This is a genomic window from Metapseudomonas phytobenefica (genome assembly GCF_043392685.1).
Classification (GTDB): Bacteria; Pseudomonadota; Gammaproteobacteria; order Pseudomonadales; family Pseudomonadaceae; genus Metapseudomonas.
Map to the genome: position 1 here is coordinate 1 of NZ_JBHZGM010000029.1, position 54,793 is coordinate 54,793.

The 54,793-nt window shown below is 65.3% G+C and carries 55 protein-coding genes; 14 read left to right on the top strand and 41 right to left on the bottom strand.

Annotation, left to right across the window (positions count from 1 at the left end):
- Window positions 1-469 (bottom strand): amino acid permease (locus ACFW0B_RS20100; RefSeq protein ID WP_449150807.1); only part of this gene is annotated, 469 nt, incomplete at its 3' end.
- 510 nt (window positions 470-979) lie between these two features.
- On the opposite strand from ACFW0B_RS20100, the gene ACFW0B_RS20105 reads away from it, so the two are divergent.
- On the top strand, window positions 980-1,492 hold the full coding sequence (locus ACFW0B_RS20105) for a GNAT family N-acetyltransferase (RefSeq protein ID WP_449150751.1): 513 nt from the start codon (window positions 980-982) through the stop codon (window positions 1,490-1,492).
- Window positions 1,493-1,591: 99 nt separating this feature from the next.
- On the opposite strand, the gene ACFW0B_RS20110 is transcribed toward ACFW0B_RS20105, so the two are convergent.
- From ACFW0B_RS20110 to ACFW0B_RS20120, 3 genes are all read right to left on the bottom strand, one after another.
- Window positions 1,592-2,098: a DUF3015 domain-containing protein gene (locus ACFW0B_RS20110; RefSeq protein ID WP_449150752.1), complete on the bottom strand. Its 507-nt coding sequence runs from the start codon at window positions 2,096-2,098 to the stop codon at window positions 1,592-1,594.
- 143 nt (window positions 2,099-2,241) lie between these two features.
- Window positions 2,242-2,508, bottom strand: a complete 267-nt coding sequence (locus ACFW0B_RS20115) for a hypothetical protein (protein WP_449150753.1) — start codon at window positions 2,506-2,508, stop codon at window positions 2,242-2,244.
- 85 nt (window positions 2,509-2,593) lie between these two features.
- Window positions 2,594-3,796: an NAD(P)/FAD-dependent oxidoreductase gene (locus ACFW0B_RS20120; protein WP_449150754.1), complete on the bottom strand. Its 1,203-nt coding sequence runs from the start codon at window positions 3,794-3,796 to the stop codon at window positions 2,594-2,596.
- Between the two features lie 330 nt (window positions 3,797-4,126).
- On the opposite strand from ACFW0B_RS20120, the gene ACFW0B_RS20125 reads away from it, so the two are divergent.
- The gene (locus tag ACFW0B_RS20125) at window positions 4,127-4,660 is read left to right on the top strand and encodes an RrF2 family transcriptional regulator (protein ID WP_449150755.1); all 534 of its coding nucleotides are present in this window, start codon (window positions 4,127-4,129) and stop codon (window positions 4,658-4,660) included.
- 174 nt (window positions 4,661-4,834) lie between these two features.
- Here ACFW0B_RS20125 and ACFW0B_RS20130 read toward each other — a convergent pair whose 3' ends face one another.
- On the bottom strand, window positions 4,835-5,413 hold the full coding sequence (locus ACFW0B_RS20130) for a CGNR zinc finger domain-containing protein (RefSeq protein ID WP_449150756.1): 579 nt from the start codon (window positions 5,411-5,413) through the stop codon (window positions 4,835-4,837).
- 177 nt (window positions 5,414-5,590) lie between these two features.
- Here ACFW0B_RS20130 and ACFW0B_RS20135 point away from each other — a divergent pair, with 177 nt between their 5' ends.
- From ACFW0B_RS20135 to acuI, 3 genes are all read left to right on the top strand, one after another.
- Window positions 5,591-6,478, top strand: a complete 888-nt coding sequence (locus ACFW0B_RS20135) for an alpha/beta fold hydrolase (RefSeq protein ID WP_449150757.1) — start codon at window positions 5,591-5,593, stop codon at window positions 6,476-6,478.
- Between the two features lie 148 nt (window positions 6,479-6,626).
- The gene (gene acuR / locus ACFW0B_RS20140) at window positions 6,627-7,259 is read left to right on the top strand and encodes an acrylate utilization transcriptional regulator AcuR (protein WP_449150758.1); all 633 of its coding nucleotides are present in this window, start codon (window positions 6,627-6,629) and stop codon (window positions 7,257-7,259) included.
- Window positions 7,260-7,325: 66 nt separating this feature from the next.
- Window positions 7,326-8,309, top strand: coding sequence for an acrylyl-CoA reductase (NADPH) (gene acuI, locus ACFW0B_RS20145; RefSeq protein ID WP_449150759.1), 984 nt, complete (start codon window positions 7,326-7,328; stop codon window positions 8,307-8,309).
- 16 nt (window positions 8,310-8,325) lie between these two features.
- Here the strand turns inward: acuI and ACFW0B_RS20150 are convergent, their stop codons facing one another.
- The 16 genes from ACFW0B_RS20150 to ACFW0B_RS20225 all read right to left on the bottom strand — a co-directional run bounded on the left by ACFW0B_RS20150 (window position 8,326) and on the right by ACFW0B_RS20225 (window position 24,150).
- Complete coding sequence (locus ACFW0B_RS20150; RefSeq protein WP_449150761.1) at window positions 8,326-9,192, bottom strand: methyl-accepting chemotaxis protein; 867 nt, start codon at window positions 9,190-9,192, stop codon at window positions 8,326-8,328.
- 161 nt (window positions 9,193-9,353) lie between these two features.
- Complete coding sequence (locus ACFW0B_RS20155) at window positions 9,354-10,613, bottom strand: OprD family porin (RefSeq protein ID WP_449150762.1); 1,260 nt, start codon at window positions 10,611-10,613, stop codon at window positions 9,354-9,356.
- Window positions 10,614-10,738: 125 nt separating this feature from the next.
- Window positions 10,739-11,953 (bottom strand): benzoate/H(+) symporter BenE family transporter, encoded by a 1,215-nt coding sequence (locus ACFW0B_RS20160; RefSeq protein WP_449150763.1) that lies wholly within the window; start codon window positions 11,951-11,953, stop codon window positions 10,739-10,741.
- 118 nt (window positions 11,954-12,071) lie between these two features.
- Window positions 12,072-13,403, bottom strand: coding sequence for an MFS transporter (locus tag ACFW0B_RS20165; RefSeq protein WP_449150764.1), 1,332 nt, complete (start codon window positions 13,401-13,403; stop codon window positions 12,072-12,074).
- A 187-nt stretch (window positions 13,404-13,590) separates the two neighbouring features.
- The gene (locus ACFW0B_RS20170) at window positions 13,591-14,367 is read right to left on the bottom strand and encodes a 1,6-dihydroxycyclohexa-2,4-diene-1-carboxylate dehydrogenase (RefSeq protein WP_449150765.1); all 777 of its coding nucleotides are present in this window, start codon (window positions 14,365-14,367) and stop codon (window positions 13,591-13,593) included.
- A gap of 118 nt (window positions 14,368-14,485) precedes the next feature.
- Window positions 14,486-15,499, bottom strand: a complete 1,014-nt coding sequence (benC, locus tag ACFW0B_RS20175; RefSeq protein WP_449150766.1) for a benzoate 1,2-dioxygenase electron transfer component BenC — start codon at window positions 15,497-15,499, stop codon at window positions 14,486-14,488.
- A gap of 10 nt (window positions 15,500-15,509) precedes the next feature.
- Entirely contained in the window at window positions 15,510-15,998 is a 489-nt protein-coding gene (benB, locus tag ACFW0B_RS20180) for a benzoate 1,2-dioxygenase small subunit (protein ID WP_449150767.1), read from the bottom strand.
- The gene (gene benA, locus ACFW0B_RS20185) at window positions 15,995-17,353 is read right to left on the bottom strand and encodes a benzoate 1,2-dioxygenase large subunit (protein WP_449150768.1); all 1,359 of its coding nucleotides are present in this window, start codon (window positions 17,351-17,353) and stop codon (window positions 15,995-15,997) included. The genes benB and benA overlap by 4 nt, the downstream gene beginning before the upstream one ends.
- Before the next feature lie 166 nt (window positions 17,354-17,519).
- Window positions 17,520-18,479 carry an AraC family transcriptional regulator gene (locus ACFW0B_RS20190; protein ID WP_449150769.1) on the bottom strand — a complete coding sequence of 320 codons (960 nt, stop codon included), beginning with the start codon at window positions 18,477-18,479 and terminating at the stop codon, window positions 17,520-17,522.
- Window positions 18,480-18,840: 361 nt separating this feature from the next.
- Entirely contained in the window at window positions 18,841-19,683 is an 843-nt protein-coding gene (locus tag ACFW0B_RS20195; protein WP_449150770.1) for an IclR family transcriptional regulator domain-containing protein, read from the bottom strand.
- A gap of 307 nt (window positions 19,684-19,990) precedes the next feature.
- Window positions 19,991-21,076, bottom strand: a complete 1,086-nt coding sequence (gene zapE / locus ACFW0B_RS20200) for a cell division protein ZapE (RefSeq protein WP_449150771.1) — start codon at window positions 21,074-21,076, stop codon at window positions 19,991-19,993.
- On the bottom strand, window positions 21,066-21,671 hold the full coding sequence (gene pcaG / locus ACFW0B_RS20205) for a protocatechuate 3,4-dioxygenase subunit alpha (protein ID WP_449150772.1): 606 nt from the start codon (window positions 21,669-21,671) through the stop codon (window positions 21,066-21,068). Before pcaG ends, zapE begins: the two co-directional genes overlap by 11 nt.
- 12 nt (window positions 21,672-21,683) lie before the next feature.
- Window positions 21,684-22,403 (bottom strand): protocatechuate 3,4-dioxygenase subunit beta, encoded by a 720-nt coding sequence (gene pcaH / locus ACFW0B_RS20210; RefSeq protein ID WP_449150773.1) that lies wholly within the window; start codon window positions 22,401-22,403, stop codon window positions 21,684-21,686.
- 187 nt (window positions 22,404-22,590) lie between these two features.
- Complete coding sequence (gene pcaQ / locus ACFW0B_RS20215; protein WP_449150774.1) at window positions 22,591-23,520, bottom strand: pca operon transcription factor PcaQ; 930 nt, start codon at window positions 23,518-23,520, stop codon at window positions 22,591-22,593.
- 37 nt (window positions 23,521-23,557) lie between these two features.
- Window positions 23,558-23,908, bottom strand: coding sequence for a Rho-binding antiterminator (locus ACFW0B_RS20220; protein WP_449150775.1), 351 nt, complete (start codon window positions 23,906-23,908; stop codon window positions 23,558-23,560).
- An 11-nt stretch (window positions 23,909-23,919) separates the two neighbouring features.
- Window positions 23,920-24,150: a thioredoxin family protein gene (locus ACFW0B_RS20225; protein ID WP_449150776.1), complete on the bottom strand. Its 231-nt coding sequence runs from the start codon at window positions 24,148-24,150 to the stop codon at window positions 23,920-23,922.
- A gap of 106 nt (window positions 24,151-24,256) precedes the next feature.
- Here ACFW0B_RS20225 and ACFW0B_RS20230 point away from each other — a divergent pair, with 106 nt between their 5' ends.
- Window positions 24,257-24,826, top strand: coding sequence for a MarR family winged helix-turn-helix transcriptional regulator (locus ACFW0B_RS20230; protein WP_449150777.1), 570 nt, complete (start codon window positions 24,257-24,259; stop codon window positions 24,824-24,826).
- On the opposite strand, the gene ACFW0B_RS20235 is transcribed toward ACFW0B_RS20230, so the two are convergent.
- Together ACFW0B_RS20235 and ACFW0B_RS20240 are read right to left on the bottom strand one after the other, a co-directional pair.
- The gene (locus ACFW0B_RS20235; RefSeq protein ID WP_449150778.1) at window positions 24,827-25,144 is read right to left on the bottom strand and encodes a DUF7709 family protein; all 318 of its coding nucleotides are present in this window, start codon (window positions 25,142-25,144) and stop codon (window positions 24,827-24,829) included. It lies immediately after the preceding gene.
- 96 nt (window positions 25,145-25,240) lie between these two features.
- Window positions 25,241-25,501 carry a hypothetical protein gene (locus ACFW0B_RS20240; RefSeq protein WP_449150779.1) on the bottom strand — a complete coding sequence of 87 codons (261 nt, stop codon included), beginning with the start codon at window positions 25,499-25,501 and terminating at the stop codon, window positions 25,241-25,243.
- A gap of 356 nt (window positions 25,502-25,857) precedes the next feature.
- Here ACFW0B_RS20240 and pdxR point away from each other — a divergent pair, with 356 nt between their 5' ends.
- Complete coding sequence (pdxR, locus tag ACFW0B_RS20245) at window positions 25,858-27,291, top strand: MocR-like pyridoxine biosynthesis transcription factor PdxR (RefSeq protein WP_449150780.1); 1,434 nt, start codon at window positions 25,858-25,860, stop codon at window positions 27,289-27,291.
- A 308-nt stretch (window positions 27,292-27,599) separates the two neighbouring features.
- Here the strand turns inward: pdxR and ACFW0B_RS20250 are convergent, their stop codons facing one another.
- Together ACFW0B_RS20250 and ACFW0B_RS20255 are read right to left on the bottom strand one after the other, a co-directional pair.
- Entirely contained in the window at window positions 27,600-28,979 is a 1,380-nt protein-coding gene (locus ACFW0B_RS20250) for an aldehyde dehydrogenase family protein (RefSeq protein WP_449150781.1), read from the bottom strand.
- A 258-nt stretch (window positions 28,980-29,237) separates the two neighbouring features.
- On the bottom strand, window positions 29,238-29,684 hold the full coding sequence (locus ACFW0B_RS20255; RefSeq protein ID WP_449150782.1) for a hypothetical protein: 447 nt from the start codon (window positions 29,682-29,684) through the stop codon (window positions 29,238-29,240).
- A 373-nt stretch (window positions 29,685-30,057) separates the two neighbouring features.
- Between ACFW0B_RS20255 and ACFW0B_RS20260 the strand changes: the two genes are divergently transcribed.
- From ACFW0B_RS20260 to ACFW0B_RS20285, 6 genes are all read left to right on the top strand, one after another.
- Entirely contained in the window at window positions 30,058-31,923 is a 1,866-nt protein-coding gene (locus ACFW0B_RS20260; protein ID WP_449150783.1) for a multicopper oxidase family protein, read from the top strand.
- Entirely contained in the window at window positions 31,920-32,567 is a 648-nt protein-coding gene (locus ACFW0B_RS20265) for an SCO family protein (protein ID WP_449150784.1), read from the top strand. The genes ACFW0B_RS20260 and ACFW0B_RS20265 overlap by 4 nt, the downstream gene beginning before the upstream one ends.
- A 308-nt stretch (window positions 32,568-32,875) precedes the next feature.
- On the top strand, window positions 32,876-33,187 hold the full coding sequence (locus tag ACFW0B_RS20270; protein ID WP_449150785.1) for a BufA1 family periplasmic bufferin-type metallophore: 312 nt from the start codon (window positions 32,876-32,878) through the stop codon (window positions 33,185-33,187).
- Window positions 33,188-33,211: 24 nt separating this feature from the next.
- Window positions 33,212-34,081, top strand: a complete 870-nt coding sequence (gene bufB / locus ACFW0B_RS20275) for an MNIO family bufferin maturase (protein WP_449150786.1) — start codon at window positions 33,212-33,214, stop codon at window positions 34,079-34,081.
- Entirely contained in the window at window positions 34,078-34,854 is a 777-nt protein-coding gene (locus tag ACFW0B_RS20280; RefSeq protein ID WP_449150787.1) for an HvfC/BufC N-terminal domain-containing protein, read from the top strand. The genes bufB and ACFW0B_RS20280 overlap by 4 nt, the downstream gene beginning before the upstream one ends.
- Window positions 34,855-34,889: 35 nt before the next feature.
- Window positions 34,890-35,363 carry a DoxX family protein gene (locus ACFW0B_RS20285; protein ID WP_449150808.1) on the top strand — a complete coding sequence of 158 codons (474 nt, stop codon included), beginning with the start codon at window positions 34,890-34,892 and terminating at the stop codon, window positions 35,361-35,363.
- Between the two features lie 59 nt (window positions 35,364-35,422).
- Here ACFW0B_RS20285 and ACFW0B_RS20290 read toward each other — a convergent pair whose 3' ends face one another.
- The 11 genes from ACFW0B_RS20290 to ACFW0B_RS20340 all read right to left on the bottom strand — a co-directional run bounded on the left by ACFW0B_RS20290 (window position 35,423) and on the right by ACFW0B_RS20340 (window position 49,196).
- Window positions 35,423-37,120, bottom strand: a complete 1,698-nt coding sequence (locus tag ACFW0B_RS20290) for an ATP-binding response regulator (RefSeq protein WP_449150788.1) — start codon at window positions 37,118-37,120, stop codon at window positions 35,423-35,425.
- Complete coding sequence (ercA, locus tag ACFW0B_RS20295; protein ID WP_449150789.1) at window positions 37,104-38,267, bottom strand: alcohol dehydrogenase-like regulatory protein ErcA; 1,164 nt, start codon at window positions 38,265-38,267, stop codon at window positions 37,104-37,106. The genes ACFW0B_RS20290 and ercA overlap by 17 nt, the downstream gene beginning before the upstream one ends.
- 234 nt (window positions 38,268-38,501) lie before the next feature.
- The gene (locus tag ACFW0B_RS20300; protein ID WP_449150790.1) at window positions 38,502-40,346 is read right to left on the bottom strand and encodes a S9 family peptidase; all 1,845 of its coding nucleotides are present in this window, start codon (window positions 40,344-40,346) and stop codon (window positions 38,502-38,504) included.
- On the bottom strand, window positions 40,312-41,463 hold the full coding sequence (gene pqqE / locus ACFW0B_RS20305; protein WP_449150791.1) for a pyrroloquinoline quinone biosynthesis protein PqqE: 1,152 nt from the start codon (window positions 41,461-41,463) through the stop codon (window positions 40,312-40,314). The genes ACFW0B_RS20300 and pqqE overlap by 35 nt, the downstream gene beginning before the upstream one ends.
- A complete protein-coding gene (gene pqqD, locus ACFW0B_RS20310) occupies window positions 41,432-41,713 on the bottom strand; it encodes a pyrroloquinoline quinone biosynthesis peptide chaperone PqqD (RefSeq protein ID WP_449150792.1) in 282 nt (93 codons plus the stop codon). The genes pqqE and pqqD overlap by 32 nt, the downstream gene beginning before the upstream one ends.
- On the bottom strand, window positions 41,710-42,462 hold the full coding sequence (pqqC, locus tag ACFW0B_RS20315) for a pyrroloquinoline-quinone synthase PqqC (RefSeq protein ID WP_449150793.1): 753 nt from the start codon (window positions 42,460-42,462) through the stop codon (window positions 41,710-41,712). Before pqqC ends, pqqD begins: the two co-directional genes overlap by 4 nt.
- Before the next feature lie 44 nt (window positions 42,463-42,506).
- Window positions 42,507-43,421: a pyrroloquinoline quinone biosynthesis protein PqqB gene (pqqB, locus tag ACFW0B_RS20320; protein WP_449150794.1), complete on the bottom strand. Its 915-nt coding sequence runs from the start codon at window positions 43,419-43,421 to the stop codon at window positions 42,507-42,509.
- A 46-nt stretch (window positions 43,422-43,467) separates the two neighbouring features.
- Window positions 43,468-43,539 (bottom strand): pyrroloquinoline quinone precursor peptide PqqA, encoded by a 72-nt coding sequence (gene pqqA / locus ACFW0B_RS20325; protein ID WP_072432761.1) that lies wholly within the window; start codon window positions 43,537-43,539, stop codon window positions 43,468-43,470.
- Window positions 43,540-43,925: 386 nt separating this feature from the next.
- Window positions 43,926-45,446, bottom strand: a complete 1,521-nt coding sequence (gene exaC / locus ACFW0B_RS20330) for an acetaldehyde dehydrogenase ExaC (RefSeq protein WP_449150795.1) — start codon at window positions 45,444-45,446, stop codon at window positions 43,926-43,928.
- 131 nt (window positions 45,447-45,577) lie between these two features.
- Complete coding sequence (locus ACFW0B_RS20335; RefSeq protein WP_459251726.1) at window positions 45,578-47,146, bottom strand: methyl-accepting chemotaxis protein; 1,569 nt, start codon at window positions 47,144-47,146, stop codon at window positions 45,578-45,580.
- Between the two features lie 265 nt (window positions 47,147-47,411).
- Window positions 47,412-49,196 carry a methanol/ethanol family PQQ-dependent dehydrogenase gene (locus tag ACFW0B_RS20340; RefSeq protein WP_449150797.1) on the bottom strand — a complete coding sequence of 595 codons (1,785 nt, stop codon included), beginning with the start codon at window positions 49,194-49,196 and terminating at the stop codon, window positions 47,412-47,414.
- 225 nt (window positions 49,197-49,421) lie between these two features.
- On the opposite strand from ACFW0B_RS20340, the gene ACFW0B_RS20345 reads away from it, so the two are divergent.
- Window positions 49,422-50,435 carry an AI-2E family transporter gene (locus ACFW0B_RS20345; RefSeq protein WP_449150798.1) on the top strand — a complete coding sequence of 338 codons (1,014 nt, stop codon included), beginning with the start codon at window positions 49,422-49,424 and terminating at the stop codon, window positions 50,433-50,435.
- A gap of 752 nt (window positions 50,436-51,187) precedes the next feature.
- Here the strand turns inward: ACFW0B_RS20345 and ACFW0B_RS20350 are convergent.
- The 5 genes from ACFW0B_RS20350 to ACFW0B_RS20370 form a co-directional block, all read right to left on the bottom strand.
- Window positions 51,188-52,123: a quinoprotein relay system zinc metallohydrolase 1 gene (locus ACFW0B_RS20350; protein WP_151133490.1), complete on the bottom strand. Its 936-nt coding sequence runs from the start codon at window positions 52,121-52,123 to the stop codon at window positions 51,188-51,190.
- A gap of 9 nt (window positions 52,124-52,132) precedes the next feature.
- Complete coding sequence (locus tag ACFW0B_RS20355) at window positions 52,133-52,882, bottom strand: quinoprotein dehydrogenase-associated SoxYZ-like carrier (protein WP_151133489.1); 750 nt, start codon at window positions 52,880-52,882, stop codon at window positions 52,133-52,135.
- A gap of 13 nt (window positions 52,883-52,895) precedes the next feature.
- Window positions 52,896-53,774 (bottom strand): substrate-binding periplasmic protein, encoded by an 879-nt coding sequence (locus ACFW0B_RS20360; RefSeq protein ID WP_449150799.1) that lies wholly within the window; start codon window positions 53,772-53,774, stop codon window positions 52,896-52,898.
- 5 nt (window positions 53,775-53,779) lie between these two features.
- Window positions 53,780-54,217: a cytochrome c-550 PedF gene (pedF, locus tag ACFW0B_RS20365; protein ID WP_151133487.1), complete on the bottom strand. Its 438-nt coding sequence runs from the start codon at window positions 54,215-54,217 to the stop codon at window positions 53,780-53,782.
- A 327-nt stretch (window positions 54,218-54,544) separates the two neighbouring features.
- Window positions 54,545-54,697, bottom strand: a complete 153-nt coding sequence (locus tag ACFW0B_RS20370; RefSeq protein WP_449150800.1) for a hypothetical protein — start codon at window positions 54,695-54,697, stop codon at window positions 54,545-54,547.
- Between the last annotated feature and the right edge of the window lie 96 nt (window positions 54,698-54,793).

Below are 54,793 nucleotides of genomic sequence, written 5' to 3' on the forward strand. Positions count from 1 at the left end.
TGAAAGCGACGGCGCAAATCACGATGAACAGCGCCAGCGGCACCATCTTGGCGATGGTGGTCAGGGTATTGATGAACGCCGCCTCCCTGATCCCGCGCAGCACCAGAAAGTGCAGGAACCAGAGCAGCACCGAGGCACAGATGATCGCCGGCAGGGTGTTGCCCTCACCGAACACCGGGAAGAAGAAGCCCAGGGTGCTGAACAGCAGCACCATGTAGCTGACGTTGCCGATCCAGGCGCTGATCCAGTAGCCCCAGGCCGAAGAAAAGCCCATGTAGTCACCGAACCCGGCCTTGGCGTAGGCATATACACCGCCATCGAGCTTGGGCTTGCGATTGGCCAGGGTCTGGAAGACGAAGGCCAGCATCAGCATGCCGACCCCGGTGATCAACCAGCCGATCAGGGTGGCACCGGCACTGGCACTCGCTGCGATGTTCTGGGGAAGAGAGAAGATCCCGCCGCCCACCATCGAGCCGACGACCAGGGCGATCAGCGCCCCGAGCTTCAATTTATCGCTGGAGGTGGCGACCTGTGTCTGCTTGCCGGGTTCGGCCTGCTTACCCAACTGCACGTTGCTGGTTGAATCGACCATATAAAGCTCCTTGCCGAAACGGCATTGCTCATTTGAATGGCCGGCCAACCGGAAATGGTCGTTACCGCACAGCATGACCCTTCGCGTGGTCCCTGCCACCGAACAGACTGCTTGAATCGCTGCTGGGAGCTGGTTCGACCCAACTCGCGCCCCGCAGCCGGGCAACGCCATTCGAATCGCAGGGAGGCCTGGGAGCCTCGCGGCATGGGGTAATGCCCAGCCGCCTCCGCATCGAATCGATTTGAGTGTAGCCAGCAAGTTGAAGATGCCAGCGGCAGAAGCGCGCGGACCTCCGTGGCTGTATGGAAAATTTGCCTGCGATCTGCACCTACCGGTCGCCGCTGCACCGCCCTAGCATCGATCACTTCGAAAAGGCAGGGCCGTGCGATGAACGAGATTCCCGGAAATATCGACTTGTCAGGATTGAGGGCGCGTCGGCTGGCGCCGGATGACCTTCAGATGATCTGTGTACATCGCCAGGCCATGTTCCTCGAAACCGGAGGCGATCCGTCGGATCTGCAGGTGATGACCGAGTACTTCCGGCCCTGGCTGCGTCAGCGCCTGGCCGATGGCCGTTACTACGGCTTCGCCCTGCTGGACGATGGGCAGCCCGTGGCGGCGATAGGCCTCATGAACATCGAATGGCCCCCGCATCCGTCCCATCCCTGCCAGGACATGCGCGGCTATGTGCTGAATGTGTACGTCGAACCGGCCTATCGGCGTCGCGGCCTGGCCTCGGCGCTCATGAAGCTGGCCGAAGCCGAATTTGCGCAGCGCGGGGTGAGCTTTGCCGTGCTGCACGCCACCCAGGCCGGCAGACCGGTATATGAAGCGCTGGGCTGGGCGGCCACTGCGGAAATGTCCAGGACGATAGGGGCGCAGGCCACAGTCCTGCCGTAGGTGGGGCCTAGCAACGAGGCCCGACATCCGCCCCCGCGGCGAAACAGCCTCCGGACAGCAAAATGCCCTCCGAAGAGGGCATCTTGCGAATGCGGGTTATCAGCTTGGCTGCTTGACGTAACGGGCCAGCTGCTGGTCGCGGCTCATCACGTCCAGGGTGTTGGCGAGCACCTGATCACCGGTCGTTTCAGGCGAAACGAAGATGCTGGAAAAGTTGGCCTGGGCGACCCGGGCGAAGTGGGCGCGGTCGCCCTGCTCGATACCCAGCAGGATCGCGTAGGCATCCAGCGCCTCGCCCTGGCCCTGGGCCATGTCTTCGGCGATGTTGTCGAGCATGCCGTTCATGGCGAACAGGGAGCGTCCGCCGTAGTGGATGGTCACGCTGGAATCGCAGCCGTTGGTACCCGAGGTCAGGCCGAAGGTGGCGTTGCCCGAGGTGCCGTTGGTAGTGGTCGCCAGCAGGTGCGGACCCAGGCCACGCTGGCCCTCGAACACCATGTTGCCCCAGCCGCAACCACCGCCCTTGCCCTCGGCGGCTTGAGCCATGACACCGGCAGTGCCGAGCAGGCCGAGGACCAGCGCTTTACCAATGAATCTCTTGATCATGTCCTTTTTTCCTTGGTCATTTGAACTTCAGGGGCGCGTGTTCAGCCGACTTCCCCACGGAGCGACACGCGACCACCAGAATGTCTAGGTGACACCTGCGACTCTTTCAACTCCGGACTGGTCCGGCATCAGCCGCAGTGGCTTCAGAACTTGCCATCCTGCATTGGTTCCGGCGTCCTGGCTGGCGATTCGAATTCGAGGCCGGTCAGCCAGCCGCTGGCCATGATCGAAGCGAACATGCCGGAAACCGGCTTGGCGCACGGGTCTACGGCGAGGTGCAGGCGCCAGGAGCTGCCCTCGGGCGATATCGGCTGCAGGGACCAGGCGGCGTCGGGCAGGCACTGACTGATGAATTGTTCGATGGTGGCGGCAGCCAGAGGGCGGGTGGAAATCATGACCGTCAGGCTCATGGCAGGCTCCGGGCATGGAAATCGGGGCCTGGGGCCACCCGTCACGGGACGGGCGACCCAGGCGATGGGCTAGCGATTGCGGCTATCAGGCGACGACCGGGATCATCGGGTCGGCGGCAGCCAGTGCACTGGCGCGATCAGCCGCCGGCGGATAGATCCACACGGAGTTGATCTGCTGCTTGATGGATTTGCCTTCCTGACGCTCGTACCTGATCTGACGGTCCCAGCCTTCGGTGAACACGGCGCCCCAGGCGCCGAGGTCAAGGCAGGTGACGTACTTGGGCTGGCTGTAGGGGATCGGCGTCACGCCCAGCAGGCTGGCCGCCACGTTGTTACCGGCCGAGCGCCCCAGGGCGATCGCGTGCTGGCAGGACATCAGCGCATGGTTGCCCTGGTCATCGCATGCCGCGCGGGCGACGTCGCCGGTGGCAAATACGCCGTCATGCCCGTGCACCTGAAGATTGGCGTCGACATGAAGGCGCCCCTGGGCATCACGCTCGGCCGGAACCTGTTCGGTCAACGGGTTGGCGCGCACACCGACGGTCCAGACCACGGTGTCCGCCTCGATGCGTTCGCCGTTGGACAGGGTCACGCCGGCAGCATCCACCGAATCCACACTGCTGTTCAGGCGCCATTCGATACCCAGTTCGGCAGACGCCTCGACGATGGCGGCACGCGGCCCCTCGCCCAGGGCGGCACCGATCTGCTGGCCACGGTCGACCACGATCACCCGCACATCGGCGTCCTCGCCCAGCACGGCACGCAGACGTGCCGGCATTTCAGCAGCGGTTTCGATACCGGTGAAGCCGCCACCGGCCACCACCACGGTGTTGCGGCTGGCGCTTGCGGGGCGCTCCGCCAGGGTGTTCAGGTGGCGCTCCAGGCGCACGGCTTCTTCCAGGTTGTCCACGTCGAAGGCGTGCTCGACACCGGCCATCGCCGGGCGCACCACCTGGCTGCCGGAAGCCAGTACCAGGCGGTCGTAGGCCAGCTCGGCGAACACGCCTGCGGCATTGCGATAGCCGACACGCTTGCCTTCGACGTCGATGCGCTCGGCATAGCCCTGGACGAAGGTCACCCCCACGGCGTCGAACAGGTCACCCAGCGGCGCCACCATCTTGTGCACCTCAGGTTCGTAGAAGCGCGGACGAACGCGCAGTTCGGCCTGGGGGGCGAGCACGACCACTTCGACGTCATTACGCCCGTGCTGGTCCAGCAGGCGAGTTGCGCTCAGGGCGCTCCACATACCACCGAAGCCGGCGCCGACAATCAGGATGCGTTGTTTCATTGTTCTCTCCACAAGGCGAAAAGCGGGGTTGTTCCGGGCGAATGCACCCGAGCGTCATAGACCGGGGTGTGAGGTCATCGCCCCTGACTACACCGGACAACTGCGACTGTATTAGTCGTAGTTATTTTCGGCAAGCATTTTTCCTTGCCGCGTTGTGCCGCTCGTCGCCATCATGCCCTCCAGGCCGCGACAAAATTGGGCTTAAAGGCTTCAATCCTTTAGCATTGAGGCGTCAAAAGTGCAGGAAGGCTTCCGTCACCAAGCTGGGAAAGCGGGAAACGCAATAGATGATGGTCGCCACAATGGCGACTCAATTAGTCGGAGTTAAAGATGGCGTTGTACAGCGCGGGCGTGGAGTACGGCATCCACTGCCTCATCTATCTCGCAGATGAAAAAGGCAATGGCCGCGAAGCCAGCGTGCGCGCCCTGGCCGAACTGCAGGGCGTGCCGCCGGAGCTGCTGGCCAAGGTGTTCACCCGTCTGGCCAAGGCAGGACTGGTGGCCGCCACCGAAGGCGTGCGCGGCGGTTTCCGCCTGGCGCGGCCGGCTGACGAGATCACGGTGCTGGACATCGTTCGAGCCATCGACGGCGACAAGCAGATCTTCGAATGCCGCGACGTGCGCGAACGCTGCGCGATCTTCGGCGAAAGCTGTCCCGCGCCGGATTGGGCGCTGGCGGGCCCCTGCTCCATCCACGCCGTGATGATGCAGGCACAGAAACGCATGGAAGAGGCGCTGGCGCAGCAGACCGTGCTGGACCTGGTGCGCCGCGTGGTGCGCAAGGCGCCACCGGAGTTCGGCGAACAGGTCCTGCGCTGGATGAACGATCGCCATGACGGCAAGGCGGAAGTCGGGCCGCTCTGAGCCCTCTCTCATAGCAGGCGCCAAGCCCTCGGCCGTCGCAGGTTGTGGCTGAGCCCAAGAAGCCCAACATGCGAAGTCAAACCCCGCCGTGTTGGGCTTCGCTGCGCTCTGACCAACCTACGGGAGGCCTGCGGCCTCCATCGCGAATAAATTCGCACAGGAGAAGAGCGCAGCCTATTGCTGCTTGCGTTTGCGGAACTCGGCCACCTTATGCCGGTTGCCGCACAGCGCCATGCTGCACCAGCGGCGGCGATGGGACTTGGTGCGGTCGTAGAACCAGAGCACGCAGTCGGGGTGTTCGCATTCGCGCACCAGATTGAAGTCGCCTTCGACCAGCAGCTGCGCCGCCATCTCGGCCAAGGGCGCCAGGTACTGCTCGGCGGTGGCACTTACCCGCACCGTTTCCAGTCGTGGCTTTCCGCCTGCCGACCAGTCCAGCCGCAGGTGGCTGGGCGTTGCCAGGAAGCGGTTGAGTACATCCGGCGAACCTTGGCCGCCTGCCTTGCGCTGCTCCACCAGAGCGCGCACCGCTTCGCGCAGGGTCAGTGCCGCCTTCAGCAACTCGCCCTTGGCGAAGCTCGCCTCAGGCAGCCCCCAGCCAGTAAGGGCCAACCAGGCCCGGACATCCTCATCGCTGTGCCAGAACTCAAGGGGAGCTCCGTCCATCACGGCCTGGGTGTTGAGCATGTCCAGCACAGGGTGGTCGGCCAGTACGAAGGGTTCGAGGGGCGACGAGGAAGCAGCGGTGGTCATGATGGCGCTCCGGAAAGGTGGATGGCGAAAGAGTAACCCCATAAAGCGCGATTGAATAGTTACGACGAATGGCACAGGTAACCTCTAATTAACCTATTGACAGGTTACCTGGCAGGTTCATACTCAGCCCCAGCAGTAACCATCAATCAAGAATTTACAAGTTACGGAGTGACCGCAATGACCTCGCCCATCGTGCATACCCCGGTTCGCCACCAGTTCGTCGAAGCAGACGGTGTTCGCGTCTTCTACCGTGAAGCCGGCGACCCGGCCGCGCCCACACTGCTGCTGGTGCACGGCTATCCCAGCTCGTCCCACCAGTTCCGCGACCTGATCCCGCTGCTGGCCGACAAGTTCCACATCGTCGCACCAGACCTGCCGGGGTTCGGTTTCACCGAAGTCCCGGCGGAACGCGAGTACCACTACAGCTTCGATGCTCTGGCCGTCACCCTCGGCGCCTTCGTCGACAAGCTGGGCCTCGAACGCTACGCGCTCTATGTGTTCGACTATGGCGCCCCCACCGGCCTGCGTCTGGCCCTGGCCCACCCGGAGCGCGTTACCGGTCTGGTTTCGCAGAATGGCAATGCCTATCTCGAAGGCCTGGGCGATGCCTGGGAGCCCATCCGCGCCTACTGGGCCGAGCCTGGAAATCCCGAGCGCCGCAAGGTGGTGCACGATGCCGTTCTGCATCTGGAAGGCACCCGCTGGCAGTACCTCCATGGTGTTAAGGACGAGACTCTGGTAGCCCCTGAGTCGTACTACCTGGATGCGCTGCTGCTGGAACGCCCGGGCAACAAGGACATCCAGCTCGACCTGTTCCTCGACTACGCCAACAACCTGAAGCTCTATCCAGCGTTCCAGGCCTTCTTCCGCGATACCCGACTGCCGACCCTGGTGATCTGGGGCGAGCACGACCCCTTCTTCATCCCGCCGGGCGCCGAGGCCTTCAAGCGCGATAACCCAAATGCGGTGGTGGAGTTGCTGGATACCGGGCACTTCGCCCTGGAAACCCATGTCGGCCATATCGCCCAGCGGATTCATGAGGTGTTGGGGGAAATTCCGGCTTGAGGGCGGGACCTTTCTGAGCGAATTCATTCGCGATGCGACCAACGGGGCCGCTTCACAGCCCCTTCGCGAATGAATTCGCTTACAAGGTGTTCCCTACAAGATTGGTAGCGATTGACCTTCTAGACGATCAGTCTAAAATCCTCTCCCCATGACCGACACCCAAGCCAAATCCCGTCGCGGCCGGCCGCCCAAGGTCGCTCGCGACTTCGACGATACCCGTGCCGCGCTGATCCGCTGCGGCATGGAGATCCTCACCGAGCAGGGTTTCATGTCCACCGGCATCGATGCGGTGCTCAAACGTGTGGGCGTGCCCAAGGGCTCTTTCTATCACTACTTCGACAGCAAGGAAGCCTTCGGCCAGGCAGTGCTGGAGAGCTACGCCTCCTACTTCGCGCGCAAGCTGGATCGCTGGCTGCTGCAGGAAGATGTGCCGCCGCTACAACGCCTGCACGACTTCGTCGAAGACGCCAAGGCCGGCATGGTCCGTTACCAGTTCTGCCGGGGCTGCCTGGTGGGCAACCTGGGCCAGGAGGTGGCCATCCTGCCGGAGAGCTTCCGCCTGGAGCTTGAAGCCACCCTGTGCGGCTGGCAGGACCGGCTGGCGCGCTGCCTGCGGGAAGCACAGGTTGCCGGCGAACTCGCGGCGGAGGCCGATTGCGAGGCGCTGGCGGCATTCTTCTGGATCGGCTGGGAAGGTGCCGTGCAGCGCGCCCGGCTGACGCGGGACAACGTCCCGCTGGAAGTGTTCTTCAAAGGTTTTCTCGCCGGATTGCCGCGCTAGCCCTCTGCGGGCGGCGCGGTTTTCCTGGCCTATTTATAGACGACTGGTCTAATTGGAGGTGTGAGCATGTTCGACGCAATCCTGATCGAGAAGGACGAGGCCGGTTACCGCGCCCGCAATACCCGGCTGGATGAGGCGCAACTGCCCGAAGGCAACGTCACCGTGCGGGTGGATTACAGCACGCTGAACTACAAGGATGGCCTGGCCATCACCGGCAAGAGCCCGGTGGTGCGGCAGTTTCCGATGGTGCCGGGCATCGACCTGGCCGGCACGGTGGAAACCAGCAGCCACCCGGACTACAAGGTGGGCGACGCGGTGCTGCTCAACGGCTGGGGCGTGGGCGAGACCCATTGGGGCGGCCTGGCCCAGAAAGCGCGCCTGAACGGCGACTGGCTGATCCCGCTGCCCGCCGCCTTCAGCCCGCGCCAGGCCATGGCCATCGGTACCGCCGGGTACACCGCCATGCTCTGCCTGCTGGCCCTGGAGCGCCACGGCCTGAAACCCGGCCAGGGCGACGTGCTGGTCACAGGCGCCAACGGTGGCGTGGGCAGCTTCGCCATCGCCCTGCTCGCCCGCCTCGGCTATCGCGTGGTGGCGGCGACCGGTCGTACCAACGAAGCGGACTACCTGAAGGGCCTGGGCGCCGCCGAGATCATCGACCGTCACGAACTCTCCGAACCGGGACGCCCGCTGGCCAAGGAGCGCTGGGTTGCTGCCATTGACTCGGTGGGCAGCCACACCCTGGCCAATGTCTGCGCCGGCCTGCGCGCGGATGGCGCCGTAGCCGCCTGCGGCCTGGCCCAGGGCATGGACTTCCCCGCCAGCGTGGCGCCCTTCATCCTGCGTGGCGTGAGCCTGCTGGGGATCAACAGCGTGACCCGCCCGCGGGCCGAACGCATCGAAGCCTGGGACCGCCTGGCGCGGGATCTGGACGTCAGTCAGCTGGACGCCATCACCCGCGAGATCGGCCTGGGCGATGCCATCGCCGTGGCCGGCGACCTGCTGGCCGGCAAGGTGCGCGGCCGCGTGGTGGTGAATGTGAACGCCTGATGCCAAAGGGCGCCGCTTAGGCGCCCTCTTCCAACAAGCCGGCCATGCGCTGCGCCAGGCTCCGCTGCCCGGCCAGCCGCTGGACGATCCTCTCGACGATTTCCACCCGCGCCGCCGCTCCCGCACGCATCTCACCCATGGCCTGCAGGGCTGCGGCGGATTTCTCCAGACCGGCGCGGGTGGAACCGCTCACATGCTCCATTCCCGCCCTGGCCTCTTCGGCGGCCTTCTGCAAGCCCTCGGCGATCAGGCGGATCTGCCCGCTGGACTCGTTCGCGCGCAGTGACAGGTTGCGTACCTCATCCGCCACCACCGCGAAGCCGCGGCCGTGGCTGCCAGCCCGTGCCGCCTCGATGGCGGCATTGAGCGCCAACAAATTGGTCTGTTTGGCGATGTCCTGGATGCTGCCGACAATGGCGCCGATACGCATGGACTGGCTGCCCAGCTCGTTGAACACCTGGCCGATATGCGCCATGTAGGCATCCAGCTCACTGATGGCGCCGGCTGTGGCCTGCATGCTCTCGGCACCGAGCTGCACCTTCTCGCCGGCCGCGCGGGCCAGGCTGTTGGCGTACTGCATGTCCGCCTCGCAATGGATGATGGCGTCTAGCAGCTCGCCCAGTGGTGCGTTCAGGTGGATGTGCAGGGCGGCTGGCGCCGGCTCCTGGTGGAGTTCGCTGACGACCTGGCGCGCCGGCTCGTACACCGGAACCTCGACCCGCACCTCGACCAGCCGAGGTGGCTGCAGGTGGTAAAGCGCACCACCTGCGGCGATGGCGATCAGGCCCAGGCCCAGCAGCCAGGCGCTGCTGGTGAGATGGGCGGACAGACAAAGAAGGCCGCCGCTGCCAAGCAGCAGTGCGGCCAGAAGATTGCGGGGCATGGGAAAGCACTCCTGTCAGGTCTGGGTCCGGATAGGGTGTGGGAGCGAATTCATTCGCGATGGGCAGCTCAGCTGCCCAATTGGCCTGAACAATGCAGGCCTGCGGCCTGCTTCGCGAATGAATTCGCTCCCACAAAAAGAGCAGGCAACGACGCCCGATCTCAGAACAGCGTCCAGGTGTAACTCAGGATCAGGCGGTTCTCGTCGATATCGGTGCGGTAGTTGGAGCGCGCGGTGACGTTGCGCACACGCATGCCCAGGCCCTTGAGGGTGCCGCTCTGGACGACGTAGCTGATGTCCAGGTCGCGCTCACGGTCCTTGCCCTCGAAGCCTTTGCCGGTATCGACGTTGTCACCGCTGATGTAGCGGGTGCTGGCCACCAGGCCGGGAATGCCGAGGGCGGCGAAGTCGTAGTCGTAGCGCACCTGCCAGGAACGTTCGTCGGCGAAGGCGAACTCGTAGGTCGGCACCTCGTTGCCCAGCGGGCTGACGTTGGCGAATACCCGAGGGAAGGAGCTGTCGCCGAAGATGGCCTGGTAGCCGACGAAGAAGGTGTGGCCGCCACGCTTGGCCGAAAACAGCGAGTAGAAGGCCTGGTTGTCGATTTCTCCGATGAGTTTCTTGCCGTCCTCGCTGGAGTCGAAGTAGCCGAGGTTGGCGCCCAGCACCCAGTCGCCCAGCGGCTCGCTGTGCTTGAGGCCGAAGAAGCGCTGGTCGTAGATGTCTTCCAGCTGGGCATACCAGGCGCTGAGCGTGGTGCGGCTGGAATTGAAGGCGTAGTCGGCGCCCGCGTAGTTGAACGCGTCGCTGAAGGCCTGGCGCTGCGGCAAGTGGCCGAGCATGGCCTGCATCTTGTCGTCGCCGGACTCGTTGCGCAGGCTGGTGGATTTCAGGTGGCCGCCCTGCAGGGTGAGGCCCGCGATCTCGTTAGAGGTGATGCTCGCGCCCTGGTAGCTGGGCGGCAGCAGGCGGATGTCACTGAACACCAGCACCGGCAGGTTGGGTTGCAGTTCGCCCACCTTCAGCTCGGTTTTCGACAGGCGCAGCTTCCCGGCCACCCCCAGTCGGCCGTAGTCGTCGGCGGCCCTGCCGTCCTCCTGCACCGGCAGCAGGCCGGTGTTGACCCGGTCCGGGCTGCTGTCGAGCTTGATGCCGAGGGTGCCGATAGCGTCGATGCCGAAGCCCACCGGGCCCGGGGTGTAGCCGGACTTGAAGTTGAGGATGAAACCCTGGGCCCACTCCTCGGCCTTGGACTGCTGGTTCGCGCCGACGATGTCAGAGTAATCGCGGCTGAAGTAGTAGTTGCGCGCCTGCAGGGTCGCGCTGGAATCCTCGATGAAACCGGACTCGGCGGCCTGGGCGAATCCGGCGCTCACGCCGGCGGAAAGCAGTACACAGAGTTTGCTTGTGTTGTGGGTCATGTCGTCACTCTTGTTTTTATAGGGACAAAACTCCCCCGCCGGCCCTCTTTCGGGGCCGTTGCACGCAAGTCGGGAGAGGTGTGGTGATGGCTGCGGACAGCTCCCGCAGCCATCACCGGGTTCGGTCAGGGATTGGCTTCGAGAGCCTCCTCCCCTTCCGGCGTTGCCTTGGGCACACGGCGCGCCTTCAGCAGCAGGTGGGCGAAGAGGCCGAAGATCAGCCCCCAGAAGGCCGCCGACAGTCCGAGGAAGGACATGCCGGAGGCCGTTACCAGGAAGGTCACCAGGGCCGCCTCGCGGTCATCCGGCACCGCCATGGAGCCGGCCAGCGCGCCGGCGATGGCGGCGAACAGGGCCAGCCCCGCAAGGGCCGCGACCAGTTCCTTGGGGAAGGCGCTGAAGATGGACACCAGGGTGGCGCCGAAGATGCCCAGCAGCAGGTAGCACAGCCCGCCGATCACCCCGGCCACATAGCGCTTGTCACGGTCCTCGTGGGATTCGCGACCGGTGCAGATGGCGGCAGTGATCGCGGCCAGGTTCAGGCCGTGGCAACCAAAGGGCGCCAGCAGCAGGCTACCCAGGGCACTGGCGGAAATGATCGGACTGGCCGGGGTCTGGTAACCGTCGTTGCGCAGCACGGCGATGCCCGGCACGAACTGTCCGGTGAGGGCCACCATCACCAGCGGCAGGGCGATGTTGAGCATCGCGTGCCAACTGAATTCCGGCTCGATCCACACGGGCGTGGCGAAGCCGATCACCAGGGCCGATGTGTTCAGCTCGCCCGCGACAAAGGCGAAGGCGCAGCCCACCACCAGCACCGCCATCACCGCGTAGCGCGGCAGCAGACGGCGGAACACCAGGTAGGTGACGAACATCGCCAGCACCATCGCCGGCTTATCCTTCAGCGAGACGAACAGCTGGGTGCCGAAGCTGAACAGGATGCCCGCCAGCATCGCCGCGGAAATGGCCGCCGGCAGTTTGCCGACGATGCGGTCGAAGGCGCCGGACAGCCCCACCAGCAGGATCAGCGCATTGGCCAGGATGTAAGCCCCGACTGCCTCGTTGAGGCTGATGTCCGGCAACATCGATACCAGCAGCGCCGAGCCGGGCGCTGACCAGGCGATCACGATGGGCACGCGAAAGCGCAGGCTGAGGGCGATGCCCAGCACCGCGCTGCCGATGGAGATGGCCCACACCCAGGACGACAGCACCTCGGCCGGCAGCCCGGCGCTCTTGGCGGCCTGGAAGATGATCGCCAGCGGGCCGGCATAGGAAATCACCGTGGCGATGAAGCCGGCCACCAGCGCGGACAGCGAGAAGTCCCTGAACAGACGGGTCATGATTTCGTTCCCTGCATCGTTCTATGTCTGGGCGCGCGCAACTGGGCGGCGGTGAAACCGGACATTTAGGCTCTGCTTTTTCCATCAGGCAAGGGGCGCCGCAGCACCCCTTGGCGGATCAGCCCTGTGCGGCGGCCGCCAGCGGCGCCGCCTTGGGCTCGCGCTGATGGACGAAGCACATGGCCAGGGCGGCGATGGCACCCGGAATGGCGAAGGCCATGAAGTTCAGTTGCAGCGGCAGGTTGATCCCCAGCAGCGCGCCGCCCAGCAGCGGGCCGACGATGGCGCCGTTGCGGCCGATGCCCGAAGCCCAGCCGAGGCCGGTGGAACGGAAGGCCAGGCCGTAGAATTGCGCGGCGGTGGCGTAGAGCAGGATCTGCGTGCCGATGGTGGTGGCGCCGGCTACGGCGATCAGCAGGTAGAGCACCGGGGTCGGGCTCTTGAAGCCCAGCAGGCTGATGGACAGGGCGGCGACGATGAAGAAGGCCACCACCACCCTGGGCAGGTTGAAGCGGTCGCCCAGCCAGCCACCGGCGATGGCGCCGAACATGCCGCCGAAGTTCAGGGCGAGCAGGAACGACAGGCTGGAGCCCAGGCTGTAGCCGGCGTTGGCCATCAGTTTCGGCAGCCAGGAGCTGAGCGCGTAAACCATCAGCAGGCAGCAGAAGAACGCCACCCAGAGCATCAGGGTGCGAATGCCACGGCCTTCGCGGAAGAGCTCCAGCACCGGGGCGCCCTGCACTTTCACTTCGTTCAGCACCAGTTCGTCCTGGTCGCCGATGGAAGCCTGCGGGTCGATGCGCTTGAGGATGGCGCGGGCCTGCTCGGTGCGACCCTGGCGCAGCAGGAAGCCCACGGATTCCGGCAGGTACCAGAGGATCAGCGGCAGCAGCAGGAGCGGTACCAGCGCGGCGAAGAACATGGCTTCCCAGCCGAAGCGCGGCAGCATGTAGATGCCGACGCCAGCGGACAGCATGCCGCCCACGGAATAGCCGCTGAACATGACGGCAACCAGGGTGCTGCGCAGTTTCTTCGGCGCGTACTCGTTCATCAGCGCCACCACGTTGGGCATCAGGCCGCCGATACCGAGGCCGGCGACGAAGCGACAGATGCCGAACTCGGTGGGCGAGCTGGCAAAGCCATTGAGCACGGTGAAGCCGGAGAAGAGCACGAAGCAGATGGCGATGCCCTTCTTGCGGCCGATCTTGTCGGCCAGGGAACCGAAGGTCAGGGCGCCGAACATCATGCCGAACAGCGCGTAACTGCCCAGGGCGCCGGCTTCCAGCGGGGTCAGGCCCCATTCCTTCATGAGCACCGGCAGGACCACGCCGTAGATGAACAGGTCGTAGCCATCGAAGATGAGCAGGAGTGCGCACCAGCACATGACCATCCAGTGGAAGGGCTTGAAGCGCGCGTTGTCGATGATCGCGTGTACGTCGATTTTTCGCATGGCATCTGTCTCTTGTTGTAATTGTCTAGAAACCGCTTGGACGGGCGCGTGACGGTGCCCGGCCGGTAAATTCGTCGCTGTGGATCTGATGGGTTTCGCAGGCTCTACCCATCCTGCGCAGGCCCTACGCGACTCAGGGGTCATTCGTAGGATGGGTAGAGCGGAGCGAAAGCCATCACGGTGATTGTCAGCCCAGGTCACCTCCGCCCACCGGCAGGGTCACGCCGGTGATGTAGCTGGCTTCGTCGGAGGCGAGGAAGAGGATCGCCCCCACTTGTTCGTCGATGGTTCCGTAGCGCTTCATCAGGCTGCTATCGATGGTCTGGTCGACGATCTGCTGGTACCAGACCTTCTCCTCTTCGCTCTGCTGCGCGCTGTTGCGCGGGATGCGGCGTGGCGGCGCTTCGGTGCCGCCCGGTGCGGTGGCGTTGACGCGGATGCCGCGCCCGGCGTTCTCGAAGGCCAGGCAGGCGGTCAGGGCATTCACCCCCCCCTTGGCGGCGCCGTAGGGCACGCGGTTCACCCCGCGGGTGGCGATGGAAGACACGTTGACGATGGCGCCCGCGCCCTGCTCCAGCATGTGCGGCAGCGCGGCGTGGCAGCACCAGAGGGTGGGGAACAGCGAACGGCGCACTTCGGCCTCGATCTCGTGTTCCTGGTAGTGCTCGTAGGGCTTGGCCCAGATAGTCCCGCCCACGTTGTTGATGAGGATGTCCAGCCGGCCGAAGTGCTCCACTGCGGCGGCGGCGACGCGATGGCATTCGGCGAACCGCTCGAGGTCGGCGGTCAGGGCCAGCATCCCGCTGTCCGGGCCCAGCTCGTCCTGCAGCTCGAAGACCAGCTCGGAACGGTCCACGGCAACCACCCGTGCACCCTCCTCCACCAGCCGCTCGGCCACGCGGCGGCCGATGCCCTGCGCCGCGCCGGTGACCAGCGCGACCTTGTCCTGGAATCTCTTGTTCATAGCAGCCTCTGCAAAATGGCTCGTGGCAACGCAATGCCCGTAGGAGCGAGCTTGCTCGCGAATGGCCACACTCGGATCCTTCGCGAGCAAGCTCGCTCCTACAGGGAATCGAGCGGGCTCAAGCCGCGCTGGCGGCGAACTTCTCGTAGTAGAAGTTCGCGGGCGAGATGCCCTGCTCGCGGATGTACTGGCTGACCGCCTCGACCATGGGCGGCGGGCCGCACAGGTACACGTCCACATCGCCGTCGTTGAGGTGCCTGGGCTCGATGTGCTGGGTCACGTAGCCCTTCTGCGGATAGCTGCTTTCCGGGTTGGCCACGCAGGCGCTGTAGGTGAAGTTGGGAATGCGCGCGGCAAAGTCTTCGAGCTTGTCCATCTCCACCAGGTCGAAGTCATTGGTCACGCCGTAGATCAGGTGCAGCGGGTGTTCGCTGCCTTCTTCGGCGATCTTCTCCAGCATCGCGGTGAAGGGCGCGAGACCGGTGCCGCCGGCCAGCAACAGCAGCGGACGACGGATGTCGCGCAGGTAGAAGCTGCCCAGCGGACCGGTCAGGGACATGCTGTCGCCGGCCTTGGCCAGACCGGTGAGGAAGCTGCTCATCAGGCCGCCCGGCACATTGCGGATCAGGAAACTGACCTCGCCGTCCTTCTGCAAGGAGCTGAAGGAATAGGCGCGGGTCTGCTCGCTGCCCGGCACTTTCAGGTTCACGTACTGGCCCGGCAGGAAGGCCAGCTTGCTCAGGGATTCGCCCTTGATGGACAGCGAGATGGTGCTGTCGGAGAGCTGGCGCACGGCACTGATGCTCGCCTCGAAACTCGCCTGCTGGGTCTTGCAGACGTCGGAGGAAGCCGGCACCCGCACCACGCAATCGCTCTCGGCGCGCATCTGGCAGGTGAGCACGTAGCCCTGGGCGGCCTCTTCCTCGCTCAGTGCATCTTCGATGTAGTCCTGGCCCAGGTCGTAGCGGCCGGCTTCGGCGAAGCACTTGCAGGTGCCGCAGGCGCCGTCGCGGCAGTCCAGCGGAATGTTGATGCCCTGGCGATAGGCCGCATCGGCCACGGTTTCGCTGGGGTTGGCGTCGATGAAGCGGGTGACGCCGTCTTCGAAGGTCAGTGCGATCTTGTGAGTCATGACCGGGCCCTCAGATGTGATAGATGTCGATGACCTGGCGCACGTAGTCGTTCTTCAGAACGACTTTCTTCGCCTTGATCAGGGGGCTCTCGCCGCGCACGTCGAGGGTGTAGAAGCTGGTGCCGAAGTAGCTGTCCACGGTCTTGTAGCGGAAGCTCAGGGTGTGCCAGTTGAAGCGCACCTTGCACTGCCCATCGACCACTTCGAGGATCTCGATGTTGCTGATGTTGTGGGAGGTGCGGGTGTCCGGCATGGTCGCGCTGGAACGCTCGGTCTTGATGCGGAACACGCGGTCTTCCAGGCCGCCACGGTTGCCGTACCAGATCAGCGAGATTTCGGTCTGCGGGTCGGTGGTCAGCTCGTCGCGGTCGTCCCAGGACGGCATCCAGAAGCTGGCGTCGCTGGCGTACAGCTCCAGCCAGTTGTCCCAGTCCTTGTCGTCCAGGTAGCGCGCTTCGCGATAGAGGAAGTCGCGCACGGCGTCGTAGGAAATGCTCATTGCACGGCCTCCACGGGAATCAGTTGCTGCTCGGCTGCTGCGGCCTTGATCATGGTTTCCTGCCAGTACTTGTGCTGCAGCACGAACAGGCCTTCGTCTTCGGTGCGCACACCGGAGAGCAGCGGGTGCAGGTCGATCTCCCGGGCGGCCTCGTCAGCGCCTTCGACCCAGTGTGCGGCACCGCGGGACATGTCGTTCCAGCCACGGCTGCCCTGGTAACCCAGCTGGCAGGAGCGGAATTCTTCCAGATCGTCCGGCGTGGCCATGCCGCTGACGTTGAAGAAATCCTCGTACTGACGGATGCGCTTGGCGCGGGCGTCACTGCTCTCGCCTTTCGGCGCGATGCAGTAGATGGTGATTTCGGTGCGGTCGACGGAGATCGGCCGGGCGATGCGGATCTGCGAGCTGAACTGGTCCATCAGGTAGACGTTCGGGTACAGGCAGAGGTTGCGCGAGTTCTGGATCATCCAGTCGGCGCGGGCCTGGCCGAAGTCGCGCGCCAGTTCGTCGCGGCGCTCGTAGAGCGGACGGTCTTCCGGGTTGGCCCAGCGGGTCCAGAGCAGCAGATGGCCGTGGTCGAAGGAGTAGAAGCCGCCGCCGTTCTTGGCCCAGCTGCCGGCGCTCATGGTCTTGATCTCTTCACCCGCCTCGCGCTGCTTGCGCTGGTTCTGGGTCGCAGCGTAGTTCCAATGCACCGAGCTCACGTGGTAGCCGTCGGCGCCGTTCTCGGCGGTCAGCTTCCAGTTGCCTTCGTAGATGTAGCTGGAGGAACCGCGCAGCACTTCCAGGCCCTCGGGGGACTGGTCGACGATCATGTCGATGATCTTGGCGGACTCGCCCAGGTGCTCGACCAGGGGCTTCACATCGGGGTTCAGGCTGCCGAAGAGGAAGCCGCGATAGGACTCGAAGCGGGCCACTTTCGTCAGGTCGTGAGAGCCTTCGCAGTTGAAGCTGGACGGGTAGCCGGCTTCGGCCGGGTCCTTCACTTTCAGCAGCTTGCCGGAGTTGTTGAAGGTCCAGCCATGGAAGGGGCAGGTATAGGACGAGCGGTTACCGCTCTTGTGGCGGCACAGCTGGGCGCCACGGTGGCTGCAGGCATTGAGGAAGGCATTGAGCTCACCGTCTTTGTTGCGCGCGATGAAGATCGGCTGGCGCCCCATGTTGAGGGTGATGTAGTCGTTCTTCTCGGGAATCTGGCTCTCGTGGGCGAGATAGATCCAGTTGCCTTCGAAGATGTGCTTCATTTCCAGTTCGAACAGACGAGGATCAGTGAACATCTCCCGCTTGCAGCGGTAGACGCCCTTCTCTTTGTCATCCTCGAGCAGCGATTGCAGGAAATCGAATCCCAGGGACATGGCCAGGGCCTCCGTTGTTATTGTTCAGGCCAGGTCAGGTTAGGGATGTTGGGGGTAACGGTAATATCCGCTTTTTGCAGATCGCTATCCGTTTTTTGCAGGGTGGTGGTAGTTGTCAGGAAAAGCCCGCAGGGGCCGGCCATGGGGCTCTAGCGATGGACTCGTGCTACAGCCCGCGCCGCTTCAGCGTGTCGGACGGCAGCTCACCGAACAGGCCCTTGTAGCTCTCGGAGAAACGCCCAAGGTGCAGGAAGCCATAGTCCAGCGCCAGCTCGGTGACATTGCGCACGTTGCAGCTGGGGTCGGCCAGGCAGGCGCGGATGCGCTCCAGCTTCTTCTGGCGGATGTAGTGCTTGGGCGTGGTGCCCAGGTGGCGCTCGAACAGCGCGTAGAGGGAACGCAGGCTCATGCTGGCCTGACGGGCCAGGCATTCGCTGCTGATGTCCTGTTTCAGGTTGTGCTCGATGTAGGCCAGGATGCGTTCGAAGGAGGCCTCCTGGCAGCCCAGGCTCTCGCGGCAGACGTTGGTCTTCATCAGGCTGAGCATCTTGCTGGCGACGATCTGCGCGTAGTGTTCCTGCACCCTTGGCAGCGCATCGCTGGCCTCGGCTTCCTGGCAGACCATGGCCAGCAGGTTGACAAAGCCTTCCAGTTCTTCGAGCCGGTAGTTGTTCTGCAAAAAGCGCACGCCTGGGGTCGGACGCTGCCAGCGCTGTTCCTCGCAGATGCTTTCCAGCAGGGTGGTCGGCATCTTCAGGATGAATTTCTCGCAGTCATCCGAGTACGTCAGGTCCACCGGGTCGTCGGGGTTGATCAGCAAGAGTTCGCCAGGCGCCAGGTAGTGCTCCTGCTTGTGGCCGCGCCAGAGGCAATGGCCGCTGAGGAGAATCTGCAGGTGGTAGATGGTTTCCAGCGCCGGCGAGGTGACGCGCACCGCGCCACCGTAGCTGATGCGGCAGAGGTCCAGGTTGGCGAACTTGCGGTGGTTGAGGCTGGCCTGCGGATGGCCGGCGGAAGGCAGCCGGATGCAGTGTGAACCGACATGCTGATTCACATATCCGGACACGGCATAGGGGTCCGCACGCTCGAACACCCTACTGCGATCACTCAGCAGGCGACTATCCATGGATCAGGCACTCTTGTCGTTGTTGTAAGTCGCGGGCGTCATGCCGGTTGGCAAGCGCGCGCGATCTGTATTTCCGGATTCTATGTGAGCCGTTTCCTACATGCCCACGACGGAGATAAACGGTTACAGATGAGCCGGCAAGGTTGCGCCGACCTTACGGAGAGCGCCCATAGGGTTCAATTCGATAATCGGCAAAGCGTTCGATTATCGAACGAATCCTGCAGGTATTGCGCTTGCCGCTCTCTTGTGGGGGCGAATTCATTCGCCAAGGGCGGCGCAGCTGCCCCGAAGAACACCTCAAGGCAGGCCTGCGGCCTGCATAGCGAATGAATTCGCCCCCACGGGAAAAGCATACCGTCGATCAGTGAAACAGCCGCGTACTCAGGTCCTTGCTGGCCTCCAGCAGCGCCGGCAGGAAGCGGGTTTCCAGTTCCTGGCGGCTGATACGGCCGACGTGGGTGCCCACGTTCAGCGCGGCCAGCACCTGGCCGGCGGCATCGCGCACCGGCACGGCCACCGAGCGCAGGCCCATTTCCAGTTCCTGGTCGATGATCACCCAGCCCTGGCGTCGGATTTCCGCGATGCTGGCGCGCAGCCCCTCGGCGGTGTGCACGGTGCGGCTGGTCTTCACCTGCAGGTCGGCGTGTTCGAGGTAGTCGTCCAGCGCGGCGTCATCCAGCGCGGCGAGGAGGATGCGGCCCATGGAGGTGCAGTAGGCCGGCAGGCGGCTGCCAACGCTGAGGTCCACGGAGATCAGCCGGTTGGGCGTGGCCGAACGGGCGATGTAGAGGATCTCGTCCCCTTCCAGGGTGGCCATGGAGCAGGCTTCGTGGAGCTGGTCGCTGAGGCGGTCGAGGATCGGCTGGGCGGTAACCGCCAGCGGGGTCGAGGACAGGTAAGCATGGCCCAGGGTCAGCACCTTGGGCAGCAGCGAATAGGTGCGCCCGTCGGTGGTGACGTAGCCCAGCTTCATCAGCGTGTGCAGGCAGCGACGCACGGCGGCGCGGGGAATCTCGGTGCGGTGGCTGATCTGGGCGATGGTCAGGTGGCGTTTGCGCTCCTGGAACGCATGGATCACCGCCAGCCCCCGGGCCAGGGAAGTCATGAAGTTGGGGTCGCCGGTAAAGGCTTCGATGCGCTTGGCCGGCGAAGCGATGATCGGTGGGGCAAGGGGCGGCAACGGGGAACGTAGTTCGTCGGTCATCTTGTTGTCCTTGGTGGATCGCAGACAGATCAGGCGCGGCCGATTATCGAACCAAAGTTCGATAATCGCAATTGACCCTGACGCCCCCGGCTCTTACTTTGGCCCCAGCCTTGCGGCGCCCCGGTTTGATCAGGTACCTCGGCGCCAGGCGACGGCTCTGCTCATGAGGCGCAGCCGGAATCCCCCCACCGCGGCAAACGTCAACACCCCGGCGTGCCATGTGGGGGCGACTGAAATCGCCCCCACAATTCCCTCCCCTAAAGCAGCTTGCACACCTTGTCGAAAGTCCAGGCGCGAACAGCGCACTCTACGGCTGCAGTGTTTCCAGCTGCTGCAACCGGCTGCGGGTGCGGGAGAAATCCATATGGGGTTTGCCCCGGCACAGCTCGTCGAGACTGTGCTCGCTGGCCAGCAGCAGGTGGATGCCGGCGTCGTAGGCGATGTCGATCAGATTGACGAAGCGCTGCTGCACGTCGATGGCTTCCTCGCCCAGGCATGGCACGCCGCTGATGGCGAGCTGCGCGAAGCGCTGGCTGAGCCAGAGGAAGTCGGCGCTGGAATGCGGGCGCCGGCACAGTTCGTCGAAGTCCAGCCAGGCGCGCTCGCCTTCCAGTGCCCGTACCGGCAGTGGATGGTGATGGACCGCCACATCCACATCGCGCGCGGCGTCCGGCGTCAGCCCCAGTTGCTGGTCGATCCAGCCATCGGCGAAACCCGACGCCGGCCAGCAGTAACGGCCCCAGGCTTCCAGCACGCCGCGACGCTGGCGGTAATCCTCGCCGCCATCGAGGTTGAGCACCTCGAAGCGTTTTTCGATCAGGCTGATGGCCGGCTTGAAACGCTCGCGGTAGAGCGGATTCGGACAGAGCCCGTGCGGATGGTAGTTGGAGGTGCAGACCAGGCCCACGCCCTCCTCCACCAGCACTTTGAGCAGGCGCCCGAGAAGCACGGCGTCGCCTATATCGTGGACGTGGAATTCGTCGAAACACAGCAGCCGCGTTTCTTCGGCCAGTGCCCGTGCGGCCAGGGCCAGAGGGTCGGTTTGCCCGGCGAAATCGCGCATGCGCCCCTGCAGTTCCTGGAGGAAGGCGTGGAAATGCACGCGACGCTTGGCGGCAAGCGGCGCGGCGGCGAAGAAGGCATCCATCACGAAGCTCTTGCCGCGCCCCACTCCACCCCAGAGGTAGAGGCCGGCGGGCGGGCGCCGCAACCAGCCTTTCTTCCCCGCCAGAAACGACTCCAGCCATTGCCCGAGACGGCCAATGGCTGTGCGTTGCGCCGCATCAGCCCGGTAACCGCGGGCCTCCAGCAGCGCGTCGAAGTGCCGTTCGATGCGCTGGCCAGCAGGCTCGCTCAGCGCATCGAACGCGGGTTCGGCTTCCTTAGAAGTCAAAGAACACCGTTTCCCCTTCGCCCTGGATACGGATGTCGAAGCGGTAGGCCAGCTTGCCGTCCACCTCGCAGCGGCGCGCCACCAGGGTTTCGCGGCGTTGCGGTTGTTCAATCAGGTTGAGCACCGGGTCGACGGCGTTGGCGGCGGCCTCGTCGTCGAAGTAGATACGCGTCTGCAGGTGGATGTTGATGCCACGGGCGAACAGCGACACGTTGATGTGCGGCGCCATGGGCACGCCGGCGGCGTTCTTCACCACGCCCGGTTTGATGGTGTGCAGGGTCCACTCACCGGCATCGAAGGTGGTGGCGGTGCGGCCGAAGCTGTTGAACGGCTTTTCCAGGTCGAAGGCGGTGTCGTAGACGCCTTCGTGGTTGGCTTGCCAGAACTCCAGGAAGGAGTCGCGCACCAGGTGGCCGTTGCCGTCATAGACATTGCCCAGCAGCAGGATGTGCTCGCCGGGGGCGTCGGCCCTGGCCATCTGGTTCCAGATTTCCTGGCTGCGGGTCGGGTTGCCGGCCGCTTCCAGGGCCAGGCCGATGTGCACGTAGGGGCCGGCAGTCTGCGAAGGGGTTTCCGGCAGCAGTTCGATAGGCATTCGCGTATCTCCTCAGCGGTTTTCGAAGTGGGTCTTGCGCTGGCCGCGCAGGACGATGTCGAAGCGGTACGCCAGGCAATCCATGGGATTGGCGTTGCTCATGTCGAGCTTGGCGATCAGCGTCTGAACCGCGTCGGGGTTGGCGATGCTCTTGACGATGGGGCACATCGGGATGAGCGGATCACCTTCGAAATACAGCTGGGTGATCAGGCGGGTGGAGATGGACGGCCCGCTGATGGAGAAATGGATGTGCGCCGGGCGCCAGTCGTTCGGGCCGTTGCGCCAGGGGTACGGGCCCGGCTTGATGGTGCGGAAGATGTAGCGGCCTTCGCTGTCGGTCAGGGCACGGCCGACACCGCCGAAGTTCGGATCGAGCGGCGCCAGGTAGCGGTCGTTCTTGTGGCGGTAGCGGCCGCCGGCGTTGGCCTGCCACATCTCCACCAGGGTGTGGGGAACCGGCTTGCCGTACTGGTCCATGACGCGGCCGGAAACGATGATGCGCTCGCCGATGGGCAGCCCGCCGTGGTTGAAGTTGAGCAGCAGGTCGTTGTCGTGCTCTCCCATCTTCAGGTGGGAGAAATCAGGGCCGCTGGTTTCGGAGACGGACTGCGGAATGCTCACCAGCGCCTGGCGCGGGGAACGGGCAATGGACGTCTTGTAGTCGGGGGTCAGGGCCTTGGGGTGCCAGTTTCGGTCACGAATGACGAAGCGGCTGGTTTCCGCATCGGACATTAGAGTTTCCTCTTGTTGGATTTGTCGGACGGCCAGCGAAAACCACTGTGCTCGGTGAGGCTGTGTTGAAAGCGGCCTGACCTTCGCTCGTGACGTTTTCGAACAACCTGCGAAATTGCCGTCGCAGTTTCATCCAGCAGAGGCCGGCAGAAAATTGAAATCCTTCCGCCAATCCATAACCTGATGGTTATGCGAGACGCCCCTCGCGATAGTCCCGTGCCGCCTCGCGCAGGGTCTCCACCGCCCATTGCGCCGCCAGGGAAAGCGGCAGCGAGGCGTTGCTGCAGATCCCCACCGAACCGCCGGGTTCCTTGAAACCCAGGTCCAGTTCCACCAGTTCGCCACTGGCCAGGTCCAGGCGCACCGCATCCAGGGGGGCGATCCAGACGGCATCGCCGCTCTGCACATAGCGCCGGCTCAGGGCCAGGGACAGGGTTTCCAGGCGTTGGCGTGGCGGGCTGATGCCGCTCTGCACGAAGAATCCGTCGGCATGCTTGCGAATGGTGGTGCCGGCCAGCGGCAGCACCAGGGGGAAGCCCTCCAGGGAGCGGCGGTCAGCGCCCTCCTCCAGCAGCGGATGCCCGGCACGAACCACCAGGGTCATGGATTCGCTGTACAGGTGCTCGAAGGTCAGGCCCTGGATTTCCGGGTTGTCGGCCATCCGCCCGACCACCAGGTCCAGCTCGCCCACTCGCAGCTGCGACAGCAGATAGGCGCCGGGGCCGGTGAGCACGCTGACTGCCAGCGAGGGATGCTGCCGATGCAGGCGCCGCACCATCTCCGGCACCAGCAGGCCTTCCACGGTGGAGAGCACGCCGAGCCGCACGCTGCCGGCGGCGTACTCGCCTTCGCGCAGGCTGTTGACCCCATCGCGCAGGGCCTGGACGCACGGGCCGGCGTAACGCATGAAGGCCAGCCCGGCCTCGGTCAGGCTGGCGCCGCTCTTGCCGCGGTCGAACAGGGTGGCGTCGAGGACTTCCTCCAGCTCCTTGAGGGTCTTGGAGATGGCCGGCTGGCTCACCGCCAACTGGTCGGCGGCGCGGGCCAGGCTGCCCTGGCGCGCCACTTCGAGGAAGCACAGCAGATGGCGGAATTTGATGCGGTTATCGATGTTCAACGGCAGGTCCTGTGGCGGCTGGCCTGCGAAGGCTAGCTCAAGGACGGGGCCCCGAACACCCGGGGAGGCGCTGAGCGACCTTTCCCGACAGCGCCACCCGGCCGAAGCGCGCGCCGGGGTCCAGCGCGGTGATTGCCAGCAGACGGTCCATGCGTACGGAGCAAGGGCCATCCTCCACCTCCAGCACGAAGAATTCTTCCTTCTCCGCGCTGGTGTGGGTGGTCAGCGCCCTGGCCTCGAATCCGCCACCGCCCACCAGCTCCACCCTCACCAGGTAGCGGTACAGGCAGGCGATTTCCAGCAGATCGTGCAGGTCGCAGTCCAGAGGCTGATACAGGGCGGTCTCCTCGGCCACCTTGCAATGGGTATCGAAGACTTTCACCTGCATTCGCCCCCTCCTCACTTCAGGTCAGCAATGGCGGCGCCGAAGTTGATGTGCAGCACCTTGCCATCCACCACCAGGGCAGGAACCGACTGCACGCCGGCGGCTTCGGCCTCGGCGACGCGGGCGGGCGCTTCGCCCAGGTGCACCACCTCCACGTTCACCTCGGGGGCAAGCAGGTTGAGCAGGGTCTGTTCGGCGGATACGCAGACTGGGCAGCCAGCGTGGTAGTAACGAGCAGTAGTCATTTTCGTCTCTCCCGATCAGCTAGTATCGAATCGATACATTGATCAGGTTACCCAGGGCCAGCCCTTTGTCAACATGGTTTTTACTCGATACTATCTGCTGACGGAGGTGAACATGACCGACCTATTCGACCTGTTCGAACGACTCACCAGCCTGATGCGCATCTGGCACCGCGAGCATCCACAGCTGGCGGACGTGCAGCCCGTGCAGCTCAGCGCCCTGGAATACCTGGCACGCTGCAACCGCTACTCGGACACGCCGCTGGCGGTGACCGAGTACCTGGGGCTGACCAAGGGGACGGTGTCGCAATCGCTGAAGGCCCTGGAAGCCAAGGGCCTGATCGAAAAACGCCAGGATCAGCAGGACAAGCGCAGCGTGCACCTGGTGCTGACGCCGGCTGCGCGCGAATTGCTCGGCGCAGTCACGCCCCCGGAATTCCTCATCAACGCAGTGGCGGAGATGGGCGCGGATGCCGCGGAACTGGAACGGCTGCTGGCCGAATTGCTGCGCACCGTTCAGCGTCAGGCGGATGTGCCCGGCTTCGGCCTGTGCAAGACCTGCCGCTTCCACCAGCAGCGGGACGGCGAACCGTTCTGCGGGCTGACCCGGGAGCCCCTGGCCCGCCCGTCCATCGAACTCATCTGCCGCGAGCACCAGCCCCGCGAGGAAGTGGCCTGATCAGGCCCTCTGGTCGTCGAGGTACTGCCGCGCCTTGAGACCGACAAAGCGCCGGCCGGGGTTGTCGCCCTCGGCCCATTCTTCCGGGCTGAACAGTTCGAACAGGCCCACCTTCACCAGGGTTGGCACGGCCAGTTCCAGTTCACGCTCCACCTCTCCCCGCTCGCCTTCGTTGTAACGCCTGACGTTCTGCAGCATTGCCGCCACGGTGCCGGTCTGCACCCGGCTGCCATCCTTGAGGGTCACCGCGGGCAAGTGCTCGCCCGCCGCCAGGATGCGGCCATTGACACGGGCGAGATCGGGATTGGAATCGTTCATGGGATTTGCTCCTTGCAGGTTGTCCGCGCAGACATCGCGCCCCTCCAAGATGGGGGCGCGATGGCGACAGACAAGGGCTTCCCTGCCCCGCGCAACTCAGGCGATCTTCTTGAAGAGCTCGCGGCCGTGGTCCAGGTACTGGTCAACCAGCCACTTGCCGTGGGCGATGGAGGCGTGCTGAGCCTTCTCCAGATCGGAGAGGAAGGCGTACTTCACCGGCAGCGCGAAGCGGCGGGTGCTCTCGCCTTCAGGGGAGATGATGTGGCAGCCGGCAGCCCAGGGCGTGGGGAGGCCCGGATGCTCGAAGACGTCGGCGACAATCACATGGTCGCGGTGAACGCATTGCAGGGTGCTCATGGTGTCTACCTCTTTGTTGAAGGCCCGGAGCCACGGGGTCGGCCGGCCCAACGGGCGTGCGTTGAAGGTTCAACTGAAGGTCGGCGCATGTCTTGCCTTGCTCACTTCCGGATATAGCACAGGAGGTTCTGCACAACCTTGCATCTGACGAAGGGTCGCGCCATTGGCCTGCCGAGTTTCCCCGGAATTGGCTATTCGGCCGGGACCTGCGGCCGGCTAACTTGCGCCCTTGCGCATATCCCGCGATCCGATGCCCGCAAGGCGAAGGCCGCCCTGGAAGCGCTTCGACGCGGGTTTCGCGTCTTCACTACGAAGGATTGCGGTATTTTTCTGCCATTCCCCCGCCGGAGCCATGCATGGAACTGCACATCGTCATCCAGGGCAGCAAGGACCTGTCCGGGCAGTTGTATCGCCAGTTGCGCGAGGCCATCGAATCCGGGCGCCTCAAGGCGGGCACCCGGCTGCCGCCGAGCCGCCTGCTGGCCGAGCAACTGGGTATCTCGCGCAAGACGGTGGCGGACACCTATGCCCTGCTCACCTACGACAACCTGCTCGTTGGCAAGGTGGGTTCGGGCACCTTCGTCAATGCCCGGGCCGTCGGCCAGGACCGCAAGCAGGGCCACGAATCGCTGGCCAGTGCGGCGATCATCTCCAAATGGCACAACATCTCCACCGACCTGGGCCATCCGCCCGTGGGCGCGATACTGCGCTACGACTTCATCGGCGGCGCCACCAACCGCAACCAGTTCCCCCAGGACGACTGGCGCCGCTGCGCCCAGCACGCCCTGCGCCAGACCGCGAAATCCCGCGGGTTCTACAGCCAGCCCGCCGGCCTGCCCGCCTTGCGTGACGCCATTGCCCGGCATGTGGCGTTCTCCCGTGGAGTGCACTGCAACCCCGAGGATGTGCTGGTCTCTCACGGCGCCCAGCAGGCCCTGGATCTGCTCACCCGAGTGCTGGTGGAACCGGGCTGCAGCGTGGCAGTGGAAGACCCCGGCTACCCGCCGGCGCGGCAGCTCTTCGCGGCCCAGGGCGCCGAGGTGATTGGTGTACCGGTGGATGCAGAAGGCATCTGCGTTGACGCCATACCGGAGCACGTGCGCCTGATCTACGTGACCCCCTCGCACCAGTTCCCCCTCGGCATGCCCATGAGCCAGGCACGGCGCGAGGCGCTGCTGGAGAAAGCCCTGCGTATCGGGGCGGTGATCATCGAAGACGACTACGACTGCGAGTTCCGCTACGAAGGCCGGCCCTGCGACACCCTGCAGAGCCTCGACAGCCGGGGCGCGGTGGCCTATGTCGGGACCTTCTCCAAATCCCTGCAGCCCGAGCTGCGCCTGGGCTACTGCATCCTGCCGCCGGCGCTGGTCGAAGCCGTCACCGCCGCCAAGCAGATCACCGACTGGCACTGTTCCACCCTCACCCAGTGGACCCTGGCCAAGTTCATCGACGACGGCTGCCTGCAGAAGCACATCCGCCGCTGCCATGCCATCTACGCCAGCCGACGCGAGCGCATTCTCGCTCGCTTCAACGGCGACCTGGCGCGCTGGTTCGAACTGGTGCCCTCGGTGGCCGGCTTCCACCTCGCCGTCCAGGCCAGGGTGCCGCTGGACATCCCGCTGCTGGTGGAGCTGGCACGCAAGCTGGATGTCGGGCTCTACCCGCTGGCCGGATTCTCCTACCAGGTGCCGCCGCGCAACGGCCTGTTCCTCGGCTACGGCGCCATCGAAACCCTGGACCTCGACCCGGCGCTGGACCGGGTGCGGGATGTCCTGGAGCAGATGGCGTAGGGAGCGGCAAAAATCCTTTAGGGGCGAATTCATTCGCCAAGCAGGACGCAGTCCTGCCGTAGGTTGGTCCGGGCCACGCTGGTCGAGGAACGAGGCCCAACGTGGCCAGGCCAAGGCGCCGAAGCGTTGGGTTTCGCTGCGCTCTACGCCAACCTACCCAAGCCGCCTCACCCTGACGCGCCCCCTATATGCAATTTCAACCGCGATGCGGGACCCATTCGCGAATGAATTCGCCCCGACAAGAGCGTCTTTCACAGAATGAAAAGGGGCTGAATACGTCAGCCCCTTTCTTCAACTGCCCCGGTCGATCAGCCGCGATCGCGCCAGATGGTCTGCACGTTGAGGAACTCGCGCAGGCCGAAGTGGGACAGCTCGCGGCCGTAGCCGCTTTTCTTCACGCCACCGATCGGTACGCGCGGGTCGGAAGCGGTGAAGCCGTTGATGAACACCGCGCCGCTGACGATGCGCCGGGCCAGTTTCTGCGCCCTGGCCGCGTCGGTGGTCCAGAGCGCGCCACCCAAGCCGAATTCGCTGTCGTTGGCCAGTTCCACGGCATGCTCGGCATCGCGGGCGACGATCAGCGAGGCCACCGGGCCGAAGATTTCCTTGCGAAAAGCGGTCATCTCCGGGGTCACGCCTGCCAGCACGGTGGGCGCGTAGTAGTTGCCTTCACCTTCGAGCTTGTGGCCACCCAGCAGCAGGGTCGCGCCTTCGGCCAGGGTGGCCTGGACCTGGCCATCGAGTTCGTCGCGCAGGTCGAAGCGGGCCATGGGTCCGATGAAGGTGGAGTCAGCCTGGGGATCGCCGATCTGCAGCGCCTTGACCGCCGCCACGAAGCGCTCGGTGAAGGCTTCGGCGATGGGGGCTTCGAGGATGATGCGCTTGGCGGCGATGCACACCTGGCCGGCGTTGTTGAAGCGACTGGTGACCGCAGCCTTCACGGCCTGGTCCAGATCGGCGTCGGCCAGCACGATGAACGGGTCGGAACCGCCCAGCTCCAGCACGCACTTCTTCAGTGCCGCACCGGCCTGGGCCGCGATGGCTGCACCGGCGCCGACGCTACCGGTCACCGCCACCATGGCGATACGCGGGTCGGCGATGGCCACGGAAACCAGCGGCGGCTCGACGTTGATCACCTCGAACACGCCTTCCGGCAGGCCGGCTTCAGCCCAGACGGAGGCCAGCAGGCGGGCGCAGCCCATCACGTTGGGGGCGTGCTTGAGCACATAGCTGTTGCCGCCGAAGATGATCGGCACCGCGCCGCGCATGACCTGCCACACCGGGAAGTTCCAGGGCATCACGGCCAGCACCGGGCCCAGCGGCAGGTAGGCAACCACGGCCTTGTTGTCCTCCACCAGGGTCGGCTCGTCCGCGACCATGGCCGGGCCGTGCTCGGCGTACCACTCACAGAGCCTGGCGCATTTCTCGACCTCGCCACGGGACTGGCTGATCGGCATGCCCATCTCGGTGGTGGTCATCCGCGCCATGGCTTCGGCGTTGGCGCGCAGGGCACTGGCCATGCGCACCAACGCAGCGCTGCGCTCCTCGATGCTGAACTGGCTCCACGCCGCGAAACCACGCTGGCTGGACGCCAGGCTGGCTTCGAGGGCAGCGGCATCCTGGTAGGGATAGCGGGCAATTTCTTCGCCGGTGGCGGGGTTACGGGAGATGGCGGCTGGCGTAGTCATGCTGTCCTCGTTGTACGTGAGAGCCGGTCAGGGCTCGCGATCAGTCTTGCGGCGAAATTAAGGCAGCGACCGATTCACGTAAAACGAATAATCCAGAAGAAAGTATTCACAAAAAGAGAATAGCCAAGGCTGAACTCAATGACCTTCGCAGGCAGCTGTAGGAGCGAGCTTGCTCGCGAAAGGTTCTATCCCAACGCAACAGGGGCGGACGTCCTTCATCGCCGTCGGTGGATGGAAAGGCGCCATCCACCCTTGTATCTACATAACAGCGGCCAACCGACTCGTCCGCCTATGACCGCGCGTCAGCGGCCAGTTGCGGTGTTCCGCATCGGGCGCCTCGGTGGTGACCACGTACACGCGCTGTTCATGGCCGTGGCGCAGCAGCACGCATTGCAGTGACTGGCCGTCTTCCACGTCGAACCAACGCGGTTCGCCGTCACGGGTCATCTCCATGAAGCGCTCCACCCGTGCCAGCACCGTGGCGGGGCTGTAGCGGTCCCAGCCTTTGGGCAGCACATCGCCCCCCGGCAGCCAGCCGGTCGCCGGAAGCTCGCCACGTTCCCGGCTGCGGCGTCCCCAGGGAATCCACACGACGCCGCGCTGCGGGTCATGGATGGGCAATGCCGCGTCACTGTCGGGGTAATTGATGAGTTGCCGGCTCCCTGCGGCGGTGTAGAGCCCACTGACCTGCACTGCATGACACATGACTGCCTCCCCTAGCCGAAGCAATTGTCATCGTTGCCAGTACCACTGATCCGGGGCCGGGCGTTGGCGAATCTGTAGTTTTTATCCGGCCCCTGAGGCCTGAGTTTCGTGACCTGGCAACTGCCGTCAAGGTGGCATCCGGGCGGCATTGACAGGAGGGCAAGGGACGCGACGAAACGTGCCCCCGGTGTCCTCTATGGCAAACGGCGGTGCCATTGACGCAATTTTGACTCCACTCGATTCGCCGGGTGTTATCTTTTTCAGATTCGCCAATAGTCCGGCGCTACGGCATCAAATCCTGGCGGCCACGGAGCACGAAAAACGTCGCCAGCCCCCTGAACCACAAAGACTCAACCGGGGGAAGGGAGGCGCCATGAGCAGCACGTTGCGAGCACCGCATCCGGTTCGCGGCACAGCAAGCCGCAGAACCTTCCTCAAACTCACCACGATGGCATTTGCCGCGCCGCTGATGGCCCCCTCGAAGCGCGCGTCCGGCAAGGACGAGGACGACGACGAGGACCTCCGCCCGGTCATCCCGCCCAGCCCACCCACTATCCCCTGGACGCTGGAGCTTGCGCCGCAGATAACGCCGCTCGAACCGGTGGTCCTCGCCCCAGCGCCCACCGAACAGGCCAACATCGCGGCAGGTGAGGCAGGACGAGCCCCACACCAGCGCTGGAACGAGCTGCCTTTCGCACTCACCTACGAGCTGACCGCGCGGGAAAACACCCAGTGGCTGTTCAATGAGGCCTACCCGCGGCAACCCATATGGGGATTCCAGGGCAATGGCGCGCAAGCGACGACACCAGGCCCTGTGCTGTTCGCGCGATACGGCCAGCCGATCGTCGTGCGCATCCATAACCAGCTCCCGGCGGACCACCAGGGGTTCGGCACTCCGGAGATCTCGACACACCTGCACAACGCTCATACAGGCTCCGAGAGCGATGGTTTCCCCGGGGATTTCTACAGCGCGACCAAGGCCGGGCCAACGCTGGCGAGTCCCGGTGAATTCCTCGACCACCTGTACGGCAACATCTACGCGGGGTTCGATGAGTTCCAGAACGGCATAGGCGACCCACGAGAAGCACTGGGCACGCTCTTCTACCACGACCACACGATGGATTTCACCGCACCGAACCTCTACAAGGGCCTGTTGGGCTTCTTCCTGCTATTCGACGATATCGACTCAGGCGACGAGCATGATCCCAACCCCGCTGCCTTGCGCCTGCCAAGCCATCCTTACGACTACCCCCTAGCCTTCAGCGACAAGCGCTTCGCCCCTGACGGCACACTGTTCTGGGATCAGACCAACCCGGAAGGCGTACTGGGGGACAAGGTGACGGTCAACGGCATCATCGAGCCGGTGCTGCGGGTCGCTGCCCGCAAGTACCGGTTCCGCATGCTGAACGGCGGCCCGAGTCGGTTCTACGAGTTCTACCTGGTAGACAGCCGCAATCGGAAGCAGCGCTTCACCTACATCGCCAACGACGGCAACCTGCTGCCAGCCCCCTTGCGCGACCAGGACCGGGTGCGGCTGGGCATCGCTGAACGCGGCGACATAGTGGTGGACTTCTCCGGCTATCCCCTCGGCACCGAGCTGTATCTGGTCAATCGGCTGACCCACAGGCCGGAGGACACCCGCCAACCCAAGGATGTACGTGAGCCCGGCGTGCGCGTACTCAAACTCATCGTCGATCGGAATCCTCCGGAAGCCGACGTCAGCCAGGTACCCGACAGGCTTCGCGAGCTACGCCCGCTGACACCTGAAGAACTCGCTGCCGCACCGGTGAGGAGCTGGGTCTTCGATCGCGACAAAGGGCTCTGGACGCTCAACGAGCGCTTCTTCGACCCGAATCGCGCCGACGCTCGAATCCGCCAGGGCAGCGCGGAAATCTGGGAACTGGTGAACCCCGAGGACGGTTGGGATCACCCCATACACATCCACTTCGAGGAAGGCCGCATCATCAGCCGCACGGTGCTTGGCCGCGGCGTGCCGATCCCGCCCCACGAGCAGGGTCGCAAGGACGTCTACGTGATCGGGGAGGACATGACCGTCAGGGTGTTCCTGCGTTTCCGCGACTTCCTCGGCAAGTACGTCATCCACTGCCACAACCTGATCCACGAAGACCACGCCATGATGGGCCGGTGGGATATCGAGCCGGATACCAGCGGTCCACCTCCGGTTAGTGCCATCGGACTTTCGCGGTCCAGTCCGACTTCCGGGGGAGGAAGCTCATGAACACGCGACGCACGATTCTCGCCGGCCTGGGAGCGCTCTCCCTGGGTGGCGTACTGGGATACGCTTTCGATCGCGCTTCAGTGCCGGCCAACAGACAGGCTTACGACGCGCAATTGCCGAACGTCCCGCTGCAAACACATGACGGGCGCAAGGTGCTTTTCCAGGACGACCTTGTGCGCGACAAAGTGGTAGCGATCAACATGATGTACCTGCAGTGCACAGGCATCTGCCCGACCACTACCGCCACCCTCCGCCGGCTGCAGACGCTGCTGGGCGACCGCCTTGGCCGTGATGTGTTCCTCTACTCCATCACCCTGCAACCGGAACTGGATACACCGGAAGCGCTCAAGGCCTACGCGGAACGATACGGCGTAAGGCCCGGCTGGACGTTTCTCACCGGCACATCGCCCGACATCCGAAGACTGCGCTACGCGCTAGGTTTCTACGATCCGGTACCGGAGGTCGATGCCAACCTGGGCAACCACACCGGCATGTTGCGCATCGGTAACGGCGCCACCAAACGTTGGGCAATGGCCCCGGCCCTGTGCGATGCCGAACGCATCATCACCACCATCAACCACCTGGACCGGCGCATGGTGGAAACGGCCTACCGGGATAATCGCAGCTTGAACCAGGCAAGCTGACGCGCCCTTCACCCCGGCCGCCGCGCCGGGGTGAAGAGCGGCTGCATTGCCGGGCCAGTTCCGTAGCCCAATGAAATCCGGGGAAAGTCCCTCCGCCGTCCCGGACTTCATCCGGCCTACGATTTGCCTGTGGGAGATTTCAATCGCGAATGAATTCCCTCCCACAGGCACAGAATTTTCTCGCCACCCTGTAACGCCATGCGGGCAGCCTTGTCTCCTGTTTCGAAGGCGATGCATCCAGCGGTATGGATCGCCACCTCTGGGCAACCAGCCCGTTCTTCGACCCACCAGAAACGGAGAGAACAATCATGAAAATCCCGACTGCCAGTGTCGTATCCGCAACCGGTCTCGCCCTTGCCCTGAGCACTGCCATCGGCCTGGCCATGGCCCCTGTGGGCGCACAGGCTGCCGACAACGAGAAGTGCTTCGGCGTCGCCATGAAAGGCAAGAACGACTGCGCCGCCGGCGCCGGCACTTCCTGCGCGGGGACCGCGAAGATGGACTACCAGGGCAACTCCTGGAAATACGTTCCGAAAGGCACCTGCGAGAAGACCGCTTCCCCCACTTCGCCCACCGGCAACGGCCAGCTCCAGGCCTTCAAGGAAGAGAAGAAGAGCTGACCACCCCCGGCAGGAGCGCACGCCATGACCCCCTCCCCCCTGCCCCACGCTCCTGCCGGCCAACTGCCGGCCCGGGCCGGCATCGGGCTCAAGTCCCGGCATCACCGGGACGTGCTCGATGTCCGTCCCGACCTCGGCTTCTTCGAAGTCCACGCCGAGAACTACATGGTCGATGGCGGGCCCTTCCACCACTACCTGGGCCAGATCCGCCAGGACTACCCGCTGTCCATCCACGGCGTCGGCCTGTCCATCGGCGCCGACCAGCCACTGGACAAGGCCCACCTGGACCGCCTCGCCAGGCTGCTCGGGCGCTACCAGCCGGAGTCGTTCTCCGAGCACCTGGCCTGGTCCACCCATGGCGACTTCTTTCTCAACGACCTGCTGCCGCTCGCCTATGACCGGGCCAGCCTGGAGCGGGTCTGTCGGCACATCGACCAGGTGCAGGACCATCTGCAGCGGCCAATGCTGCTGGAAAACCCGGCCACCTACCTGGAGTTCGACAGCTCCAGCCTGGACGAGGCCGAGTTCATTGCCGAGGTGATCAAGCGCACCGGCTGCGGCCTGCTGCTGGACCTGAACAACGCCTATGTGTCCTGCACCAACCACAATCGCGATGTCCGCGCCTACCTCGATGCCCTGCCGCTGCACGCGGTGGGCGAGATTCACCTGGCGGGTTTTGCCGAAGACCGCGATGCGGCCGGCGCGCGCCTGCTGATCGACCAGCACGGCTGCGCGGTGGACGCTGCCGTCTGGCACCTCTACGACCAGATGATCGCCCGCCTCGGCCCGCTGCCCACGCTGATCGAGCGCGACAACGACATTCCCGCGCTGGCCATGCTGGTGCAAGAAGCGCAACAGGCCGAACGGCGCTTGCGCCAGGAGCAGGCCGCATGAACGCCGACACCTTCGCCCATGCCCTGCTCGACCCCGAACAGCCCTGCCCGCCCGGCCTGCGCGCCTGGAACGGCTCCGACCCGGCGCAACGCTTCGCGGTGTACCGCAACAACGTGCTGGCTTCGCTGATCAGCGCCCTGGCCGACACCTTCCCGGTGGTTCGGCAACTGGTGGGCGATGAATGCTTCACCGGCATGGCGCGCCTGCACGTGCAGGCGACGCCGCCCCGCTCGCCGCTGCTGGCGTTCTATGGTGAGGACTTCCCCGCCTTCATCGGTGCCTTCCCGCCGGCCTCCAGCCTGCCCTATCTGGCGGACGTAGCGCGGCTGGAACTGGCGCAGGTGCACGCCTACCACGCAGCCGACCTGCCGGCGGTGGACACGGCCCGCCTGGCCGCCGTGCTCTCCGACCCGGAGTGCCTGCCCGGCATGCAGCTCTGCCTGCATCCCTCGGTGGCGGTGCTGTGCTCCGACTACGCCATCGCTTCTCTCTGGGCCGCCCACCAGGGGCTGCTGGACCTGGCCGAGGTGAATCCCGACCAGGCCGAATGCGCGCTGGTACTGCGCAATGGCCTGGAGGTGGAAGTCAGCCGCATCGGCAGCGGCACAGCAGCTTTCATCCAGGCCCTGATGGCCGGCCATCCACTGGCAGCCGCCGTGGGTGCCGCGCTGGCCATCGACGCCGGCTTCGACCCAGGACCTACCCTCGCGCGCCTGCTGGCTGCTGGCGCGATCACGCGGTTCACCCCCCACAACGGGAGTCAGATGCCATGAACGCCACCCTCCAGATCCACTACAGCCATTTGCCGATGAAACTGGTGTCCCAGGCCGTCGAGCTGTGCAAGCGGGTCCCTTACAGCCTGGTGGCCTTCGTCGCGCGCTTTTCCATTGCCGCGATCTTCTGGAAATCCGGCCAGACCAAGGTGGAAGGCCTGGCCATCGACCTGGTGGACGGCACCTTCCAGCTGGGCATCCCGCACCTGTCGGCCTCGGCCATTCCGCTGTTCACCGAGGAATACAAGCTACCCTTCCTCTCGCCTGAACTGGCCGCCCATGCGGCGGCCTTCGCCGAGCATTTCTTCCCGCTGCTGATCCTCATCGGCCTCGCCACCCGCTTCTCGGCACTGGCCCTGCTGGGCATGACCCTGGTGATCCAGACCCTCGTCTACCCCGACGCCTACCCCACCCACGGCGTCTGGGCCGCCAGCCTGTTGCTGCTGGTCAGCCAGGGCCCGGGGGTGCTGTCCCTCGATCAGCTGATCGCCAGGCGGTATCAGGGCTGACTTTGCTTTGTTGATGAGGCTGCGAATGAAGCCAGCTTGCTTCAGCGGGAGGCCCGCGATCAGCCGCTGGCCTGTCCGATCAGCTGGCTGATCACCGCTCTCAGCTTGCCGGGTTTGACCGGTTTATTGAGCAGCGGCACGCCGAGCTCCTGCAGCCTGCGACGGCACTGGTCGCTGCGGTCGGCGGTGATGATCACGGCGGGGACTTCACTGGCGAAGCGCTGGCGCAGGTCCTGGATCACCTCGCAACCGACCCTGCCGTGGTCGAGGTGGTAGTCCACCAGGATCAGGTCCGGCGCCCGCCCTTCCAGCACCTCCCGGGCAGTGGCGAGGTCAGGGGCGGTCAGCACCTCGCAACCCCACTGGCCGAGCAGCGCCGACATGCTTTCCAGGATGCCCGGTTCGTTGTCCACCACCAGCAGGCGCCGGCCGGGCAAGGGGTCGCCGGTCACCGGACGCGGTTCCAGATTCGGCCGTACCTGCGGTTGTTGCCGTACCAGGGGCACCTCGATGCTGAACACCGAACCCCGGCCCACCTGCGAACGCACCTCCACGCGATAATCCAGCATGCTGGCTATGCGGTCGACGATGGCCAGGCCCAGGCCGACGCCCTTGCGCTCGGCGGCGCGGCCCACGTCCAGCTGATTGAATTCGAGGAAGATCGCTTCCAGCTGATCCGCCGGAATGCCCCGCCCGCTGTCCCACACTTCCAGTCGCAGCCGGTCACCCCGGCGCCGCGCCCCGAGCAGGATGCGGCCCCGCTCGGTATAGCGGCAGGCATTGCTGAGGAAGTTGCGCAGGATGCGCGTGAGCAGGCGCAAGTCGGTGCTGATGCACAGGCGCGGAATGCGCACGCGCAAGCCCAGGCCGGCCGCCCCGGCGACGCTCTGGAACTCCGAGGCCAGCGGACCGAGCACTTCGTCCAGGTGGTAGACATCCAGGTCCGGCTTGATCGCGCTCTGGTCCAGCTTGGAGATATCCAGGAGGTCGGTGAGCAGGTCTTCGGCGCCTTCCAGGGCCTGGTGAGTGCGTTCCACCAGTTGCCGTTCGGCGGCGGGCAGCGCGCGTTCACGCAGGGTGGAAACCAGCAGCCGCGCGGCGTTCAAGGGTTGCAGCAGGTCGTGGCTGGCGGCGGCCAGGTACTTGTCCTTGCTGAGGTTCGCCGCCTCGGCCGCATCCCGCGCTTCGCGCAGTTGTTCGTTCAGGCCCTGGAGCTCGCGGGTACGTTCCTGTACGCGCTGCTCCAGTTCGTCATTCAAGGTCTGCAGGCGTTGCTGGGCGAGGATGCGCTCGGTGATGTCGGCGACGAAGCCTTCCACCAGCCCTTCCTCGTCGGGCTTGAGCAGCAGGTTCATCAGCACGTCCACATGGCTGCCGTCCTTGCGCAGGAGGCGCGTCTCGTAGCCGAACAGCCCTCCTTCCCGTTGCAGGGCGCGGCGGATCTCCACCAATTCGGCGGCGCCGCCGGCGAACAGGCCGCTGCCAAGGTCGGAAAGGCAGCGCAGGCAATCCTGCGGCGAGTCGTAGCCGAGCATCCAGGCCAGGGCCGGATTCGCTGCGCGCAGGCCGTCCTGCAGGCTGGCCTGGAAGATGCCGTGCACGGCGTGCTCGAACAGCCACTTGTAGCGGTTGCGCTCGGTTTCCAGCTCCTCCAGGCGTGCCAGCAATTCGGGGTAGTGGCTCTTGCGCACCGAGTGGCTGCCTAGGCCGAGCAACCCGGTCAGGGCGTCTCGCTGGTGGTCAGAGGGCCTCGGCATATACCACCTCGACATCCCGCTGGCTGGACTCGCGCGGGTTGGTGAGGATGCAGGGATCGTCCATGGCATGACGCGACAGGAACGGAATGTCCGAAGTGCCGACGCCGTGCAGACGCAGGGTTTCGTGGAAGCCCACCGCATGTTTCAGGGTCACCAGGTGCTCCACCAGGCGCTGGCGCACCTGGTTCTGGGTCAGGCCGCGGCAGTCGATGCCCATGGTTTCGGCGATCACCTTGAAGCGCTCCGGCGCGGCGCTGTAGTTGAACGCCACCACATGCTCCACCAGCACCGCGTTGCACAGGCCGTGCGGCAGGTCGAGGAAACCGCCCAGGCTGTGGGACATGGCATGCACCGCGCCGAGGATGGCGTTGGAGAAGGCCAGGCCTGCCTGCATGCTGCCGAGCATGATCTTCTCGCGCAGGGCGATGTCCTGCGGGTTGGCGATCATCCCCACCAGGTTGCCGTTGATCAGGCGCATGGCCTCCAGCGCATGAGGGTCGGTCAGCGGACCGTGGCCGGTGGACACGAATGCCTCGATGGCATGAACCAGGGCGTCGATGCCGGTACAGGCGGAGAGGAACGGGTCCATGCTCAGGGTGGTTTCCGGGTCGATCAGCGACACATCCGGCACCACCGCCTTGCTGACGATGGAGAACTTCATCCGTTCCTGCTGGTTGGAGATGATCACGAACTGCGAGACATCCGCCGACGTACCGGCGGTGGTCGGGATCAGGATCAGCGGCGGGCTGGGCACCGTGAGGGTGTCCACGCCCTCGAATTCGAGAATGCTGCGGCCATGGGCAGCCACGATGCCGATGCCTTTGGCGCAATCCATCGGGCTGCCGCCCCCCACGGCGACGATCACGTTGCAGCCCATGCTGCGGTAGAAGTCGGCCCCCTGCATCACCTCTTCCACGCGCGGGTTGGGCGATACCTGGGTGTACAGGCAATAGTCGATGCCCTGGGCCTGCAGGCTGGCCTCGATGTCGCCGACCCAGCCGGCGGCCTGCACACCGGGGTCGGACACCACCAGCACCTTGCGCGCGCCAAAGGTGCTGGCGTAGTTGCCGACATTGTGCCGGCATCCAGCACCGAAAATGATCTCGGGAGAAACGAACTTGCGAAGTGAGCTGATATCGTGACGCATCAAGCAACTCTTTCTTGTAGTTATGCGGTGAGTAGGCCCCAGCCTACTGGATTCACGGGCCTTTTCAATCAGACCTTGGGAGATTTCCCAGGCTCCGCTTCGTTCATTCCTTGCCTTTGTGGGGGCGATTTCAATCGCTGAGCGGACCGCAGGTTCGCCCCTCGATCATTCGGGGGGCCGCTGCGCTGCCCTTTGCGAATGAATTCGCCCCCACAGGGAAAGCCACCGCGCTCCCTACAGCAGTCCCCGATAGAACGCCAGCTCCGCCTCCAGCGCATGGGCCAGGTTGGCGGCCTGGCGGAAGCCGTGGCGCTCCTCCGGGTAGACATGGCATTCCACCCGCCGGCCCGCTTCCTTCAATGCCGCCACCATGCTGGCGGTCTGTTCCAGCACCACCACCGCATCCTGGCCGCCCTGGAAGAAGATCACCGGCGCACCGATCTCCCGCGCCCGCAACACCGGGGTACGCTGCCGGTAGCGCGCGATATCCCGTACCGGGTCGCCGATCAGCCAGTCCAGGTAGTCGGCCTCGAACTTGTGGGTCTTTTCCCGCAGCGCCAGAGGTGCGCTGACCCCGTAGTAACTGGCGCCACCGCGGAAGGGCGTATCCCCCACCAAGGCCAGCAATGTCGTGAACCCGCCGGCGCTGGAGCCACGAATGAAGGCCCGCTCAGGGTCCACCCAGCCCAGGCCGGCGAGGTGCATCAGCAGTGCCGTGGCGTCTTCCACGTCCAGTTCGCCCCAGCCGCCGGCCAGGCGCTGCCGGTAGGCGCGGCCATAACCACTGCTGCCCCTGTAATCCAGATCGGCCACGGCGAAACCACGCTGGGTCCAGAACTGGATGCGCGGGTCGAACACGGGCTGGCAGGCGGAAGTCGGGCCACCGTGGCAGAACACCAGCAGCGGCGGAAGCTGGTCTTCCGGGCCGCGAAAGGCCGTATTGCAGGGCGGATAGAAGAAACCGTACGCGCACTCCCCATTGCCCACGGCGAATTGCACGGGCCGGGGCCGGGAAATCTCTTCGGCGGGCAGTTCGCTGCCGCCGCCTGCCAACACCTGCAGGCTGGCGTCCTTGCGGTCGATGGCCAGCACGGCGCTGGCGCTGTCCGGCCCGGCGGCGATGCAGTAGTAATGCCCCTCGTCCGCAGCCAACTGGCGGAAGCGGCTGTAGCCGGTCGCCAGCAACTGGCAGTCGGCGCCGACCAGGTCGCTCCGGTCTGCGGCCAGCCAACTCCGCAGCCCCGCCTCGGGCAGGTAGCTGCACAGGCCCAGTTGCCAGGGGGCCGGGGCGTGATCGGCGTGGGCGGCCGGCAACGGGCGCAGCTGTTCGCCCTCCAGCGCCCAGGGCTGCCACCAGCCATTGCGATCGCTCAGGCAATGCAGGCGCCCATCGGCATCGAAGCGCGGCTGTTGCAGGGACTCGCCGCCCTCCGCTCCGGCGATGATGCTGGCCGGTCCCCAGGCATCCCCGTCGCGCCGACGCAGGCAGAGCCGCGTTTCCGTCCAGGGCAGCGCGGGTCGGCTCCACTCGATCCAGGCCAGGGTCCGGCCATCCGGGGCCAGACGCGGCGCAGCATAGAAATCGGCGCCCTCCACCAGCACCTGGCGCGCGCCATCGGTAAGGGCGATCGCCACAAGACGGTGGGTGCCCTGCTCTTCCTCCACCGCCAGCACATGCGGCCCGGCGCTCCAGAGATCGCCATAGCGGGCATCGGGATTACGCGTCAGGACCGCCGGAGCCCCGGCAAGAGGCTGGAGGTAGAGCTGCTGGTCGGCCTCATTGACGAACGCCACTGCGCCCGGCGCCAGGCAGAAGGCACCGCCGCCATATTCATAAACCCGGCTGCGCAGGGAGTAGCCATCCGGCGTCAGGCAGCTCGCCTCCCCCGCCTGCCAGCGCCAGAGGGTGGTACGGCCGTCGGCGGGGTCGAACAGCGTCCAGAACAGCCCCTCCGGACCGCAGCGCAGCTCGGCGAAATCGCGGCTGGCGGCGACGGCGCATTCCGCGCTCCAGGGGCTGTCCCAGAAGCCGAAGGGACGGATTTCAGGCGCGGCAAATGATTTTTGAGGTTCGCTCATTGCGGTAGGTCAGCTGCTCCAGGGTTCCAGCAGCATGGTCCGCCTCCTCCCGCGCCGCCAGTATTTTGCCGTGATGGGCCGACTTGGCGCACACCGGGTCGGCGTTGCTGGCATCGCCGGTGAGCAGGAAGGCCTGGCAGCGGCAGCCGCCGAAGTCCTTCTCCTTCTCGTCGCAGGAGCGGCAGGGTTCGGGCATCCAGTCGTAGCCACGGAAGCGGTTGAAGCCGAAGGATTCGTACCAGATGTGCCTGAGGTCGTGCTCCTTGACGTTGGGGAAGCGCACCGGCAGCTGGCGCGCGCTATGACAGGGCAACGCGGTGCCGTCCGGGGTGATGTCGAGGAACAGGCTGCCCCAGCCGTTCATGCAGGCCTTGGGGCGTTCCTCGTAGTAGTCCGGGGTGACGAAGATCAGCTTGCACGGGTGCTTTTCCGCGGCCAGCTTCGCCCGGTATGAGTGGGTGATGCGCTCGGCACGTTCCAGCTGGGCGCGGGTCGGCAGCAGGCCGGCGCGGTTCAGCTCGGCCCAGCCGTAGAACTGGCAGGTGGCGAGCTCGACGAAGTCCGCCTCCAGCTCCAGGCACAGCTCGATGATGCGCTCGATCTGGTCGATGTTGTGCCGGTGGGTGACGAAGTTCAGCACCATCGGGTAGCCCGCCGCCTTCACCGCGCGGGCCATCGCCAGTTTCTGCGCGAAGGCCTTGCGCGAGCCGGCCAGGAGGTTGTTCACCTCCTCGTCGGCGGCCTGGAAGCTGACCTGGATATGGTCCAGCCCGGCGTCCTTGAAGGCATTGATGCGCGCCTCGGTGAGGCCGATGCCGGAGGTGATCAGGTTGGTGTAGTAGCCCAGCTCGCGAGCGGCGCGGATCAGCTCCTCCAGATCCTGGCGCACCAGCGGTTCGCCGCCGGAAAAGCCCAGCTGCGCCGCGCCCAGCGCACGGGCCTGGCGGAACACCTCGACCCACTGCGCCGTGTTCAGTTCCTCGCCCTGCCGGGCGAAGTCCAGCGGGTTGGAGCAGTACGGGCACTGCAGCGGGCAACGGTAGGTCAGCTCGGCCAGCAGCCAGAACGGCGGCCCCGGCTGGTTTTCAGGCTTCGAGTTGCAACCAGAACTGGGCATGGGCCACCTCGATGAAGGCCAGGATGTCTTCGTCCAGACCGGGTACGTCGGGGAAGCGCCGGCGCAGATCGTGGATGATCTGTGCCACCGAACGCTCACCGTCCACCAGCCGGAGGATTTCCCCGGCGCTATCGTTCAACCGCACCATGCCTTCCGGATACAGCAGCACATGGCAGTTCTGCGCCGGCTCCCATTGCAGCCGATAGCCACGGCGCAGGTGCGGTACCTGCTGGAGGTCGAAATCGCTCATAGGGCAATCCCCCGGTGCCAAACCCGCTCGCGGGTCACGCTGTGGTACGGCGGACGCTCCAGTTCGTAGGCCATGCTCATGGCGTCGAGCATGCTCCACAGCACGTCCAGCTTGAATTGCAGGATTTCCAGCATGCGCTGCTGCGCCTCCCGGGTGCGGTAGTGCGCGAGGGTGATGCGCAGGCCGTGCTCGACATCGCGGCGCGCCTCCTTCAGGCGTTTTCTGAAGTAGTCGTAGCCGCTCGGATCGATCCAGGGGTAATGCTGCGGCCAGCTGTCCAGCCGCGACTGGTGGATTTGCGGGGCGAACAGCTCGGTCAGCGAGCTGCTCGCCGCCTCCTGCCAGCTGGCGCGGCGGGCGAAGTTGACGTAGGCGTCCACCGCGAAGCGCACCCCCGGCAGCACCAGCTCCTGGGACAGCACCTGCTCTCGCTCCAGCCCCACCGCCTCGGCCAGGCGCAGCCAAGCCTCGATGCCGCCGGCTTCACCCGGAGCGCCGTCATGGTCCTGGATGCGCTGGATCCATTCGCGGCGGGTGTCGCGGTCCGGGCAGTTGGCGAGGATGGCGGCGTCCTTCAGCGGGATGCACACTTGGTAGTAGAAACGGTTGGCCACCCAGCCCTGGATCTGTTCGCGGGTCGCGCGGCCTTCGTACATGGCGCGGTGGTACGGATGATGGATGTGGTAATAGGCTCCCTTGGCGCGCAGGGCCTGTTCGAATTCCTCTGGGGTCATGGCGCGTTCGCTCATGCCGGTATCCCTCGCAGGGTGCGCCGTGCGCACCGGAAAATGATTCAGAGCTCGATACTCATGCCGTCCCAGGCCACTTCGATACCGTGGCGCTCCAGTTCGGCGCGCTCGGCGGAATCGACGTCGAGGATCGGGTTGGTGTTGTTGATGTGGATGAGCACCTTGCGCGGGCCGGCAAGGCGGTCGAGCACCTCGATCATCCCGCCCGGGCCGCTCTGCGGCAGGTGGCCCATCTCGCTGCCGAGCTTGTCGCCCACCTCGCAGTGGCGCATCTCGTCGTCGCGCCAGAGCGTGCCATCCACCAGCAGGCAGTCGGCGCGGCGCATCCAGCCGAGCAGCGCGTCATCCACCTGGCCGAGGCCGGGGGCGTAGAACAGACGGCCGCCGGTGGCCAGGTCCTCGATGAACAGGCCGATGTTGTCGCCCGGATGCGGATTGCCCCGGTGCGGCGAATAGGGCGGCGCACTGCTCTGCAGGGGAATGGCGGTAAAGCGCAGGCCGGCGCAGGCGGGGATTTCGAAGGCCGGGCTGGCAAGGTCGATGGGCTGCCAGTCCAGGCCGCCATTCCAGTGCCGGAGCATGGGGAACAGCGGGAAGCCGCTGCTGAGGTCCTGGTGGACCATGTCGGTGCACCAGACCTGGTGCGGGCAGCCTTCGCGCAGGCTCAACAGGCCGGTGACGTGGTCGATTTGGCTGTCCATCAGGATGATCGCCCTGATGCCGGTGTCGCGCACCCGACGGGCCGGTTGCAGCGGCGCAAAGGCGTCGAGCTGGGCGCGGATGTCCGGCGAGGCGTTGCACAGCACCCAGTCGACGCCGTTGGCGCTGAGGGCGATGGAAGACTGGGTGCGCGGCTGGGCGCGGAGCTTGCCGCTGCGCACGCCGGCGCAGTTGCGGCAGTTGCAGTTCCACTGGGGGAAACCGCCGCCGGCGGCGGAGCCGAGAATCTGGATGTGCATGGGATTTGCCCTGGCGGGGGCCCCGGCAGAGCCGGGGCGATGCGGATCAGCGGTTGGCGAAGTACAGGGTCACTTCGAAACCAATGCGCAGATCGGTAAAGGCGGGTTTAGTCCACATGGAGCAATCCTCTTGTTATGGCGCCGGAGGATTCCGGCAAGTCCAGTTAAGCACCGCCCCGGAAGGGGTCGAATGGTACTTTCGGAGGAGATTCGCTCGTGATTTGGTAGGGGCCGATCAGGCGCAGGCAATGTGGGGGCGAATTCATCCGCGATGCAGGCCGAAGTCCTGCCATTTGGGCTTTCCGGGGCTGCTGCGCAGCCCTAAGCGATTGAAATCGCCCCCACAAGGGATCGTTCCACCGGGAAAGAAAAACGCGGCCGAAGCCGCGTTGCGACAAGGCCCTGCCGGGCTTTGGATGTGGGGGCGCTCTTTCCCGCTGACAGGACGGCGTCGCCTAAGGGAGTGTGGCGCCCTGACCGGCGCGCCACGGGGTCGCTGACCGGTCAGAAGAAGCCCAGCGGGTTGATGTCGTAGCTCACCAAGAGGTTCTTGGTCTGCTGGTAGTGGTCGAGCATCATCTTGTGGGTTTCGCGGCCGACGCCGGACTTCTTGTAGCCACCGAAGGCGGCGTGCGCCGGGTACAGGTGGTAGCAGTTGGTCCACACACGGCCGGCCTTGATGCCACGGCCCATGCGGTAGGCGCGGTTGATGTCACGGGTCCACAGGCCGGCACCGAGGCCGAACTCGGTATCGTTGGCGATCGCCAGGGCTTCGGCTTCGTCCTTGAAGGTGGTGACACCCACCACCGGGCCGAAGATTTCCTCCTGGAACACGCGCATCTTGTTGTGGCCCTTGAGCAGGGTCGGCTGGATGTAATAACCGCTGGCCAGGTCGCCTTCGAGCCTCTCCGCCGCGCCGCCGGTGAGCACTTCCGCGCCTTCCTGCCGGGCGATGTCGAGGTAGGAAAGGATCTTCTCGAACTGCTGCTGCGAAGCCTGGGCGCCGACCATGGTTTCGGTGTCCAGCGGGTTGCCGCGCTTGATCTTCTGCACCTTCTTCATCACCTCGGCCATGAACGCCGGGTAGATGGATTCCTGCACCAGGGCGCGGGACGGGCAGGTACAGACCTCACCCTGGTTGAAGAAGGCGAGCACCAGGCCTTCGGCGGCCTTTTCGATGAAGGCCGGCTCGGCCTGCATGATGTCTTCGAAGTAGATGTTCGGGCTCTTGCCACCCAGCTCCACGGTGGAGGGGATGATGTTCTCTGCCGCGCAATGGAGGATGTGCGAACCCACCGGGGTGGAGCCGGTGAAGGCGATCTTGGCGATGCGCTTGCTGGTGGCCAGCGCCTGGCCTGCTTCCTTGCCGAAGCCCTGGACGATGTTCAGCACGCCCGGCGGCAGCAGGTCACCGATGATTTCTGCCAGCACCATGATCGACAGCGGCGTCTGCTCGGCGGGTTTCAGCACCACGCAGTTGCCGGCGGCCAGGGCCGGCGCCAGCTTCCAGGCGGCCATCAGCAGCGGGAAGTTCCACGGGATGATCTGCCCGACCACGCCCAGCGGTTCGTGGAAATGGTAGGCGGCGGTGTGTTCGTTGAGCTCGGCGGCGGAACCTTCCTGGGCGCGGATGCAGCCGGCGAAGTAGCGGAAGTGGTCGGCGGCCAGCGGCACGTCGGCGTTCAGGGTTTCGCGCACGGCCTTGCCGTTGTCCCAGGTTTCGGTGACGGCCAGGACTTCCAGGTTCTGCTCGATGCGGTCGGCGATCTTCAGCAGGATGTTCGAGCGGTCCTGGACCGAGGTGCGGCCCCAGGCATCGGCGGCGGCGTGGGCGGCGTCCAGGGCTTTCTCGATGTCTTCGGCGCCGGAGCGAGGAAATTCGGCGATCACTTCGCCATTCACCGGCGAGGTGTTGGTGAAGTACTGACCACCGATGGGGGCGACGAATTCGCCACCGATGTAGTTGCCATAACGCGGTTTGAAGCTGACGACGGCGCCCGGAGTGCCTGGTTGTGCGTAGATCATGGGGTTGCTCTCTCTGGTCGGTACCCGCCCGGCTGGGCAGGCTGTGGACCGATCTTAGTCAGCCCTCGCCCGGCCCCGGTATGCGCCCATGGGAGAGACGCCCTCGTCATTTGGTATTAATTGGCGAGCGCTCAGGCCCGCGCCAGAGCCCTCTTCGCCGGAGCCTGCGCCGCCACCTGCTCGGGCCGATAGCCCAGGCGCAAGCCGCCCCAGTGCCGGCCCTGGACGATGATCGGCACCGAGAGATCGTGCATCAGCTCGCCCGTGTCGCGGGTGTAGGTCTGCAGCAGCAGCGGTTGCTGATGGCTGCCGCAACGCAGGCCGGTGCGGTCGTTGAACATGCGCTTGCTGCGGCTGCGGGCCATGTCCTGCTCGGGGTCGCCGGTGGGGGCCTGGCTGAAGGCCTTGTTATGGGTCGGCACATAGCCTTCCTGGGTACAGGCGATGGCGAATACCAGCCCCTCGTGCTGCTTGAGCAGCGGCTCCTGGATATCCGGCAGGACCTGGTCGGTGTAACGGTCGAAGCGCGAGCTGTACTTCTGCGGATAGGTGCCCGGCACCACCTGGAAGCGGCGGTCGAAGAGGTCATCGAGGCTGATGCGTCCTTCCCGCACATCGCGCTCGAAGCGCTCGGCGATTTCGCTCGCGCCCTGCCGGGCCAGGTCGTAGATGCGCTGGTGGTAGTCATCCAGCCCCACCTCCGCCAGCCGTTCGCTGATGGTTTCCGCCTGCCCTTCCAATTGGCTGGCGGCGGCAGCCAGGCGGCGGGTCTGTTCGTCGCTCACACCGAGGTCACTGCGCATCTGCCCCACCGCCTCGAACAGCCCGGCGAGCTGGTCGCGGTTGGTGCGGGCGCCACGGGCGATCTCGTCCACCTGCCCTTCCACCGCTGCGGCCAGCCCGGCGATCTTCTCCAGTTGGCGGCCGGTCAGCTCCACCTGGCCGACGCCCGCCTCCAGGTCCGTGGAGAGCTGCTGGATCTGCTCCACCACCAGTGCCGTCTGGCGCTGGATATCGGCCACCATCTGCCCCACTTCGCCGGTGGCGCTGGCCGTGCGGCCGGCCAGCCCGCGCACCTCGTCCGCCACCACGGCAAAGCCACGGCCGTGCTCCCCCGCCCGCGCGGCCTCGATGGCGGCATTCAGCGCCAGCAGGTTGGTCTGGCTGGCGATGGACTGGATGACCTGGGCCACTTGCTGGATTTCCTCGCTGCGCTGGCTGAGGGTGGCGATCAGCTCGCGGCTGGCGCTGGCCCTGAGGCTCAGTTGCTGCATGAGGGCGATGGCCTGTTGCAACACCTCACGCCCTTCATCGCTGCTCTGGCGCGCGTCGTGGGCGGCGGCAAAGGCCTGCTGGCTGAGTTCGGAGGTGGCGGCCTCGGTGGCGATCATCACCTCGGCGCTGCCGACGATGCGTTCGGCAGCCTGCAACTGGGACTGGAGGCGCTCGGCCAGGCGGTCCACCGACCAGGCGACCCCGGCGGCGGACAAGGCGTTGTGGCTAGTACTGCGAGACAGGTCGCGGGTGAGCCGGGCGATGTCGGCGCCCTCCTCCACGGCCGCCTGCTGCGATGGCGGTTGCCTGAGCAGCCAGGGCAAAGGCAGCAAGAGCAGCCCCCCCAGCCAGGGCGACAGCCCGGTCAAGGCCAGGCCAGTGGTAATCAGGAGGATCAGTAAGCTGTGGATCAGGCAGTTGCGCATCGCTCGTCCCATTGTTGTTTTCGGGTATTAAGCGGCCAATCGCCAGTACGGAACATGGTTCCTTGGTCGTAGAACAACAGGTGAGGAACCTTGTGTGGAGTCCCGTAGGTTGGTCCGAGGAACGAGACCCAACACTGCCGGGCAAGACCGTTATGTTGGGTTTCGCAGGCTCGCGGAGCGCCGCCCGCCCCAACCTGCAAGAGCCTCTCCGCCCAGTGGGGCGATTTCAAAGAACAAGGCCCGCGGAGGCGGGCCTTGCAGCGCATCAGCGCTTGGCGACGGCTTCTGCCTTCGGCAGCTTGAAGGTCCAGAGCATGCCGCCCTGGTTCAGGTCCTTGATACGCTTGGCCACTTCGCCACCCCAGAGCGGTACCGCGCCGCCCCAGCCGGACAGCACGGAAACGTACTGCTCGCCGTCCATTTCCCAGGTGATGGGTGAGCCGATCACGCCGGAACCGGTGTTGAACTCATAGAGTTTCTTGCCGGTCTTGGCATCGAAGGCCATCAGGTAGCCTTCGGGGTTGCCGGTGAACACCAGGTTGCCCTTGGTGGCCAGCACACCGCCCCAGAGCGGCGCGTAGTTCTTGTAGCGCCAGACTTCCTTGCCGGACTTCGGATCGATGGCGCGCAGCACGCCGATGTATTCCTCGTTCAGCGGCTTGATGGTGAAGCCCGCGCCCAGATAGGCCGCGCCTTTTTTGTAGGCGATGTTCTCGTTCCACATGTCCATGCCCCACTCGTTGGAAGGCACGTAGAACAGGCCGGTGTCCTGGCTGTAGGCCATGGGCATCCAGTTCTTGCCGCCAAGGAAGGACGGCGCGACGAACACCGCGCTGCCATGCTTGCCATCGGCACCCGGTGCGCCGGGGCGCTTGGCGTCGTCGTAGATCGGACGGCCGTCCTTGTCCAGGCCCTTGGCCCAGGTCAGGGTGTCGACGAAGGGGAAACCGCGGATGAACTTGCCGTTGGTGCGGTCCAGCACATAGAAAAAGCCGTTGCGGTCGGCGGTGGCCGCGGCCTTCACGGTCTTGCCGCCGTCCTGGTAGTCGAAGGACACCAACTCGTTGACGCCATCGAAGTCCCAGCCGTCGTGCGGGGTGGTCTGGAAGTGCCACTTGATGGAACCGTCTTCCGGGTTCAGCGCCAGGCGCGAGGAGGAATAGAGGTTGTCACCCGGACGCAGGTGGGAGTTCCACGGCGACGGGTTGCCGGTGCCGATCAGCAAGGTGTCGGTGTCCGGGTCGTAGTAGCCGCCCAGCCAGGGCGCGGCGCCGCCGGTCTTCCACAGGTCGCCGGGCCAGGTCTTGCCGGCTTCGCCGCCGGAGATGCCATTCTCGATCTTCTTGCCGTCCTTGTAGACGTAGCCCATGTGGCCTTCCACGGTGGGACGGCTCCACAGCAGCTCGCCGTTCTTCGGGTTGTAGGCTTCGATCTTGCCCACCACGCCGAACTCGCCACCGGCGACGCCGGTGATCAGCTTGCCCTTGACCACCAGCGGTGCGGCAGAGATGGAGTAGCCGGCCTTGTAGTCGGCCACGGTCTTGCGCCAGACCACCTTGCCGGTGTCCTTGTTCAGGGCCACCAGCTTGGCGTCGAGGGTGCCGAAGATCACCAGGTCGTCGTACAGGGCCACGCCACGGTTGATCACGTCGCAGCAGGGCATGATGCCGTCGGGCAGGCGGGCATCGTATTGCCAGAGCTTCTTGCCGGTGCGCGCGTCCACGGCGAATACCCGCGAGTAGGAGCCGGTGACGTACATCACGCCATCCTTCACCAGCGGCTGGGCCTGCTGGCCACGCTGCTTCTCGCCACCGAAGGACAGTGCCCACACCGGGCGCAGCTGCTGCACGTTGTCGCTGTTGAGGGCATCCAGGGTGCTGTAGCGCTGGCCCTGCAGGCCCAGGCCATTGGTCACCACCTGGTCGGTGGATTTGGCGTCATCGAAGATGTCCTGGTCGGTGACACCGGCCAGGGCCAGGCTGCTGGACAGCGCCATGGCGACGCACAGCAGCGTCCGGGCGAAAGGCTGGTTGGGTGTGGCGAGCTTCATTAGCGGCTACCTCTGCGGGCTTGTTGTTGTGATCCGGGAAAATTTCCCGGTCTGCCGCAAATTCTTGGTTTGCCGGGTGAGGCCAACAATTGAACGCAGTGCGGATTTTCCTACTCCGTTGGTAGCAATACCGCGATTGCCCCGCATACTTCAGCTGCCGATTGTGCTGCGGCCGCTTCCACTGGCAGACTGCCGCCCTGCTTCACACGCCAATGCCCGGGATCTATGCAAGTCTTCAGTGATCGTCAACTGCTCCTGGCCAGCTGGGCCATCGTCCTTTTCGGTCTGTTGCTGGTACTGCCCTTCCGGCTCCTGCCTTCCCTGCTGTCGGGGCTGCTGGTCTATGAACTGGTCATCACCCTGGCGCCCCGCCTGCAACCGGTGATCCCTGGCGGCCGCCGCGCCCGCTGGCTGGCCGTGGCACTGCTGGGCACCCTGGTGGTGAGCCTGCTGTCGCTGTTCTTCGTGTGGATCGCCGGGGTGGTCATGCAGGAAGTGCACAACCCCGGCCAGTTGCTGGAAAAGTTCATCATCCTCACCGAACAGGCCCGGGCACAGCTTCCGGCGTCCGTCGAGAACTACCTGCCGGCCAGCGCCGACGACCTGCGCCGCGAGCTGATGGACTGGCTGCGCGCCCACGTCGGCCAACTGCAACTGCTGGGCAAGGGTGCGGCACACACCTTCGTGACCATGCTGATCGGCATGATCCTCGGCGCCATCATCGCGCTGCAGCCGATTCCCAACTTCGAGACCCTGCGCCCCTTGAGCCGCCTGCTGCTGGAGCGCATGGCCCTGCTGGTCACCGCCTTCCGCAACATCGTTTTCGCGCAGATCAAGATTTCCCTGGTCAACACCACCCTGACCGGCATCTTCCTTGCCGTGGTGCTGCCGCTGATGGACATCCAGATGCCGCTGACCAAGGTCCTGATCCTGCTGACCTTCCTGCTTGGCCTGCTGCCGGTGATCGGCAACCTGATGTCCAACACCCTGATCTTCATCGCCGGCTTCTCGGTGTCCCTCTGGGTGGCGGTCGGCGCTCTGGGCTATCTGATAGCCATCCACAAGCTGGAATACTTCCTCAACGCCCGCATCGTCGGCGGCCAGATCAGCGCCCGGGCCTGGGAACTGTTGCTGGCCATGCTGGCGTTCGAGGCGATCTTCGGTCTGCAGGGGCTGGTGGCGGCGCCGATCTACTACGCCTACCTGAAGAGCGAGCTGAAGCACGCGGAGCTGGTGTAACACCGCACCGATCCCGGTGTTGGCACTGTGGCCTGAAGCGGAGCGCCGCCCGGACCACCCTGCGGGCAGGTGGATCGATCTTGTGGGGGGCGATTTCAATCGCCGAGCGGACCGCAGGTTCGCCCCTCGATCTGTCCAGGGGCAGCTGCGCCGCCCTTAGCGAATGAATTCGCCCCCACAGGTTGATGTCACTCCGTAGCACGCGGAGTTGGCATTGTGGCCTGAAGCGGTGCGCCGCCCGGACCACCCTGCGGGCAGGGGGATCGATCTTGTGGGGGCGATTTCAATCGCCGAGCGGACCGCAGGTTTGCCCCTCGATCTGTCCGGGGGCAGCTGCGCCGCCCTTAGCGAATGAATTCGCCCCCACAGGTTGATGTCACTCCGTAGCACGCGGAGTTGGCATTGTGGCCTGAAGCGGAGCGCCGCCCGGACCGCCCTGCGGGCAGGGGGATCGATCTTGTGGGGGCGATTTCAATCGCCGAGCGGACCGCAGGTTCGCCCCTCGATCTGTCCAGGGGCAGCCACGCCGCCCTTAGCGAATGAATTCGCCCCCACAGGTTGATGTCACTCCGTAGCACGCGGAGTTGGCATTGTGGCCTGAAGCGGAGCGGCGCCCGGACCACCCTGCGGACAGGGGGATCGATCTTGTGGGGGCGATTTCAATCGCCGAGCGGACCACAGGTTCGCCCCTCGATCTGTCCAGGGGCAGCCACGCCGCCCTTAGCGAATGAATTCGCCCCCACGGGTTGCTGTTACTGCTCCGCGCCATCCACCCTTGGCATCCGCGCCAACTCGTACTTCGGGTAGAGGTGGCTGACCGTGCGGATCAGCTCGTAGCGGCTCAGGTTCACTGACGCGAAGCGCTGGGGGATCGGGGCGCGGATGACCTCGTTCATGTCCTCGCCCCTCCCCGCCGCCTCCTTCAGCAAGCCGTCCAGCCAGCCCAGGTAGTCGCGCATCTGCGCGAAGGGCGCGCTGTCCTGGCTGATGGGGCCGTGGCCGGGCACCAGGACCTTCCAGGGTTGCGCTTCAAGGCTGTCGATATCCGCCAGCCAGGCCTCCAGGCCGGGGCTGTTGGGGGTGGTCAGGGCGCGCTGGTAGAACACCAGGTCGCCGGCGAAGAGCACGCCGGTGCGTTCGTCCAGCACTGCGAGGTCGGCGCCGGTGTGGCCGCGCAGGCCCAGCAGACGTAGGCGATGGCCACCGATTTCACGCACGCCCGGCTCCAGGGTCTGGCTCGGCAACAGTACTTCGGTACCGCGCATCCAGTCGCCGACCAGCCGGTACATGTTCTCCGCCATGGCGTCGCCCTGCTCGTCCAGCAGCTTGCGCGTACCAGCCAGGGCGGCGATGGGCAGGTCGCTGAAGGCCTGGTTGCCCAGCACATGGTCCGGGTGATGGTGGGTCAGCAGCACCAGGGCCACAGGCTTGTCGGTGACGGCGGTGATGGCGCGGCGCATGGCTTCGCCGTAGGCCCGGGACGGCCCGGTATCGATCACCACGACGCCCGCATCGGTGACGATGAAACCGGTGTTGACGATGTTGCCGCCATTGGCCTTGGCGAAGTTGTCGGTGCTGCCTTCCAGCAGCCAGGTGCCCTCGGCGATCTGCCTGGGGCTGAGCTGGTAGTCCTGGCCCGCGTGGACGGTGATGGCGACGCAGGCCAGTAACAGGGCGATCAGGCGCATGGTCCCTCCTTAGAAGCTGGCCTCGAACTCGTTGCCGTTGTTGTCCCGAAGCCACAGCCGCGCCTCGCCACCGCCCTGCAGTTCCAGGCTGATGGTGGGGTTCTCGCTCACCGCCGGGAACAGTTCGAGGCTGGCCAGTACCTGGCCGCCGGCATCACGCAGTTCAGCCTGGTTGAGGAAGAACTCGGGGATGCCGCCCACCAGGCCGTTGTCCATGGGGTGATCGATGCGCATGCGCAGGCGGTTGCCCTCGCCCTGGGGGAAGCGGCCACCGTGGACCTGGCCCAGGCGATCTTCCCAGCCGGCCTGGGCGCGTACCACGCTCGGCGCAGTGCAGCCACCGCCGGCCGCATCGACGCGGGTGGAGCCGATATGCCAGAGGCCGTCGCGGGTCAGCACGGCGGCGCGGATGGGTGTAGCCTGCTCGACGCGGATGCGGATGGCCAGCAACGGCGCCACCCGCTCGCCGGGCTGGAAGATGAAGATCTGCGGAATCGGGTTGAGCTCGGCCCAGGCCATGATCTTCACCACCTGCCCGGCATAGGCACGGGCATCCACCTGGATCGGCACCTGGCGCGAATCCTCGGCGAACGGCGGCGCTTCCAGCACCACCCTGGGGTCATGAACGAAGGGCTGGCCGGCGAGAATCCGCTGGTGGAAGTAGTCCCACATGACCGATTCCACCGGGTCCTGGCCGGCGCCCAGCAGCGGCGCGCTGGCCCCGAGCAACCCCAACAGCAGCAACGAACGCCTGTGCATCCCGCACCTCCGGCTATTGAACGTCCTGATAGAGCCCCGGCAACTCGTAGCGCAGGCCGTAGGCGGCGTAGAGCTTTGCCATGCGGCCGTCGCGCACCATGGCGTCGAGGGTTTCTTCCACCGCGTTGGCGAGCTGGCGATTGCTCTCATGCACCGCCATGCCGATGTCCCATTCGGGACGGCCGAGGTTGGGATAGGTGTTGTCGGCATTGAGGATCCGCGGGTCGCGGGCCTGGTATTCCAGCCAGTCCAGCTCCCCGCGCAAGGCCATCACCGCGTCCACCTCGCCCTTGCGCATGCCGTCGAAGGCCGCTGCCGGCCCAGGGTAGTGATGGGCATTGCGCGCCAGGCGCCCGGCGAACACCGAGGTGAGGTAGAAGGACGGCACGCTCTCCAGCTCCACGCCAATGGGATGGAACTGGAACACGCCGATGCTCGGCACCTCCGGCAGGCGCCGGCTGTCGTAGGCCACCTGCCAGCGCTCGCGCTGGTAGGGAGCGAACATCACCACCTGCTCGTTGGCCAGCTCGCCCACGTCGTTGCGTTTCTGCGAGTAGTCGCGGTCGTAAGGCACCCGCAGCATCACATCGGCGAGCACGCCGGGACGCATGTAGTGGCCCTTCCAGATGAAGTTGCGCAAGTCATCGTCAAGCCGCTCGCCCGGCGTGACCCAGAGCAGTTCCAGCTTCAGCCCGAGCCCCTCGGCCAGGGCATTGGCAAGGTCGATATCCACTCCGCGCGCTTTGCCGTCTTCCTTGAAGCTGTAGGGCGCGAAGTTCTCGTAGACGGCCACCCGCAGCACGCCCGAGTCGACGATGTCGTCATAGGGGCGCACCTGTGCCTGCGCCAGGGGCAGGCACAGCAGCCAGCACAGCAGAACCAGCAGGCGCATGGCGATCACTCGTCCACGTGCACGCTTTCCAGGTAAGTGCGGATGGCCCAGAGGGCTTCCTGGCTGAGGAAGTCGGCCATCTTCGGCATGTACACCGCGCCGTCGCGCACCGCACCGTTGATGACCCGCTCCTTGAACCACTCATCGCCGCTGGCGTCGGTTTCCAGGTAGCGCAGGTCGGGCGCGATACCGCCGGACTTGGCCTCCAGGCCGTGGCAGCGCGCACAGTTCTGGTTGTAGGCGGATGAACCGATTTCAACGGCCAGGTCGTGATTTTCGTACGGCGCGCGATAGGGGTTTTCATCGCGCCATTCCTTGCCCAACTGCTCCAGGCCTTCGGTGTTCACTGCCTGGGGCACCACGTCACCGTGAGCCAGGACGATTCCGCTGAGGGTCAGGCCGGCCAGGAATGCGAGGCCGCGCAGTGCGCTGTTCTTGTTCATCACATACATCCTCATTAGCTGTGCAAGGCGGCGCCCCGGAGAGGCGCTGTGAGGAAATGGTAAGAAGCCCCCACCGAAGGCCGAATGCTGCTTTGGTGGTCGCGGCCTACTCCCTTGGTAGTAATGCGAGTGGAGCCGAACGAAAGACGCGAAGTTGTCGCCGACGGGTGTAGGAGCGAGCTCTGCTCGCGAAGCTTTCCGGGAGATCATCCATTCGCCAGCAAACGGACTCCTACAACGTTTCCCCGGTGCAGAAAGCAGGAACGCCGCTTACCCGGTGAGGGACAAGCGGCGTTCTTGCGTGAGCGGTGAACAGCTTCAGGCGGTTCAGCGGGCCTTGACATACGCCGGGAGGGAAAGGTTCAGGTTCGGCGAATGGAGGCTGTCGTGGACCAGGTCGCTGGACGCCCTGGCGAGCTCGAATTCGAGCACACAGTAGAGCACCAGTAGCGGCAGCAGGAGATGCTTGACGATGACCATGGCGCAATCCCCTTGAAGGTTCCTGTGCCCGTCATGCTAGGGCCAGGCGCCCCGGCTGGCTTTACTACCTTGGTAGCGGCCGGGCGGTACCTTGGT

What these genes read in the sequence shown, in the direction of transcription:
- ACFW0B_RS20370 (WP_449150800.1), bottom strand. Translation starts at nt 54,697, where the DNA reads ATGGTCATCGTCAAGCATCTCCTGCTGCCGCTACTGGTGCTCTACTGT.
- benB (WP_449150767.1), bottom strand. Translation starts at nt 15,998, where the DNA reads ATGAGCATTTCCTACGACGCCGTGCGCGACTTCCTCTATCGCGAAGCG.
- benA (WP_449150768.1), bottom strand. Translation starts at nt 17,353, where the DNA reads ATGTCCCTGGGATTCGATTTCCTGCAATCGCTGCTCGAGGATGACAAA.
- ACFW0B_RS20250 (WP_449150781.1), bottom strand. Translation starts at nt 28,979, where the DNA reads ATGACTACGCCAGCCGCCATCTCCCGTAACCCCGCCACCGGCGAAGAA.
- ACFW0B_RS20255 (WP_449150782.1), bottom strand. Translation starts at nt 29,684, where the DNA reads ATGTGTCATGCAGTGCAGGTCAGTGGGCTCTACACCGCCGCAGGGAGC.
- pcaG (WP_449150772.1), bottom strand. Translation starts at nt 21,671, where the DNA reads ATGCCTATCGAACTGCTGCCGGAAACCCCTTCGCAGACTGCCGGCCCC.
- ACFW0B_RS20355 (WP_151133489.1), bottom strand. Translation starts at nt 52,882, where the DNA reads ATGCACAGGCGTTCGTTGCTGCTGTTGGGGTTGCTCGGGGCCAGCGCG.
- ACFW0B_RS20220 (WP_449150775.1), bottom strand. Translation starts at nt 23,908, where the DNA reads ATGCAGGTGAAAGTCTTCGATACCCATTGCAAGGTGGCCGAGGAGACC.
- pqqC (WP_449150793.1), bottom strand. Translation starts at nt 42,462, where the DNA reads ATGAGCGAACGCGCCATGACCCCAGAGGAATTCGAACAGGCCCTGCGC.
- ACFW0B_RS20125 (WP_449150755.1), top strand. Translation starts at nt 4,127, where the DNA reads ATGGCGTTGTACAGCGCGGGCGTGGAGTACGGCATCCACTGCCTCATC.
- ACFW0B_RS20165 (WP_449150764.1), bottom strand. Translation starts at nt 13,403, where the DNA reads ATGCGAAAAATCGACGTACACGCGATCATCGACAACGCGCGCTTCAAG.
- pdxR (WP_449150780.1), top strand. Translation starts at nt 25,858, where the DNA reads ATGGAACTGCACATCGTCATCCAGGGCAGCAAGGACCTGTCCGGGCAG.
- acuR (WP_449150758.1), top strand. Translation starts at nt 6,627, where the DNA reads ATGACCGACACCCAAGCCAAATCCCGTCGCGGCCGGCCGCCCAAGGTC.
- benC (WP_449150766.1), bottom strand. Translation starts at nt 15,499, where the DNA reads ATGACTCACAAGATCGCACTGACCTTCGAAGACGGCGTCACCCGCTTC.
- ACFW0B_RS20155 (WP_449150762.1), bottom strand. Translation starts at nt 10,613, where the DNA reads ATGACCCACAACACAAGCAAACTCTGTGTACTGCTTTCCGCCGGCGTG.
- ACFW0B_RS20350 (WP_151133490.1), bottom strand. Translation starts at nt 52,123, where the DNA reads ATGCGCCTGATCGCCCTGTTACTGGCCTGCGTCGCCATCACCGTCCAC.
- ACFW0B_RS20360 (WP_449150799.1), bottom strand. Translation starts at nt 53,774, where the DNA reads ATGCGCCTGCTGGTTCTGCTGTGCTGGCTGCTGTGCCTGCCCCTGGCG.
- ercA (WP_449150789.1), bottom strand. Translation starts at nt 38,267, where the DNA reads ATGCGTCACGATATCAGCTCACTTCGCAAGTTCGTTTCTCCCGAGATC.
- ACFW0B_RS20300 (WP_449150790.1), bottom strand. Translation starts at nt 40,346, where the DNA reads ATGAGCGAACCTCAAAAATCATTTGCCGCGCCTGAAATCCGTCCCTTC.
- ACFW0B_RS20235 (WP_449150778.1), bottom strand. Translation starts at nt 25,144, where the DNA reads ATGAACGATTCCAATCCCGATCTCGCCCGTGTCAATGGCCGCATCCTG.
- ACFW0B_RS20270 (WP_449150785.1), top strand. Translation starts at nt 32,876, where the DNA reads ATGAAAATCCCGACTGCCAGTGTCGTATCCGCAACCGGTCTCGCCCTT.
- ACFW0B_RS20280 (WP_449150787.1), top strand. Translation starts at nt 34,078, where the DNA reads ATGAACGCCGACACCTTCGCCCATGCCCTGCTCGACCCCGAACAGCCC.
- ACFW0B_RS20110 (WP_449150752.1), bottom strand. Translation starts at nt 2,098, where the DNA reads ATGATCAAGAGATTCATTGGTAAAGCGCTGGTCCTCGGCCTGCTCGGC.
- ACFW0B_RS20190 (WP_449150769.1), bottom strand. Translation starts at nt 18,479, where the DNA reads ATGGATAGTCGCCTGCTGAGTGATCGCAGTAGGGTGTTCGAGCGTGCG.
- ACFW0B_RS20120 (WP_449150754.1), bottom strand. Translation starts at nt 3,796, where the DNA reads ATGAAACAACGCATCCTGATTGTCGGCGCCGGCTTCGGTGGTATGTGG.
- ACFW0B_RS20160 (WP_449150763.1), bottom strand. Translation starts at nt 11,953, where the DNA reads ATGACCCGTCTGTTCAGGGACTTCTCGCTGTCCGCGCTGGTGGCCGGC.
- ACFW0B_RS20285 (WP_449150808.1), top strand. Translation starts at nt 34,890, where the DNA reads ATGAAACTGGTGTCCCAGGCCGTCGAGCTGTGCAAGCGGGTCCCTTAC.
- ACFW0B_RS20195 (WP_449150770.1), bottom strand. Translation starts at nt 19,683, where the DNA reads ATGACCGACGAACTACGTTCCCCGTTGCCGCCCCTTGCCCCACCGATC.
- ACFW0B_RS20345 (WP_449150798.1), top strand. Translation starts at nt 49,422, where the DNA reads ATGCAAGTCTTCAGTGATCGTCAACTGCTCCTGGCCAGCTGGGCCATC.
- exaC (WP_449150795.1), bottom strand. Translation starts at nt 45,446, where the DNA reads ATGATCTACGCACAACCAGGCACTCCGGGCGCCGTCGTCAGCTTCAAA.
- pedF (WP_151133487.1), bottom strand. Translation starts at nt 54,217, where the DNA reads ATGAACAAGAACAGCGCACTGCGCGGCCTCGCATTCCTGGCCGGCCTG.
- ACFW0B_RS20290 (WP_449150788.1), bottom strand. Translation starts at nt 37,120, where the DNA reads ATGCCGAGGCCCTCTGACCACCAGCGAGACGCCCTGACCGGGTTGCTC.
- pqqB (WP_449150794.1), bottom strand. Translation starts at nt 43,421, where the DNA reads ATGCACATCCAGATTCTCGGCTCCGCCGCCGGCGGCGGTTTCCCCCAG.
- ACFW0B_RS20340 (WP_449150797.1), bottom strand. Translation starts at nt 49,196, where the DNA reads ATGAAGCTCGCCACACCCAACCAGCCTTTCGCCCGGACGCTGCTGTGC.
- ACFW0B_RS20265 (WP_449150784.1), top strand. Translation starts at nt 31,920, where the DNA reads ATGAACACGCGACGCACGATTCTCGCCGGCCTGGGAGCGCTCTCCCTG.
- pcaH (WP_449150773.1), bottom strand. Translation starts at nt 22,403, where the DNA reads ATGTCCGATGCGGAAACCAGCCGCTTCGTCATTCGTGACCGAAACTGG.
- pqqD (WP_449150792.1), bottom strand. Translation starts at nt 41,713, where the DNA reads ATGAGCGATTTCGACCTCCAGCAGGTACCGCACCTGCGCCGTGGCTAT.
- ACFW0B_RS20225 (WP_449150776.1), bottom strand. Translation starts at nt 24,150, where the DNA reads ATGACTACTGCTCGTTACTACCACGCTGGCTGCCCAGTCTGCGTATCC.
- ACFW0B_RS20335 (WP_459251726.1), bottom strand. Translation starts at nt 47,146, where the DNA reads ATGCGCAACTGCCTGATCCACAGCTTACTGATCCTCCTGATTACCACT.
- ACFW0B_RS20135 (WP_449150757.1), top strand. Translation starts at nt 5,591, where the DNA reads ATGACCTCGCCCATCGTGCATACCCCGGTTCGCCACCAGTTCGTCGAA.
- acuI (WP_449150759.1), top strand. Translation starts at nt 7,326, where the DNA reads ATGTTCGACGCAATCCTGATCGAGAAGGACGAGGCCGGTTACCGCGCC.
- ACFW0B_RS20130 (WP_449150756.1), bottom strand. Translation starts at nt 5,413, where the DNA reads ATGACCACCGCTGCTTCCTCGTCGCCCCTCGAACCCTTCGTACTGGCC.
- ACFW0B_RS20170 (WP_449150765.1), bottom strand. Translation starts at nt 14,367, where the DNA reads ATGAACAAGAGATTCCAGGACAAGGTCGCGCTGGTCACCGGCGCGGCG.
- ACFW0B_RS20260 (WP_449150783.1), top strand. Translation starts at nt 30,058, where the DNA reads ATGAGCAGCACGTTGCGAGCACCGCATCCGGTTCGCGGCACAGCAAGC.
- ACFW0B_RS20240 (WP_449150779.1), bottom strand. Translation starts at nt 25,501, where the DNA reads ATGAGCACCCTGCAATGCGTTCACCGCGACCATGTGATTGTCGCCGAC.
- ACFW0B_RS20115 (WP_449150753.1), bottom strand. Translation starts at nt 2,508, where the DNA reads ATGAGCCTGACGGTCATGATTTCCACCCGCCCTCTGGCTGCCGCCACC.
- pqqE (WP_449150791.1), bottom strand. Translation starts at nt 41,463, where the DNA reads ATGCCCAGTTCTGGTTGCAACTCGAAGCCTGAAAACCAGCCGGGGCCG.
- bufB (WP_449150786.1), top strand. Translation starts at nt 33,212, where the DNA reads ATGACCCCCTCCCCCCTGCCCCACGCTCCTGCCGGCCAACTGCCGGCC.
- ACFW0B_RS20150 (WP_449150761.1), bottom strand. Translation starts at nt 9,192, where the DNA reads ATGCCCCGCAATCTTCTGGCCGCACTGCTGCTTGGCAGCGGCGGCCTT.
- ACFW0B_RS20105 (WP_449150751.1), top strand. Translation starts at nt 980, where the DNA reads ATGAACGAGATTCCCGGAAATATCGACTTGTCAGGATTGAGGGCGCGT.